The organism is Mycobacteriales bacterium, from assembly GCA_035995165.1.
Taxonomy (GTDB): domain Bacteria; phylum Actinomycetota; class Actinomycetes; order Mycobacteriales; family CADCTP01; genus CADCTP01.
In genome coordinates this window covers 1-57,671 of record DASYKU010000005.1, presented here as the reverse complement: position 1 = coordinate 57,671, position 57,671 = coordinate 1, and the positions used below count along the sequence as shown (strand labels likewise).

General features: G+C 73.4%; 53 protein-coding genes, 1 tRNA gene and 1 pseudogene (1 of these 55 running past the window's edge). 29 read left to right on the top strand and 26 right to left on the bottom strand.

Annotated features, from left to right (window positions below; genetic code table 11):
- The 5 genes from VGP36_00860 to VGP36_00840 form a co-directional block, all read left to right on the top strand.
- Positions 1 to 1,569 carry the 3' portion of an AAA family ATPase gene (locus VGP36_00860; GenBank protein ID HEV7653275.1) on the top strand. It extends 522 nt beyond the left edge of the window, so 1,569 of the gene's 2,091 nt are visible here — the last part of the coding sequence; the start codon falls outside the window, past its left edge; the stop codon is at positions 1,567 to 1,569.
- A 299-nt stretch (positions 1,570 to 1,868) separates the two neighbouring features.
- Positions 1,869 to 2,984 (top strand): pyruvate dehydrogenase (acetyl-transferring) E1 component subunit alpha, encoded by a 1,116-nt coding sequence (pdhA, locus tag VGP36_00855; protein ID HEV7653274.1) that lies wholly within the window; start codon positions 1,869 to 1,871, stop codon positions 2,982 to 2,984.
- On the top strand, positions 2,984 to 3,958 hold the full coding sequence (locus VGP36_00850; GenBank protein ID HEV7653273.1) for an alpha-ketoacid dehydrogenase subunit beta: 975 nt from the start codon (positions 2,984 to 2,986) through the stop codon (positions 3,956 to 3,958). Before pdhA ends, VGP36_00850 begins: the two co-directional genes overlap by 1 nt.
- An 8-nt stretch (positions 3,959 to 3,966) precedes the next feature.
- Positions 3,967 to 5,385, top strand: a complete 1,419-nt coding sequence (locus VGP36_00845; protein ID HEV7653272.1) for a dihydrolipoamide acetyltransferase family protein — start codon at positions 3,967 to 3,969, stop codon at positions 5,383 to 5,385.
- Positions 5,386 to 5,760: 375 nt separating this feature from the next.
- On the top strand, positions 5,761 to 7,488 hold the full coding sequence (locus tag VGP36_00840; protein HEV7653271.1) for a thioredoxin-like domain-containing protein: 1,728 nt from the start codon (positions 5,761 to 5,763) through the stop codon (positions 7,486 to 7,488).
- A gap of 149 nt (positions 7,489 to 7,637) precedes the next feature.
- Here VGP36_00840 and VGP36_00835 read toward each other — a convergent pair whose 3' ends face one another.
- A complete protein-coding gene (locus tag VGP36_00835; protein HEV7653270.1) occupies positions 7,638 to 8,459 on the bottom strand; it encodes a tyrosine-protein phosphatase in 822 nt (273 codons plus the stop codon).
- Between the two features lie 59 nt (positions 8,460 to 8,518).
- Between VGP36_00835 and VGP36_00830 the strand changes: the two genes are divergently transcribed.
- The 3 genes from VGP36_00830 (at position 8,519) to VGP36_00820 (ending at position 14,472) form a co-directional block, all read left to right on the top strand.
- Positions 8,519 to 10,420, top strand: coding sequence for a glycoside hydrolase family 3 N-terminal domain-containing protein (locus VGP36_00830; GenBank protein HEV7653269.1), 1,902 nt, complete (start codon positions 8,519 to 8,521; stop codon positions 10,418 to 10,420).
- A 58-nt stretch (positions 10,421 to 10,478) separates the two neighbouring features.
- Complete coding sequence (gene sthA / locus VGP36_00825; protein HEV7653268.1) at positions 10,479 to 11,891, top strand: Si-specific NAD(P)(+) transhydrogenase; 1,413 nt, start codon at positions 10,479 to 10,481, stop codon at positions 11,889 to 11,891.
- Between the two features lie 118 nt (positions 11,892 to 12,009).
- Complete coding sequence (locus VGP36_00820; GenBank protein HEV7653267.1) at positions 12,010 to 14,472, top strand: barstar family protein; 2,463 nt, start codon at positions 12,010 to 12,012, stop codon at positions 14,470 to 14,472.
- Positions 14,473 to 14,577: 105 nt separating this feature from the next.
- On the opposite strand, the gene VGP36_00815 is transcribed toward VGP36_00820, so the two are convergent.
- The 5 genes from VGP36_00815 to VGP36_00795 all read right to left on the bottom strand — a co-directional run bounded on the left by VGP36_00815 (position 14,578) and on the right by VGP36_00795 (position 19,647).
- Positions 14,578 to 15,795, bottom strand: coding sequence for an RNA polymerase sigma factor (locus tag VGP36_00815; GenBank protein HEV7653266.1), 1,218 nt, complete (start codon positions 15,793 to 15,795; stop codon positions 14,578 to 14,580).
- A gap of 37 nt (positions 15,796 to 15,832) precedes the next feature.
- Positions 15,833 to 16,186 carry a YciI family protein gene (locus VGP36_00810; protein ID HEV7653265.1) on the bottom strand — a complete coding sequence of 118 codons (354 nt, stop codon included), beginning with the start codon at positions 16,184 to 16,186 and terminating at the stop codon, positions 15,833 to 15,835.
- An 82-nt stretch (positions 16,187 to 16,268) separates the two neighbouring features.
- Positions 16,269 to 18,101: an acyl-CoA dehydrogenase gene (locus VGP36_00805; GenBank protein HEV7653264.1), complete on the bottom strand. Its 1,833-nt coding sequence runs from the start codon at positions 18,099 to 18,101 to the stop codon at positions 16,269 to 16,271.
- Between the two features lie 109 nt (positions 18,102 to 18,210).
- Positions 18,211 to 18,933: a Clp protease N-terminal domain-containing protein gene (locus tag VGP36_00800; GenBank protein HEV7653263.1), complete on the bottom strand. Its 723-nt coding sequence runs from the start codon at positions 18,931 to 18,933 to the stop codon at positions 18,211 to 18,213.
- A 33-nt stretch (positions 18,934 to 18,966) separates the two neighbouring features.
- The gene (locus tag VGP36_00795; GenBank protein ID HEV7653262.1) at positions 18,967 to 19,647 is read right to left on the bottom strand and encodes a CbiX/SirB N-terminal domain-containing protein; all 681 of its coding nucleotides are present in this window, start codon (positions 19,645 to 19,647) and stop codon (positions 18,967 to 18,969) included.
- A 71-nt stretch (positions 19,648 to 19,718) separates the two neighbouring features.
- Between VGP36_00795 and VGP36_00790 the strand changes: the two genes are divergently transcribed.
- The 5 genes from VGP36_00790 to VGP36_00770 are packed head-to-tail and all read left to right on the top strand — an operon-like array spanning position 19,719 to position 23,231.
- Positions 19,719 to 20,081, top strand: a complete 363-nt coding sequence (locus VGP36_00790) for an SseB family protein (protein ID HEV7653261.1) — start codon at positions 19,719 to 19,721, stop codon at positions 20,079 to 20,081.
- Positions 20,081 to 20,389: a hypothetical protein gene (locus VGP36_00785; GenBank protein ID HEV7653260.1), complete on the top strand. Its 309-nt coding sequence runs from the start codon at positions 20,081 to 20,083 to the stop codon at positions 20,387 to 20,389. The genes VGP36_00790 and VGP36_00785 overlap by 1 nt, the downstream gene beginning before the upstream one ends.
- The gene (locus VGP36_00780) at positions 20,386 to 21,465 is read left to right on the top strand and encodes a hypothetical protein (protein HEV7653259.1); all 1,080 of its coding nucleotides are present in this window, start codon (positions 20,386 to 20,388) and stop codon (positions 21,463 to 21,465) included. Before VGP36_00785 ends, VGP36_00780 begins: the two co-directional genes overlap by 4 nt.
- Positions 21,466 to 21,513: 48 nt before the next feature.
- A complete protein-coding gene (locus VGP36_00775; protein ID HEV7653258.1) occupies positions 21,514 to 22,404 on the top strand; it encodes an SseB family protein in 891 nt (296 codons plus the stop codon).
- Positions 22,405 to 22,436: 32 nt separating this feature from the next.
- Positions 22,437 to 23,231, top strand: coding sequence for a DUF3152 domain-containing protein (locus VGP36_00770; protein HEV7653257.1), 795 nt, complete (start codon positions 22,437 to 22,439; stop codon positions 23,229 to 23,231).
- 58 nt (positions 23,232 to 23,289) lie between these two features.
- Here the strand turns inward: VGP36_00770 and pgm are convergent, their stop codons facing one another.
- The gene (pgm, locus tag VGP36_00765) at positions 23,290 to 24,930 is read right to left on the bottom strand and encodes a phosphoglucomutase (alpha-D-glucose-1,6-bisphosphate-dependent) (GenBank protein HEV7653256.1); all 1,641 of its coding nucleotides are present in this window, start codon (positions 24,928 to 24,930) and stop codon (positions 23,290 to 23,292) included.
- A gap of 99 nt (positions 24,931 to 25,029) precedes the next feature.
- Between pgm and VGP36_00760 the strand changes: the two genes are divergently transcribed.
- From VGP36_00760 to VGP36_00735, 6 genes are all read left to right on the top strand, one after another.
- Positions 25,030 to 25,587: a hypothetical protein gene (locus VGP36_00760; GenBank protein HEV7653255.1), complete on the top strand. Its 558-nt coding sequence runs from the start codon at positions 25,030 to 25,032 to the stop codon at positions 25,585 to 25,587.
- Between the two features lie 274 nt (positions 25,588 to 25,861).
- Positions 25,862 to 27,640: a substrate-binding domain-containing protein gene (locus VGP36_00755; protein HEV7653254.1), complete on the top strand. Its 1,779-nt coding sequence runs from the start codon at positions 25,862 to 25,864 to the stop codon at positions 27,638 to 27,640.
- A gap of 40 nt (positions 27,641 to 27,680) precedes the next feature.
- Positions 27,681 to 27,860, top strand: a complete 180-nt coding sequence (locus VGP36_00750; protein ID HEV7653253.1) for a hypothetical protein — start codon at positions 27,681 to 27,683, stop codon at positions 27,858 to 27,860.
- Between the two features lie 22 nt (positions 27,861 to 27,882).
- Positions 27,883 to 28,686, top strand: a complete 804-nt coding sequence (locus VGP36_00745) for a HipA family kinase (protein HEV7653252.1) — start codon at positions 27,883 to 27,885, stop codon at positions 28,684 to 28,686.
- Positions 28,683 to 29,072, top strand: coding sequence for a DUF3037 domain-containing protein (locus VGP36_00740; GenBank protein ID HEV7653251.1), 390 nt, complete (start codon positions 28,683 to 28,685; stop codon positions 29,070 to 29,072). The genes VGP36_00745 and VGP36_00740 overlap by 4 nt, the downstream gene beginning before the upstream one ends.
- Positions 29,069 to 30,574: a glycosyltransferase family 39 protein gene (locus tag VGP36_00735; GenBank protein ID HEV7653250.1), complete on the top strand. Its 1,506-nt coding sequence runs from the start codon at positions 29,069 to 29,071 to the stop codon at positions 30,572 to 30,574. The genes VGP36_00740 and VGP36_00735 overlap by 4 nt, the downstream gene beginning before the upstream one ends.
- 40 nt (positions 30,575 to 30,614) lie before the next feature.
- On the opposite strand, the gene VGP36_00730 is transcribed toward VGP36_00735, so the two are convergent.
- Both VGP36_00730 and VGP36_00725 read right to left on the bottom strand, forming a co-directional pair.
- Positions 30,615 to 31,418: an alpha/beta hydrolase gene (locus tag VGP36_00730; protein HEV7653249.1), complete on the bottom strand. Its 804-nt coding sequence runs from the start codon at positions 31,416 to 31,418 to the stop codon at positions 30,615 to 30,617.
- Between the two features lie 20 nt (positions 31,419 to 31,438).
- Positions 31,439 to 32,302, bottom strand: coding sequence for an alpha/beta hydrolase (locus VGP36_00725; GenBank protein HEV7653248.1), 864 nt, complete (start codon positions 32,300 to 32,302; stop codon positions 31,439 to 31,441).
- 87 nt (positions 32,303 to 32,389) lie between these two features.
- On the opposite strand from VGP36_00725, the gene VGP36_00720 reads away from it, so the two are divergent.
- Positions 32,390 to 35,098, top strand: coding sequence for a BTAD domain-containing putative transcriptional regulator (locus VGP36_00720; protein HEV7653247.1), 2,709 nt, complete (start codon positions 32,390 to 32,392; stop codon positions 35,096 to 35,098).
- Between the two features lie 16 nt (positions 35,099 to 35,114).
- On the opposite strand, the gene VGP36_00715 is transcribed toward VGP36_00720, so the two are convergent.
- The gene (locus VGP36_00715; protein ID HEV7653246.1) at positions 35,115 to 35,510 is read right to left on the bottom strand and encodes a DUF2237 domain-containing protein; all 396 of its coding nucleotides are present in this window, start codon (positions 35,508 to 35,510) and stop codon (positions 35,115 to 35,117) included.
- Between the two features lie 380 nt (positions 35,511 to 35,890).
- Positions 35,891 to 36,301, bottom strand: coding sequence for a DUF2000 domain-containing protein (locus tag VGP36_00710; protein HEV7653245.1), 411 nt, complete (start codon positions 36,299 to 36,301; stop codon positions 35,891 to 35,893).
- Positions 36,302 to 36,350: 49 nt separating this feature from the next.
- On the opposite strand from VGP36_00710, the gene VGP36_00705 reads away from it, so the two are divergent.
- The 3 genes from VGP36_00705 (at position 36,351) to VGP36_00695 (ending at position 38,688) form a co-directional block, all read left to right on the top strand.
- Positions 36,351 to 37,139 (top strand): AraC family transcriptional regulator, encoded by a 789-nt coding sequence (locus VGP36_00705; GenBank protein ID HEV7653244.1) that lies wholly within the window; start codon positions 36,351 to 36,353, stop codon positions 37,137 to 37,139.
- 72 nt (positions 37,140 to 37,211) lie between these two features.
- Complete coding sequence (locus VGP36_00700) at positions 37,212 to 38,324, top strand: NDMA-dependent alcohol dehydrogenase (GenBank protein ID HEV7653243.1); 1,113 nt, start codon at positions 37,212 to 37,214, stop codon at positions 38,322 to 38,324.
- 64 nt (positions 38,325 to 38,388) lie between these two features.
- Positions 38,389 to 38,688: a hypothetical protein gene (locus tag VGP36_00695; GenBank protein ID HEV7653242.1), complete on the top strand. Its 300-nt coding sequence runs from the start codon at positions 38,389 to 38,391 to the stop codon at positions 38,686 to 38,688.
- 228 nt (positions 38,689 to 38,916) lie between these two features.
- Here VGP36_00695 and VGP36_00690 read toward each other — a convergent pair whose 3' ends face one another.
- Together VGP36_00690 and VGP36_00685 are read right to left on the bottom strand one after the other, a co-directional pair.
- Entirely contained in the window at positions 38,917 to 39,324 is a 408-nt protein-coding gene (locus tag VGP36_00690) for a VOC family protein (protein ID HEV7653241.1), read from the bottom strand.
- A gap of 120 nt (positions 39,325 to 39,444) precedes the next feature.
- A complete protein-coding gene (locus tag VGP36_00685; protein HEV7653240.1) occupies positions 39,445 to 40,542 on the bottom strand; it encodes a hypothetical protein in 1,098 nt (365 codons plus the stop codon).
- A gap of 194 nt (positions 40,543 to 40,736) precedes the next feature.
- On the opposite strand from VGP36_00685, the gene VGP36_00680 reads away from it, so the two are divergent.
- Entirely contained in the window at positions 40,737 to 41,069 is a 333-nt protein-coding gene (locus tag VGP36_00680; GenBank protein ID HEV7653239.1) for an alpha/beta hydrolase, read from the top strand.
- Between the two features lie 37 nt (positions 41,070 to 41,106).
- On the opposite strand, the gene VGP36_00675 is transcribed toward VGP36_00680, so the two are convergent.
- Positions 41,107 to 41,274 (bottom strand): hypothetical protein, encoded by a 168-nt coding sequence (locus tag VGP36_00675; GenBank protein HEV7653238.1) that lies wholly within the window; start codon positions 41,272 to 41,274, stop codon positions 41,107 to 41,109.
- Between the two features lie 60 nt (positions 41,275 to 41,334).
- A complete protein-coding gene (locus VGP36_00670) occupies positions 41,335 to 41,850 on the bottom strand; it encodes a hypothetical protein (GenBank protein ID HEV7653237.1) in 516 nt (171 codons plus the stop codon).
- Here VGP36_00670 and VGP36_00665 point away from each other — a divergent pair.
- Positions 41,825 to 42,217, top strand: coding sequence for a hypothetical protein (locus VGP36_00665; protein ID HEV7653236.1), 393 nt, complete (start codon positions 41,825 to 41,827; stop codon positions 42,215 to 42,217). The genes VGP36_00670 and VGP36_00665 overlap by 26 nt on opposite strands.
- A gap of 18 nt (positions 42,218 to 42,235) precedes the next feature.
- Here the strand turns inward: VGP36_00665 and VGP36_00660 are convergent.
- Positions 42,236 to 42,306, bottom strand: a tRNA-Gly gene (locus VGP36_00660).
- Positions 42,307 to 42,399: 93 nt separating this feature from the next.
- Here VGP36_00660 and dcd point away from each other — a divergent pair.
- A complete protein-coding gene (dcd, locus tag VGP36_00655; GenBank protein ID HEV7653235.1) occupies positions 42,400 to 42,975 on the top strand; it encodes a dCTP deaminase in 576 nt (191 codons plus the stop codon).
- Between the two features lie 6 nt (positions 42,976 to 42,981).
- Here the strand turns inward: dcd and VGP36_00650 are convergent, their stop codons facing one another.
- From VGP36_00650 to VGP36_00605, 10 genes and pseudogenes are all read right to left on the bottom strand, one after another.
- On the bottom strand, positions 42,982 to 43,326 hold the full coding sequence (locus VGP36_00650) for a YciI family protein (GenBank protein HEV7653234.1): 345 nt from the start codon (positions 43,324 to 43,326) through the stop codon (positions 42,982 to 42,984).
- Between the two features lie 66 nt (positions 43,327 to 43,392).
- Positions 43,393 to 46,527, bottom strand: coding sequence for a S8 family serine peptidase (locus tag VGP36_00645; protein HEV7653233.1), 3,135 nt, complete (start codon positions 46,525 to 46,527; stop codon positions 43,393 to 43,395).
- Positions 46,528 to 46,615: 88 nt separating this feature from the next.
- Entirely contained in the window at positions 46,616 to 47,176 is a 561-nt protein-coding gene (locus VGP36_00640) for a hypothetical protein (protein HEV7653232.1), read from the bottom strand.
- Positions 47,177 to 47,233: 57 nt separating this feature from the next.
- Positions 47,234 to 49,474, bottom strand: a pseudogene (locus VGP36_00635) (heterodisulfide reductase-related iron-sulfur binding cluster).
- A 130-nt stretch (positions 49,475 to 49,604) separates the two neighbouring features.
- Positions 49,605 to 50,456, bottom strand: coding sequence for an LLM class flavin-dependent oxidoreductase (locus VGP36_00630; protein ID HEV7653231.1), 852 nt, complete (start codon positions 50,454 to 50,456; stop codon positions 49,605 to 49,607).
- Between the two features lie 10 nt (positions 50,457 to 50,466).
- On the bottom strand, positions 50,467 to 51,153 hold the full coding sequence (locus VGP36_00625) for a TIGR00266 family protein (GenBank protein HEV7653230.1): 687 nt from the start codon (positions 51,151 to 51,153) through the stop codon (positions 50,467 to 50,469).
- 31 nt (positions 51,154 to 51,184) lie between these two features.
- A complete protein-coding gene (locus tag VGP36_00620) occupies positions 51,185 to 51,832 on the bottom strand; it encodes a response regulator transcription factor (GenBank protein ID HEV7653229.1) in 648 nt (215 codons plus the stop codon).
- Between the two features lie 94 nt (positions 51,833 to 51,926).
- Positions 51,927 to 53,063, bottom strand: a complete 1,137-nt coding sequence (locus VGP36_00615; protein HEV7653228.1) for a histidine kinase — start codon at positions 53,061 to 53,063, stop codon at positions 51,927 to 51,929.
- Between the two features lie 18 nt (positions 53,064 to 53,081).
- A complete protein-coding gene (locus tag VGP36_00610) occupies positions 53,082 to 53,591 on the bottom strand; it encodes a hypothetical protein (protein ID HEV7653227.1) in 510 nt (169 codons plus the stop codon).
- 111 nt (positions 53,592 to 53,702) lie between these two features.
- Positions 53,703 to 54,320: a hypothetical protein gene (locus VGP36_00605; GenBank protein HEV7653226.1), complete on the bottom strand. Its 618-nt coding sequence runs from the start codon at positions 54,318 to 54,320 to the stop codon at positions 53,703 to 53,705.
- Positions 54,321 to 54,390: 70 nt separating this feature from the next.
- Between VGP36_00605 and VGP36_00600 the strand changes: the two genes are divergently transcribed.
- From VGP36_00600 to dnaK, 3 genes are all read left to right on the top strand, one after another.
- On the top strand, positions 54,391 to 55,065 hold the full coding sequence (locus tag VGP36_00600) for a response regulator transcription factor (protein ID HEV7653225.1): 675 nt from the start codon (positions 54,391 to 54,393) through the stop codon (positions 55,063 to 55,065).
- Positions 55,062 to 56,414: a HAMP domain-containing sensor histidine kinase gene (locus VGP36_00595; GenBank protein HEV7653224.1), complete on the top strand. Its 1,353-nt coding sequence runs from the start codon at positions 55,062 to 55,064 to the stop codon at positions 56,412 to 56,414. Before VGP36_00600 ends, VGP36_00595 begins: the two co-directional genes overlap by 4 nt.
- Positions 56,415 to 56,535: 121 nt before the next feature.
- Positions 56,536 to 57,671, top strand: a 1,136-nt coding sequence (gene dnaK, locus VGP36_00590) for a molecular chaperone DnaK (protein ID HEV7653223.1), incomplete at its 3' end; no start/stop codon positions are given.

Here is a 57,671-nt window from a genome sequence, read left to right as displayed (position 1 = left end):
CGGCCGCGCGTCGGCCCCATGCGGGACATCGTCGCGACCATCCAGCCGGACCAGGACGACCTCGTGCGGGCCGGGCTGGACGACAGCATCTGCGTGCAGGGTGCACCGGGGACCGGCAAGACCGCGGTCGGCCTGCACCGCGCGGCCTACCTGCTCTACACCTACCCCGAGCGGCTGCGCCGGTCCGGCGTCCTGGTGGTCGGACCGAACCGCGCGTTCCTGCGCTACATCGGCGAGGTGCTCCCGGCGCTGGGCGAGATCGGCGTGACGCAGTCCACCGTGGACGAACTGCTCGCCCCGGTGGCCATCCGCGGCGCGGACAGTCCCGAGGTGGCGACGCTCAAGGGTGACGCCCGGCTGGCCGAGGTGCTCCGCCGGGCCGTGGTCCGGCGGGTACGTCGCCCGGAGGACGGCGTCGTCGTCATCGTCGGCACCCGGCGATACCGGATCTCGCCCGAACGGCTGCGGCGCTACGTCGACGACCTGCGCCGCAGCGAGATCCCGTACGTCACCGCGCGGGACCGGCTCCGCCTGCAGGTCGCCGAGCACGTCCGGCGCATGCGGGAGGCCTCCGGCGGCGCGCCGTCGGACGCCGAGACCGCCCGGGTCGCCCGCTCGCAGCCGGTCCGCGAGTTCGTCGACGCCGTCTGGCCCGCGCTCGACCCCGCAGTCCTGCTGCACGAGCTGTTCACCGACCCGGCCCGGCTGGCGGCCGCGGCGCGCGGGCTGCTCGACCCCGAGGAGCAGGAGCTGCTGATCTGGGCCGAGCCGCCCCGCTCGGCCAAGAGCGCCCGCTGGTCGGCGGCGGACGCCGTGCTGATCGACGAGGTCGCCGGCCTGTTGGCCCGACCCGAGTCGTACGGCCACGTGGTGCTGGACGAGGCGCAGGACCTCTCGCCCATGCAGTGCCGCGGGGTGGCGCGACGGTGCCCGCTCGGCTCGGTGACCGTGCTCGGCGACCTGGCCCAGGGCACGACGCCCTGGTCGACCTCGGACTGGCACGTCACGCTCGCGCACCTGGGCAAGGCGGACGCCCGGGTGGAGCCGCTGACCCGCGGCTACCGCGTCCCCGCCGACGTCATCGCCTTCGCCAACGCGCTGCTGCCGCACCTCGCGGTCGGCCTGGAGCCGGCGACCTCGGTCCGGAAGGCGGCGGGCGGCCTGCAGGTGCTCAGCGTGCAGGACCCGGCCGCCGCGGCCGCAGCCGAGGCGGTCCGCGGGCTGGCCGAGGAGGGCTCGATCGGCGTGATCGCCGCGGATGCCGACGTGCCGGCCGTCACGGCCGCGCTGGCCGCGATCGGAGCGGAACACCTCGTCCTCGGCACGGAGGCAGAGCCGGAGCCGCTCGGCGACGATGACGAGGAGGAGCGGCCGGCGCCACGGATCACGGTGGTGCCGGCCACGCTGGCCAAGGGTCTTGAGTACGACCAGGTGGTGGTGGTGGAGCCGGCCGCCATCGTGGCGGCCGAACCACGCGGGCTGCGCCGGCTCTACGTCGTGCTGACCCGCGCCGTGACCAGGTTGGTCGTCGTACACGAGCAGCCGCTGCCGCCGGAGCTCGCGGCCTGAGTGCGGGTGCGGACCATGCATGACGCAAAGGAGTAACAGCCTCCGCAGCGTCGTGTCATCTCGCCGTCCACAGGGCCGCGCGTTGTCCACAGATCGCAACCTCGCCCTGGCACCATGCCGTCGCGGAGGCAGAAGCTTGCCGGGTCCTGCAGTCCGCGATGTCTGCAACGATGGGGTTAACGTTCGTTCCGCACGCTCCGGCGCGCAGCGGGCTCACGTCGACACCCCCGGCGACAGCCCCGCGGCGCCGGTCCGCCCCGCGCGGCGATCCCGCGCGGAGTTAGAGCGAGGAGAGGCGCATGACCTTGGGTGACATCGGAGTCCCCGTCGTTCCTGAACCCAGCGGCGGGCCTGATCTGGTGCAGCTGCTCACCCCGGAAGGCGAGCGGGTCGAGCATCCCGACTATCCCCTCGACATCTCGGCCGAGGACGTACGCGCGCTCTATCGCGATCTCGTCCTCGTCCGCCGGCTCGACGTCGAGGCGACCGCATTGCAGCGGCAGGGCGAGTTGGGCATCTGGGCGTCACTGCTCGGCCAGGAGGCCGCGCAGATCGGGTCGGGCCGGGCCCTGCGCCCGGGTGACATGGCTTTCCCGAGCTACCGCGAGCACGGCGTGGCCTGGTGCAAGGGCGTACAGCCGAGCGAGCTGCTCAGCCTCTACCGGGGCAACGACTTCGGCGGGTGGAACCCGGCCGAGCGCAACCTGGCCCTCTACTCGATCGTCATCGGCGCGCAGACCCTGCACGCGACCGGCTACGCGATGGGCATGCAGCGCGACGGCGGCGAGGACGCCGTGATCGCGTACTTCGGCGACGGCGCCTCCAGCCAGGGCGACGTCAACGAGGCGTTCGTCTGGGCCAGCGTGTTCAACGCGCCGGTGGTGTTCTTCTGCCAGAACAACCAGTGGGCGATCTCCGAGCCGATCGAGAAGCAGTCCCGCATCCCGCTCTACCAGCGGGCCCGAGGCTTCGGCTTTCCCGGCGTCCGGGTCGATGGCAACGACGTGCTGGCCTGTCTGGCGGCGACGCGGGCGGCGCTGGACGCGGCCCGCACGGGGCAGGGGCCGACGCTGATCGAGGCCTTCACCTACCGCATGGGCGCGCACACCACGTCCGACGACCCGACCCGCTACCGGCTGGCCAGTGAGCTGGAGATCTGGCGACTGCGCGACCCGATCGAGCGGGTGAAGGCCTACCTCTCCCGCTCCGGCCAGGCCGACGCGAGCTTCTTCGACTCCGTCGAGGAGGAGGCGGTCGACCTGGCCGCCCAGGTCCGCGCGGCCTGCGTGGACATGCCGGACCCGGATCCGCTGGAGATCTTCAGCGAGGTGTACGCGGAGCAGACCCCGCACCTGACCGCTCAGCGCGACGGCTACGCGGCGTACCTCGACTCCTTCGAGGAGGCGCAGCACTGATGGCGACCTACACGCTGGCCAAGGCGCTGAACGACGGGTTGCGCGCGGCCATGGATGCGGATCCCAAGGTCCTGGTCATGGGCGAGGATGTGGGAAAGCTCGGCGGGGTCTTCCGGGTCACCGACGGCCTGCAGAAGGACTTCGGCGAAGACCGGGTCATCGACACCCCGCTGGCCGAGTCCGGGATCATCGGCACCGCGATCGGGCTGGCCATGCGCGGCTACCGGCCGGTCTGCGAGATCCAGTTCGACGGCTTCGTCTACCCGGCCTTCGATCAGATCGTCAGCCAACTGGCGAAGATGCACTACCGGTCCAAGGGCAACGTGGCGCTGCCGGTCACGATCCGGATCCCGTTCGGCGGCGGTATCGGTGCGGTCGAGCACCACAGCGAGTCCCCCGAGGCCTACTTCGCGCACACCGCCGGCCTCAAGGTCGTGGCCTGCTCGAACCCGGCCGACGGCTACCACATGATCAAGCAGGCGGTCGCGTCCGACGACCCGGTGATCTTCCTGGAGCCCAAGCGGCGCTATTGGGAGAAGGCCGAGTTCGACCAGTCCGACACCCCGCAGCAGCTGCACCAGGCCCGGGTCATCCGGCCGGGCACGGACCTGACCATCGCGGCGTACGGGCCGATGGTGAAGGTGGCCCTCGACGCCGCGACCGCGGCCGAGGAGGACGGGCGCCAGCTCGAGGTGATCGACCTGCGCTCGCTGTCCCCGTTGGACTCCGACACCGTGCTCGACTCGGTCCGGCGGACCGGCCGACTGGTGGTGGTGCACGAGGCGCCGGTGACGCTCGGCCTCGGGTCCGAGCTCGCCGCCCGCGTCACCGAGCAGGCGTTCTACTCGCTGGAGGCCCCGGTGCTGCGGGTGGGCGGGTTCGACACGCCCTATCCGCCGTCCCGGCTGGAGGAGGACTTCCTGCCCGACCTCGACCGGGTGCTCGACGCCGTCGACCGCTCGCTCGCCTTCTAGGAGACCTGGTGCCGACCTTCAAGCAGTTCAGGCTCCCCGACGCCGGGGAGGGGCTCACCGAGGCCGAGATCCTGAAGTGGTACGTCAAGCCCGGTGACCTGGTCGTCGTCAACCAGACGATCGTGGAGATCGAGACGGCCAAGGCGGCGGTCGAGCTGCCGAGCCCGTTCGCCGGCGCGATCACCGAGTTGCTCGTCCCGGAGGGCGCGACGGTCGACGTCGGGACGCCGATCGTGACCGTGGACGTCGACCCCGACGGCGCTCCCGGGGTGCCGGCCCAGGCCCAGGCGGCCGAGGACCTCGTGCCCTCGCCGCCGGCCGACGAGGCGGTCGAGCCCGGGCTCATCGGCAGCCCGGCACCGGGCGGCCGGACCGCGGTGCTCGTCGGGTATGGGCCGCGGTCCGTCGTGGCGAAGCGCCGCGCTCGCAAGGGCAGCAGCCCGGCCCCGGTCGCGACGGTTCACCCAGAGCCAGAGCCAGAGCCCGTCCCGGAGCCGCCCGCGCCACGGGAGCCGGTCCGGTCCAACGGGTCCGGCCAGGTCGCGGTGCTGGCCAAGCCACCGGTGCGCAAGCTGGCCCGGGATCTCGGGGTCGACCTCGCCACCGTGAACGGGTCCGGCCGTGGCGGCGTGATCACCCGCGCCGACATCGAGACGGCCGCCCAGTCGACGGGTCAGCCGGCGGCCGAGCCGGTCGCGGCGCCGGCGGCCGCCGTCTGGGACGGCACCCGGGAGCAGCGGATCCCGATCAAGGGGGTGCGCAAGCACACCGCGGCCGCGATGGTGTCCAGCGCGTTCACCGCTCCGCACGTCACGGAGTGGATGACGGTCGACATGACCGAGACGATGCGGCTGCGGGACCGCGTCGCCGCGATGCCGGACTTCGTCGGGATCAAGGTCAGCCCGCTGCTGTTCGTCGCCCGCGCGCTGCTGCTCGCGGTCCGGCGGCACCCGATGATCAATTCCGCCTGGGACGAGCAGGCGCAGGAGATCGTGGTCAAGGAGTACGTGAACCTGGGCATCGCGGCGGCCACGCCACGAGGGCTGGTCGTCCCGAACATCAAGGACGCGGCCCGGCTCTCGGTGCGGGAGCTGGCCGAGGCGATCAAGGGGCTGACCGACACGGCGCGGGCGGGCAAGACCACCCCGGCCGACATGTCCGGCGGGACGATCACGATCACCAACGTCGGCGTGTTCGGGGTCGACGGCGGGACGCCGATCCTCAACCCGGGTGAGACCGCGATCCTCGCGCTCGGCTCGGTCCGGGAGATGCCCTGGGTGGTGGACGGGCAGCTCGCGGTCCGGCAGGTGACCCAGCTGTCGCTGTCCTTCGACCACCGGATCGTCGACGGGCAGCTCGGGTCGCAGTTCCTGGCCGACCTGGCGGCGATGCTGGCCGATCCGAGCCTGGCCCTGGCCTGGGGGTGAGATCGAAGGGGACGAGCGCCACGCAACCTAACGATCGAAGGTGATCTGGCTTACGGGCCGAACATCGGGAATGTTTTCGTCCTCCTGAGCGTCGTACACGGCGTACCAACGAGGAGGATGAGGACAGTGCAGTCCCGGATGGACAAGTGGCGCGAGCGGCATGCGGCTCGGCGCGTGCGCAGTGTGCGGCGTGCCATGGACGCGGTCTCGGCGGGGACTCTGCAGGACGAACTGCAGACGTTCAGCCGTACTCAGACCAACCGCTGACGAACTAAACCCGGACCCGGCAGGTGTGCCCCACCTGCCGGGTCCGTTGGCGTCCGGGGTGCTGTTGCCCGCAGGGAACGCGGAGGGTGGCGGGAGAGTTTTGACGGCGTGCGGACGACGGGACGGGTGCGGGCGCCGGAGCTGCGGGGCGCGGGCGGCTGGCTGAACACCGGCGGCCGGGACGTCAGCCTCGCCGGCCTGCGGGGCCGGATCGTGCTGCTGGACTTCTGGACCTCGGCCTGCGCCAACTGCCTGCACGTCATCGACGAGCTGCGCCCGCTCGAGGCCACGTACGCCGACGTGCTCACCACCATCGGCGTCCACTCGCCGAAGTTCTCGCACGAGGCCGAGCACGCCGCGGTCGCCGCCGCCGTGCAGCGCTACGACGTCCGCTATCCGGTGCTCGACGACCCGGATCTCGCGACCTGGCGGCAGTACGCGGTGAACGCCTGGCCCACGCTCGTCCTCGTCGACCCCGACGGATACGTCGCCGCGACGCTGCTCGGCGAGGGTCACGCCGCCGAGCTCGACGAGCTCGTCGGCGAGCTGGTCGAGGAGTACGGCAGCCGGCTCCGGCGCGGCGACACCGCGGACGTGATCGGGGCCGAAGCCGTCGCCATCCCGGACGACACCGACCTGCGGTATCCGGGCGGGATCGCGGTCACGCCGAGCGGGACCCTGCTGGTCGCCGACGCCGGGCACCACTCGCTGGTCGAGCTCGCCGCCGACGGGGTGACCGTGCTGCGTCGCATCGGGTCGGGCGAGCGCGGCCGGGCCGACGGCGCCGCCGACGTCGCGAGCTTCGCCGGGCCGCAGGGGGTCGCGGTGCTCCCGGCCGGGGCCCTCGACGGGGTCGACGTGCTCGTCGCGGACACCGCCAACCACCTGGTCCGCGGCGTCCGGCTGGACACCGGCGAGGTCAGCACCGTCGCCGACCTGCCCCGGCTGCTCGCCGGCGCCGGCACCATCGCCGGCCCCATCCCGGGCGTCTTCTCCCCCTGGGACGTCGCCTGGTGGAACGGACGGATCGCGGTCGCCGCCGCGGGCGTACACCTCCTGCTGTCGGTGGACGCACGCGAGCCGCGGGGTGCGGTGCTGGCGGGGACGCGGGTGGAGGGGTTGCGGGACGGGCCGGCACTGGACGGGTGGTTGGCCCAGCCGAGCGCGCTTGCGCCGGACGGCGACACGCTCTGGTTCGCCGATGCCGAAACCTCCTCGCTGCGCACGCTGCGGGACGGCATCCTGCACACCCACGTCGGCGAGGGGCTGTTCGACTTCGGCCTGGTCGACGGGCCGGCCGAGCAGGCTCGGTTCCAGCACCCGCTCGGGATCACGCTGCTGCCGGACGGGGACGTCGCCGTGCTGGACACGTACAACGGGGCGGTCCGGCGCTACGACCCGCGGACCCGGACGGTCGACACGCTCGCGACCGGGCTGGCCGAGCCGACCGGCGCGGTCGTCGTCGGCACCGAGCTGGTCGTGGTCGAGTCAGCCGCGCACCGGCTCACCCGCATCCCGTTGCGGGCGACCGCCGAGGTCGGGACCGGCGAGGTCACGATCGAGGTCGTGTTCGTGCCGCCACCGGGCGAGAAGCTCGACGACCGGTACGGGCCCTCCACCAGCCTCATGATCAGCGGTCTCGAGTCCGGCCCGAGCCAGGGTCCGGAGCTGGTCCGGACGATCCCCATCGGGACGGAGCAGCGGCTGCGGGTCAGCGCGTACGCGGCCAGTTGCGACGAGGACGGCGAGTACCCGGCCTGTCACCTGGCCCGCCGCGACTGGGACCTCCGGGTCACCCCGGGCGGCCCCACCGACCTCCGGCTCACCCTCGCCTAGTCCTCGACGAGACGGGCGGGGGGACTGGTCCCCGGCGGACGGGCGGGACGAGGTGGGGCTGGCCCCTGACGAGACGAGGCGGGCGGCCGGTCCCCGACGGATCGGGCGGGCGGCTGGTCCTCGACGGGGACGGGGGACGAGGCGGGCGGCTAGTCCTCGACGGGGACGGCGGAGGGGACGAGGCGAGCGCGCAGGCGGGCGACGTCCTCGTCGCCGAAGCCGGCCGACGCCAGCCAGGCGAGCGCCCCGCCGTACTCCGAGTCCAGGTACGCGAGGAAGTCCGCCATCGTCGACGCCCGTGGCAGGTGGGCCTCGTCCGGCCGGCTGTCGAGGTCCTCCCGGTACGTCTCGCTGGCCCGCAACCGCGCCAGCAGCGGCTCGATCCGGTCGGCGGTCGCGGTGTAGTCGGCCACGATCCGCTCCCTCGGCACCCCGGCCGCGGACAGCGCGAGCGCGACGACCACGCCGGTCCGGTCCTTGCCGGCCGCGCAGTGCACCAGCGTCGCCCCGTCGGAGGTCGCGATCGCCCGCAGCGCGGCGACGATGTTGTCGGGCCGGTCCCGCAGGTAGGCCAGGTAGAACGCGATGGCCCGGTTGCCGGCCGGCAGTGCCGACTCGCGGCGGTCGTCCTCGCCCTCCTCCTGCCAGGGCAGCAGCGCGTCGGCGTCCACGTCGGTCCGGTCGCCGACCTCCGGGAACAGCGTGAGGTGCCGGATCGACACCGAGGGCTCGCGGGTCATCGGCCCGGGCCCCTCCAGCTCGACCTCGACCGTCGTCCGCAGGTCGACCACCGTACGGAGGCCGATCTCGCCGACGAGGAGACGGACGTCACCCGGGGTCAGACCCTGCAGGTTGTCCGAGCGCAACAGCCGGTGCGGCGCGATGTCGGGGCCCGACGACGTGGGCAGTCCGCCCAGGTCCCGGGCGTTGGCAGTGCCGTCGAGCGGCAACCAGAGCGGTTCGGCAGTCATCGTTTCCACACTATTCGCGCGGGCCGTCCGGGGCCGGCAACCTGACGTAGCGTCACAGCGTGCGGAAGCGCAGCCTGGTCATCGTCGCGACAGCGGCCGCCGTCGTCGCCGGTGCCGTGATCGCGGTCCTGCCGACGTCGCCGGTGAGCGCCGCGGCGCCGGCCTCGGCCCAGGCGCTGCTGGCCCGGATGACGCTGGACCAGCGGGTCGGCCAGCTGCTGATGGTCGGCGTCCCGGCCACCGGTGCGAGCGCCAAGGACCTGCAGCAGATCGGGCACTACCACGTCGGCGGCGTGATCCTCACCGGCCGCGGCACCGCCGGCACCGCCGCGACCGCCAGCCTCTCGGCCCAGCTGCAGACCCAGGCGACCGGCCCCGGCAACGCCGGCGTCCCGCTGCTGGTGAGCGCCGACCAGGAGGGCGGCGCGGTCCAGGTCCTCAAGGGCCCGGGCTTCTCCACGATCCCGAGTGCGCTGAGCCAGGGCACCGAGGCGACCGCGACGCTGCAGGCCCAGGCCCGGACCTGGGGCGCCCAGCTCCGCGCGGCCGCGGTGCGGGTCGACCTCGCGCCGGTCGCGGACACCGTGCCGGCCGGGGCGAACAACCCGCCGATCGGCAATTTCGACCGCCAGTTCGGCTCCAACCCGACCTCGGTGGCCACCCACGCCGGGGCGTTCGCCGCTGGCCTCGAGGGCGCGGGCGTCATCCCGACGATCAAGCACTTCCCCGGCCTTGGCCGGGTCACCGCGAACACCGACACCACCAGCGGCGTCACCGACACGGTCACCACCCGGACCGACCCGTTCCTGGCCCCGTTCCGGTACGCCGCCGGCATCGGCAGCCCGTTCGTGATGATGTCGACCGCGATCTACTCCCGGATCGACGCGAGCCGGCCGGCCGCGTTCTCGCCGACCGTGGTGACCGGCATGCTGCGCGGCGATCTCGGCTTCGGCGGCGTCGTGGTCTCCGACGACCTCGGCAACGCCCGTCAGGTCAGCGGCTTCACCCCGGGCAACCGGGCCCTCGACTTCGTCCAGGCCGGTGGCGACCTGGTGCTGACCGTGAACATCGCGACGCTGCCGGAGATGTTCCTGGCCCTGTTCGACAAGGCCAGGACGGACGCCGCGTTCGCGGCCCGGGTGAACCAGTCGGCCCTGCGGATCCTCACCGCCAAGCAGCAGCTCGGCCTGCTCGACCGGGCCTCGATGCGCGGTGACTTCACCGGCGACGGAACGGCCGAGAAGACGGTGTTCCGGCCCTCGACCGGGACCTGGTTCTCCCTCGGCCAGCCCGCGGTCACCTACGGCCAGCGCGGCGACATCCCGCTGCCGGCCGACTACAACGGCGACGGCCGTACGGACCTGTCGGTCTACCGGCCCTCGACGCACCAGTGGTTCGTGCGCGGCCAGTCCGCGATCACCTGGGGCCAGGACGGGGACATCCCGGTCCCGGCCGACTACGACGGGGACGGCCGGGTCGACCGCGCGGTGTTCCGGCCGTCCACCGACGTCTGGTACGTCTTCGGCCAGGCCGCGGTCGCCTTCGGCGGCCCCGGCGACATCCCGGTGCCGGGCGACTACGACGGCAACGGCGTCGCCGACCGGGCCGTGTTCCGCCCGGCCGACGGCACCTGGCACGTCGACGGGCAGGCCACCGTCGCCTGGGGTCAGGCCGGCGACGTCCCGGTGCCGGGCGACTGGACCGGCGACGGCGTCGCCGACCGCACGGTCTACCGCCCGGGCACCAACGTCTGGTGGATCCGCGGCGGGTCCACGCTGCACTTCGGCGCGGCCGGCGACCAGCTCGTGCCGGCCGACTACACCGGCGACGGGCGGCTGGACGCGGCCGTCTACCGGCCGTCGACGCACCAGTTCTTCGTGCTCGGGCAGTCCGCGGTGACCTTCGGCGTGGCCGGTGACCAGCCCGTTCTCGACGTCGCCGTGCTGCGCCGCGGAGTGTGAGGGGTGCGCCCGGGCCCCGGGCGCGCGAGGATTGGCCCGACGACCTCGGGAGGCCGTGATGGCGTACGACTTCGATCTGCTCGTGCTCGGATCCGGACCAGGAGGACAGAAGGCCGCGATCGCGGGCGCGAAGCTCGGCCGCCGCGTCGGAATCGTCGAGCGCAAGCACATGATCGGCGGGGTGTGCATCAACACTGGCACGATCCCGTCCAAGACCCTGCGCGAGGCGGTCCTGTACGTCACTGGGCTGGCCCAGCGCGAGTTCTACGGCCAGTCGTACCGGCTGAAGGACGACGTCACTGTCAGCGACCTGACCTCACGGACGCAGCACGTCATCGGCCGGGAGATCGACGTCATCCGCAGCCAGCTGGCCCGCAACCACGTGCAGCTGCTGGTCGGCATGGCCCGCTTCACCGGGCCGAACTCGGTCGTGGTCACCGCCGCCGACGGCACCGAGCGCCAGGCGACCTCGGAGAAGTTCGTCATCGCGGTCGGCACCAAGCCGGCCCGTCCGTCCACTGTGGACTTCGACGGGCGGACCGTGGTCGACTCCGACCAGATCCTCGACATGGACCACGTGCCGCCGTCGATGGTGGTGGTCGGCGCGGGTGTGATCGGCATCGAGTACGCATCGATGTTCGCCGCGCTCGGCACCAAGGTCACCGTGGTCGAGCGCCGCGACCGGATGCTGGAGTTCTGCGACCTGGAGATCATCGAGGCGCTGAAGTACCAGCTGCGGGACCTGGCCGTGACGTTCCGGTTCCGGGAGACGGTCGCCCGGGTCGAGCGGCATGAAGGCGGCACGCTGACGTTCCTGGAGAGCGGCAAGCGGATCCCGGCCGACACCGTCATGTATTCGGCCGGCCGGCAGGGCGTCACCGACCCGCTCGACCTGGAGAAGGCCGGCCTGGAGGCCGACGCCCGCGGCCGGATCAAGGTCGACGACGACTACCGCACCTCCGCCCCGCACGTGTACGCGGTGGGCGACGTCATCGGCTTCCCGGCGCTGGCCGCGACCTCGATGGAACAGGGCCGGCGGGCGGCCTACCACGCCTGCGGCGAGCCGGTCAGCACGCCGATGAACGACTGCCAGCCGATCGGGATCTACACGATCCCCGAGATCTCCTACGTCGGGAAGACCGAGGACGAGCTGACCGAGGAGTCGATCCCGTTCGAGGTCGGCATCTCCCGCTACCGGGAGCTGGCCCGCGGCGCGATCCTCGGCGACTCGTACGGGATGCTGAAGCTGCTGGTGCACTCCGAGGACCGCACGCTGCTCGGCGTCCATGTCTTCGGCACCGGCGCGACCGAGCTCGTCCACATCGGACAGACGGTGATGGGCTGCGGCGGCACGATCGACTACCTGGTCGACGCGGTGTTCAACTACCCGACGCTGGCCGAGTCGTACAAGGTGGCGGCGCTGGACGCGATGAACAAGATGCGGGCGGTGGCCCGGATGTCGCTGCTATGAGTCCTTGGTCGTCCCGCCGGTTGGCTGGCACTACGAGTTCTTGGTCGTCCGGTCGGTTGGCTGGCATTACGAGTTCTTGGTCGTCCCGCCGGTTAGCTGGCACAGTGAGAATCGCCCGGTGAGAGTCGTTCCCTCCGTATCCGGGCCGGAGGCCGAGTTGGCCCGGCTGTCCCGGCCGACCGGCCCGTGGCTGCACCTGCTCGACGCGGCGCCGGCCGACGCCCGGCAGCTCGGTTGGCTGCTCGGGCAGGACGGCATCGTGGTCCGGCAGCTGCGCGGGCACTGCGGCCGCTCCACGTACGGGCTGCTGGACGAGATCGGTGCGGCGCTGCAGCTGCCGGGCGACCCGGCCGAGGACTGGGCCGGGCTGACCGCGCTGCTCACCGACCTGTCCTGGCTGCCGGGCGAGGGACACGTCCTGGTGGTGACCCGGGCGGCGCTGCTGCTCGCGGCCGAGCGGCTGGACGCGCTGCGCGGGCTGGTCGACGTGGTCCGCGACGTCGCCCGGGCCCGGGCCGAGGAGGGCGAGCCGCTCCCGTTCCATCTCGTGCTGCAGGACGACACGATCGGGCTGGCGGCGCTGCGGGCCCGGCTCGACGCGGCCGGCGCGCGGTACGCCGAGCTGGTCGGCTGGGACGCCGAGGAGCCGTCCGCGGCGACCTCCGTCTCGGCCCGGTCGACCTTGTCCGGCGGGCCGGCCGACGCGGTCGACGCGGCGGCGGGCACGGTCGCGTCCACTGTGGACGGTGTGCGGAGGCTCGGCCGGGTCTGGGAGGAGTTCCGCGGCGGGTCGTCCGGCCGGGTCCGGGTGTACGTCCCGGTGCTGGCGGGACCCGTCGACCTGGCCGCGGTGGTGGCGGCGCTGGCCGGAACGGTCGCGGCGGCCGGGGAGTCGTGCGTGGTCGTCCCGGTGCCGGAAGAGGCGTCGTCGGCCGACGCGCGGCAGCGGGCGCTCGCCGCGGCGGCGACGGAGGTCTGGCCCAGCCCGGGCCCCGGACCGGAGCATGCGGCGGTCGCGGAGCCCGAGACGCCGGCCGCAATCGGCCTCCCGATGGCGACCGCGCCGGTCGCGCCACCGCTCGAGACCCAGGCGGCGCCGGCCCGTGACGCGCCGGCCCGTGACGCGCCGGCCCGGGACGCGCCGGCCCGGGAGGCGGCAGTCCGGGAGACGGCGGCCCGGGAGACGGCGGCCGGGGACGCGGCGGCCCGGGAGGCGGCGACGCGAGAGGCGGCGACGCGAGAGGCGGCGGCCGGGGACGCGGCGGTTCCCGAGGCGGCGGTTCCGGAGGTGTCGGTTCCGGAGGTGTCGGTTCCGGAGGTGCCGGTTCCGGAGGTGCCGGTTCCGGAGGCGGCGGCGACCGAGATCATTCCGGCGGTCGAGTCGCCGCCGACGGTCGAGATCCCGGCCCAGCGACCCGCACCGGAACCGGAACCCGGCCCGCACGATCGCCCCGGCGCCCCGTTCGAGCTGATCGCGGCCAACCTGCAATGGCCGTTCGACACCGGCTCGGACGACAACGACCCCGTCGACGCCGCCCTGCTCGCGCACGCGGCCGGCAGCGGGCGGACCGCGGCGTTGTTCCGGACCTGGGTCCAGGACCCGGACGGCAGCTGGGTCCGGGTCGTGCTCGGGTACGTCAACCGCAGCTCGATCGCCGACGTCGAGTCCGAGCGGACCGCGCTGGTGGACACCCTGCAGGGGTCCGGCGCGGCCCGCTGCTGCGTCGAGGTGCTGGCCGCGAACGACGTCTCCGAGGCGCACCGCTGGCTCGAAGCCCGCTGCCGCCCGCTGTGGCCGGCCCCGCCGGAGCGATTCGTCCTGCCCGACGACGCGACGTTCACCCCGGGACCCGGGCTGGACGACCCGGAGCACGGACCGGCGCTGACCGCGCTGGCCGACTGGGCCGCCGACCGGGCCGGCGTCGTCGGCCTCGTCACCGCGTACGCGGAGGGCCGGCTGGTGGTCGGCGCCGCGCTGACCGGCGAGGCCGACCCGGAGGAGGTCCGGGCGAGCGCGCCGAGCCCGGTCGAGCCGTTCGCGCCGGCCCGCGGCCTGTCCCCGGTGCACCTGCGGCTGACCCGCTCCTCGACCCGGGTCTGGACCCGCCGGGCCGAGCGGGCCGCGCCGGCACCGGCCGCCGCCACCGACGGCACGCTGGCCCGGCCCACCCCGCCGTCCGTGACCAACCTCGGGCCGCCGCCGGTCCGGGACACCGACGAGGAGCGCGGCGACACCGTCGTCGACGGGTTCACGCTGGTCGGCATCGACCGCGACACCGCGGTGGCCAAGGGCGACCCCGAGCCGGACGCGTACGACGCCGCGCTGGTCGAGTGGGCCAGGTCCGCGTCCGGGGCGGTCGCGCTGCTGCGGAGCGTGACCGAGGAGCAGCTGAAGGTCTACTGCCTCGCGGTCGCGGAGACCGTGGACCCGGAGGGGATGCGGCGGGAGATGGCGCTGGCGGCGGGGCGGGCCGGGCTGGGGCGGGCCGCGCTCGAGGCGTTCCAGCCGGCCGGCGCGATCTCCGCCTTCCACCTCGACCTCGCCGTCGGCAGCACCCGCCTCTGGCCTGGTACCGGCTGAGCCGGCGCCGGCAGCCCCGAGCCGCCCGGCGCGCGGCGGCTCCGCCCCGCGGCGGCCCCGCACTCCGGCCCGGGGCGGCCTGTACCCCGCCGGCGGGGGTCCGGGTCAGGTCTGAGTTTGGGCGCGGCGGAGGAGGAGGGAGCGTTCCTGCTCGTTGGTGGCGAGCGCGGCGGCCCGCCCGAACGCGGCCGCCGCCTCGGTCCGTCGCCCGAGCCGCACCAGCAGGTCCCCCTGCACGCTCGGCAGCAGGTGGTAGTCCCGCAGCGCCGGCGTCCCGCCCAGCGCGTCCACGATCGCCAACCCCGCCGCCGGCCCGTACGCCTCCGCGACCGCGACGGCCCGGTTCAGCTCGACCACCGGCGACCCGGTCGCCGCCGCGAGCTGCCCGTACAGCGCGGCGATCCGGACCCAGTCCGTCGCGGCGACCGACGGCGCGACCGCGTGACAGGCGGCGATCGCCGCCTGCATCGCGTACATCCCGGTCGAGCCGGCCCGCTCCAGCGCCACCAGCCCGGCCGCGATCTGGCCGGCGTCCCACGTGGTCCGGTCCTGGTCCCGCAGCAGCACCGGCTCGCCGGACGGCCCGACCCGGGCCGCCGACCGGGAGGCCTGCAGCAGCATCAGCGCGAGCAGCCCGTGCACCTCCGGCTCCCGCGGCGCGACCGAGGCCAGCAGCCGCCCGAGCCGCAGCGCCTCGTCACAGAGGGCCGGGCGGAGCCAGTCGTCGCCGGCGGTGGCCGCGTACCCCTCGTTGAAGACCAGGTAGACGACCTCCAGCACGGACGCCAGCCGCTCCGGCCGCTCCGGCCCGGACGGCACCTCGAACGGCACGCCCGCCGAAGCCAGCGTCCGCTTGGCCCGGCTGATCCGCTGCGCGACCGTGGCCTCGGAGGCCAGGAATGCGCGGGCGATCTCGCGGGTCGACAGCCCGCCGACGAGCCGCAGCGTGAGCGCCACCCGCGACTCGGTGGTGAGCACGGGGTGGCAGGACATGAACATCAGCCGCAGTACGTCGTCCTCGATGTGGTCGACGGCGGCATCCAGATCAGGCATGACCGGCTCCGGCACGACCGCCGGGGTGAGCGCGCGCAGTCGCGCGGCCCGGCGGAAGTGGTCGATCGCGCGGCGCTTGGACACGGCCATGAGCCAGGCGCCCGGGTTGTCCGGGACGCCCGACTCCGGCCACTGCTCCAGGGCGGCGACGAGCGCGTCCTGGGCGAGATCCTCGGCCAGGCCGAGGTCGTACGTCATCCGCGCCAGCCCGGCGACGAGCCGCGCCGCCTCGGCCCTCCAGACCGTGCTGACCACCTCGGGTGCCGTCACGAGCCCGATCAGATCGGGCGGCGACGACCCCGGCAAGTCAGCCCTCGATCTGACGGACCTCGGCCTCGCCCTCCCAGGACGGCCAGTGGTCCGCGTGCACCTGCACGATCTTGCGGGCGGCCTCGACGGCCTCGGCGAACGTGTCGACCTCGACGATCGCGTAGCCGCCGACCAGCTCCCTGGTTTCCGCGAACGGCCCGTCCAGGATCGTGGTCCTCCCCGCGGTCGTCCGGATCCGGGCGCCGGCCGTCGCGCTCGGCACCAGCCCGTTGGTGTCGATCAGCTTCAGGCTCGCGTCGATCTCCTTGATGACCGCGTCCATGGCCGGGTAGAGCTCCGCCGGCGCCTCGCCGACCTGCTCGCCCATCTTCAGCAGGGTGAGAACCCGCATCGTCCTTCTCCTCGCGTCGTCGGTGTCGTTCGTCAACGCGTCGTAGGGACCACGGAGTTCTCGACATCGGGCGAGAAGAAAACTAGAAGCTCTCCTCCGGCAGGTCCATCAGCGCGTTGTCGGTGCTCTCGACGACCTTGCGGCGCGCGGTCAGCTCCGGCAGCACGGTGGTGGCGAAGAACCGGGCCGAGGCCACCTTGCCCTCGTAGAACGCCCGGTCCCGGGCCGAGGCCGTGCCGCTGTCCAGCGCGGCCACCGCGACCGCGGCGCTGCGGACGAGCAGCCAGCCGACGACCAGGTCGCCGAGCGACAGCAGCAGCCGGGTGGTGTTCTGCCCGACCTTGTAGACCTCGGTGACGTCCTGCTGCCCGGCCATCAGGTAGCCGACCATCGACCCGACCATCGCCTGCACGTCGGCCAGCGCGGTCGCCAGTGCCGCCCGCTCCTCCTTCAGCCGCCCGTTGCCGTCCTCGCTCGCGGCGAACGTGCCGATCTCGGTGGCCAGCGCGGTCAGCGCCGCCCCCTTGTCCCGCACGATCTTGCGGAAGAACAGGTCGAGACCCTGGATCGAGGTGGTGCCCTCGTAGACGCTGTCGATCTTGGCGTCCCGGATGTACTGCTCGATCGGGTAGTCCTGCAGGTAGCCGGAGCCGCCGTAGACCTGCAGTGACTGGGCCAGCAGCTCGTAGGACCGCTCCGAGCCGAGGCCCTTGACCAGTGGCAGCAGCAGGTCGTTGAGCCGGGCGGCGGCGTCGTCCTTCTCGCCCCGGGAATCGGCCACGATCACCGCGTCCTGCTGGGTCGCGGTGTAGAGCATGAGCGCCCGCATGCCCTCCGCGTACGACTTCTGCAGCATGAGCATGCGCCGCACGTCCGGGTGGTGGATGATCGTCACCCGCGGCGCGGTCTTGTCCGTCATCTGCGTGAGGTCGGCGCTCTGCACCCGGGTCTTGGCGTAGTCCAGCGCGTTGAGGTAGCCCGTGGACAGCGTCGCGATCGCCTTGGTGCCGACCATCATCCGGGCGCTCTCGATGACGTTGAACATCTGCCGGATGCCGTCGTGCTTGTCGCCGATCAGCCAGCCCACGGCCGGCTCCCGCTCGCCGAAGGTCAGCTCGCAGGTGGTGGAGACCTTCAGGCCCATCTTCTTCTCGAGGTTGGTGACGTAGACGCCGTTGCGCTCGCCCAGCTCACCGGTCTCGAGGTCGACGTGGAACTTCGGCACCACGAACATCGACAGGCCCTTGGTGCCGGGGCCGGCGCCCTCGGGGCGGGCCAGCACGTAGTGCACGATGTTCTCGGTCAGGTCCTGGTCGCCCGAGGTGATGAACCGCTTCACGCCCTCGAGGTGCCACGACCCGTCCGGCTGCGCGATCGCCTTGGTCCGGCCCGCACCGACGTCGGAACCCGCGTCGGGCTCGGTGAGCACCATCGTGGAGCCCCACCGCTTGTCGACCATCCACCGGGCCCACTTCTTCTGGTCCTCGGTGCCGATCCGCCAGAGCAGGGTGGAGAAGGACATGCCCGACGAGTACATGTGCACGGCCGGGTTGGCGCCGAGGATCATCTCTTCCGCGCCCCACCGCAGCGAGGCCGGCACCACGGTGCCGCCGAGCCCGGCCGGGACCTGCATCCGCCACCACTCGGCGTCCATGTAGGCCCGCCACGACTTCTTGAACGCCTCCGGCAGCGTGGCCGAGTGGGTCTCCGGGTCGAAGACCGGCGGGTGGCGGTCGGAGTCGAGCAGCGACTCCGCGACCGGGCCGACGGCGAGCCGCTCGACCTCGGACAGGATCCCGCGCGCGGTCTCCTCGTCCACCTCCTCGAACGGTCCCTGACCGAGCCGGTCCTGGATCCGCAGCAGCTCGAAGAGCGTGAATTCGGTGTCCCGCACGTTGCTCTTGTAGTGGCCCATCGCCGGGTGACTCCGTTCGACCGTACGGCTACTCGTCGGTAACCTCCACGGTATTACCGGCTGGTAACCTATGCAAGCCGATTCGTCCGACCGGGCATGGTGAGAGGCGTTACTCCTCCAGGCGGCGCTTGATCTCGGCCAGCGCCGCCAGGGTCAGCTCCTCGGTCCGGGCGTGGGTGACCCCCGCCTCGCTCAGCATCGCGCCGAGCGCGCCCTCGTCGGTGAGCAGCCCGAGCAGGATGTGCTCGGTGCCGACATAGTTGTGGCCGAGCCGGAGCGCCTCCCGCAGGGTGAGGGCGAGCAGCCGGCGCGTGTCGGCCGAGAACGGGATGTGCCCGTCGGGGCTGCCGCCGCCCTCGCCGAGCACGGTGAGCGTCCTGCCCCGCAGGTCCGCCACCGGCACCTGGGCCGCGACGGTGCGGGTGGCCAGGCTGTGGGGGTCGGCGAGCAGGCCGAGCAGCAGGTGCCCGGGCTCGACCTGGTCGTGCCCGGTCTGCCGGGCCAGGCCGGCGGTGTCGGCCACGGCCTTGCGGGCCCGGTCGGTGAAGCGGGCCCAGTTGCCCAGCTCCGGCACCACGTCCGAGCTGCGCGGCACGAACCGCTTCTGCGCGGCCTGCTTGGTCACGCCCATGCTGCGGCCGATGTCGGTCCAGGAGGCGCCGGCCCGGCGGGCCTGGTCGACGAAGTGGCCGACGAGGTGGTCGGCCACGTCGCCGAGCTGGTCGGCGACGAGCACCGCGTCGGAGAGGGAGGCGAGCGGGTCGCCGTCGGGATGCTGAGCCCGGACGACCGCGATGAGGTCGTCGAGCCGTACGGGGGCGGGGTCCGTCATGCGGTCAACGTTAGGTTGACGATCCGCCGGCCGTCAACCTTTGGTTGACGAGGCGCGGCGCAGGATCAGCTCCAGGACCGCGGGGTGGGCGACCAGTGGCGCCGCGACCACGTCCGCGCCGGCCGTGGCCAGCCGGTCGGCGAAGGTGCCCGGCGCCAGGAGATAGGTCGCGATCGCAACCCGGGAGCTGTCGGCCGCCCGGCGCGCCGCCGCGACCGCTTCGGCCACGTCCGGTTGTGCGGTCGAACCGAACCCCGTGGTCACCTCTGTCCGTACTCCCGAGCGTCGGGTCAGTTCGATGGACAGGAGGCGGCCCTGCTCGTGGACGGACGCGACGGCGGCCGGGTCGGAGGAGCCGGCGGCGGCGAGCACCACCGTGTCGCCGGGTCGGTGGCCGGCCTCGTCCAGCCGGTCGGCCAGCGCGACCGCGAGCAGCGGGTCGGGTCCGAGGACGGCGGCGTGGGCCGTCCCGGGGCGGCCGGCCGCGATCGCCGCGGGCAGATCCACCCGATCGTGGTAACCGGAGGCGAGCAGCAGTGGCACCAACACCGCCCGCCGGTGCGTTGGGATGGCTGCGAGCGCGGTCCGGACGTCCGGCTCAGCCAGCTCGATGAACGCCGGTCGAACATCCAGGGCTGGACATCTTGTGCGCAGAGCGTCAACAATCTGCAACACCGAGTGAACGCCAGCCGGGTTCCGGGTTCCGTGGACCACGGCGAGCAAGACGTCCCATTCGTACGCTCTGCCCCCTTTGCTTTTTATGTCCCACCCCCTATGCTGGACACGTGCTTGCACATGCACCGAGTCTTGCCGACACCGCGCGCGACGTCGCGTCCGGTGTCGCCGACTCTGCCCGGCTGCACGAGGTCTTCCTCGCGGCCACGATCTACTGCGAGCGGGGTGCCGACCCGGGGTTCCGGGCGCTCGGCGTTCCGCACGCCGGGGTCGTTCCCGTCTTCAGTTCGGTCGAACAGCTCGCCCTCGCCCGCGGCACCGTCGGCTGGTTCTCGATGAGCGGCGCCGACCTGCTGGCCCAGCTGCCGGCCGGTTACGACCTCGTGCTGGACATCGCCGGCCCGCAGCCGCTGCGGTTGCACACCGATGCGATGGGCGTCCACGCGACGGTCTCCCTCGGGGCGGTGGGCTGATGTTCCGGGTCCAGCCCGACATGCTCCGCACCAGCACCCGTGCGCTCAAGGACGTCTCCGACGTGTCCCACTCGCTGGACGCGTCCCGCGGGGAGATCTCCGACCGGCTCAGCCGGTCGGGCTCGGACGCGGTCGGCCGGTCGGCCGAGGCCTTCCTCGATGCCTGGGGTCTCGGGCTGCGCGGGGTGGCCGAGCGGGTCCAGCAGCTCGGCGGCGCCCTGCAGCACGCCTCCGCGGAGTACGAGCAGGCCGAGCACCAGCTCCGCGGGCATCTCGGCAGCGGCGGCCCGGACGGTGGCGGGGCATGAGCTCGGTGACGCCCGGGGTGAACCCGGCCGACCTGATCCCGGGCGACCCGGACCAGGTCGACCAGGTCGCGATGCGATTGACCAGGGTCGCGGCCAGCGCGAGCGACGCCGCCGGCAAGCTCGAGATGCTCGACGCCGACGTCTGGTCCGGCGCCGCGGCAGAGCTCTACCGGGGGGCGATCGGCGACGTGCCGAGCCGGCTCACGGGCGCGGCCACCGCGTTCGGGACGGCTGCGCAGGCGCTGCGGGACTATGCGCGCACCCTGCGCGACGCCCAGGCGACAGCGGCCAACGCCGTCCGGATGGTCGAGCGGTCGACCCCCGAGACGGCCGCCGCGGACCAGCAGTCGGCCGACGCCCTGCTGGCGCGGGCGACCGACGAGGTCGACACCGCCGGCCGGATCGCGGTCGAGCGGCTGGCCCGGGCCCAGGCCGACGCGCCGACCCTGCCGCCGCCCGGCAGCGGCGGCGAGCTCGCGCTGCGGATCGGCTCCGAGCACCAGGTCGACGACCCGGGGCAGTACGTGTCCCGGCCCGGCGACTGGAGCGGCTCGGTCGCCGAGATGCGCTACACCTCCCCGCACGACGTGCCGTTCGCCGGCGCGTTGGGTGGCGAGTCCGCCCCCGGCGGCGGCACCGGCGAGGCCGGCTGGCAGGGCTGGGTCGCGTCCGGTTCCGGACGCGGGGTCGGGGTGGTCGAGGTCGGCACGGTGGTGGCCGCGGGAGCCGCGGTGGCGGCCGTCACGGTCATCGGCCGGCGCCGCGACCGGACCGCGTTGGGCCTGGTAGGACTGGACGAAGCCGAGCTGCGGCGGCGTCGCGAGGAGTTCGGCGGCGCCCGTCATCGCGACTCCACGCTGGGCCCCGCCGGCCGGGCCGCTCGGCTGGGGGCACCCGACGCCTGGCGCACACGTCTTGCGTCGATCACCCGTCCGCCGGGTACGGTCCAGCACTGGACCGGTTCCGGTGCCGGTCGGGTCCCGCGCGCCAGCGTGCTCGATCGTTCCGGGCCGATCGATCGAGACGTGAGAGGAGCGGTCCTGCGCGTCGGGCGTCCGGCGACCGAAGCTTCGTGAGCCGCGTCCGATCCGCCGACGTTCGCGCCAGCAGCTGGGGGCCTGACAGTGCCGACCGAGGCACCGAACGACCACTCCGGAGCGGAGCCCGACCCGGACGACCCCGGGGCGGAGCTCGGCTTCCGGCCGGTCAACGACCTCGAAGGAATCCTGATCCGCTCTGTGCTCTCCGGAGCCCGGGCGACCCTCCTGCGCGCCCTGGCCCGCTCCACCCTGTGCGTACCGGTCCTGACTGAAAAGCCTGATCACGGCCCCTTCGAGGCTGCCGGTCTGGGTGCGGCTGCAGCCGGTGAGGTGCACCTACCGTGCGTCACGGATTCCGAAGGCAGACACGCCTTGGTCTACACCTCGTACCGCCAGATGGCGCTCGCGCACAGCCTGCCGGATGACGCACCGTGGACAGAGGTTCCGGTGGGCACGTTGTTCGAGAAGTGGCCGCCGGATGTCGATGCCTGGCTGAACGGAGGCGGCGAGTTGGGCTTCCCCCTCGACCCGACGGACATCTCCACAGTGGCGGATCTTGCGGCCGGACTGGAGGTCGACGAGGCGTACGAGATCGGTCCCGATGATGCCTTCTCGGACTTCCCCGGCCCGGCCGTGCCCGACCAGGTCGACTGCGCGGTCGTGCTGGCGTTGTTCGAGGTGCCCGAGGTGCTGGAGGTCGTCCGGATCTTCCGGCGGCTGGAGGAACCCGGCGGCCGGACCTGGCGGATCCTGCTCGTCCTGGTCGACGCGGGGGCGCAGGGCATGGAGATCGCGCAGACCGTCGCCGACGCCGTGAACGACGCATCCGACGAGTGCTGCGAGGTGCACGTCGCGGACGTCCACGACGACGAGGTGTACGACGCGGTCTCGCACTTCCTGCAGGCCGGGGTGCCGCTCTGGCGTCGCCAGGGCCTGCAGGTCCCGGACACGCTCGAAGGCCTCGACGGAGCCTAGATCAGGTCTGACACCACGTACGCTCGGCGCTCGTGCCGTCTCACCACCGCGGGTCGCGTCATCCCCTCCGCTGGGCGGTGCCGGTCGCGGTGCTCGCGCTCGTCGCGCTGGCCGTCCTGATCCGCCCGGCGTTCGGGCGCGGCCGGGACGACACGGTGCGGGCCGCGGCCGCGACGACGGCGGCCGCCTCGACGCCGGTCGCCTCGACGCCGGCGCCGAGCCCGCCGGCAACGGCCGGTCCCACTCCGGAGCCGACCACAGCCCGGCCGGCCACGCCGCCGCCGACGACCCAGGCGCCGATCCCGAACAGCGCGTCCGGCCGGCTGGCCGTGGTCCCGGGTGAGGTCGCGCCGGACGGCCGCGGCACCCCGCTGAGCTACACGCTGGAGATCGAGGCCGGGCTGCCGCTGGACGGGCCGGCGATCGCGGCGCAGATCCAGCGCACGCTGACCGACCCGCGCGGCTGGGAGCCGATCGAGCACGTCGCGTTCACCCGGACCGCGCAGAACGCGTCGTTCCAGCTGATCCTCGCGTCGCCCACGCTGGTCGACAAGCTCTGCTACCCGCTCGACACGGTCGGCGAGCTCTCCTGCCGCAACGGCAACAGGGTGATCCTCAACGCCAAGCGCTGGGTCGACGCGGTGCCCTGGTACGGCGGACACCTCGACCTCTACCGCGAGTACCTCGTCAACCACGAGGTCGGGCACCGGCTCGGCCACGGCCACAAGACCTGCCCGGCGCCGGGTGCCCCCGCTCCAGTGATGGTCCAGCAGTCGAAATCCCTCTACGGCTGCAAGGCGAACCCCTGGCCCTCGGTCGCCTATTAGCCGTCGGGTCTCCTCCACCGAGCCCGCCGAGGCCATCACCCCGGAGACCCGATGGCGCTCACCCGAGGGCGGCGTTCACGACTGCGCGGGCTTCTTCCTGGACCTTGGCGAGGTGGTCGGGGCCGCGGAAGGACTCGGCGTAGACCTTGTAGACGTCCTCGGTGCCGGACGGGCGGGCCGCGAACCAGGCCTGCTCGGTGCGGACCACGAGCCCGCCGATGGCCGCGCCGTTGCCCGGCGCGGACGTGAGCTTCTCGGTGATCGGGTCGCCGGCCAGCTCGGTCGCGCTCACCTGCTCGGGCGAGAGTGCGGCCAGCGCGGCCTTCTGCTCCCGCGACGCCGGCTCGTCCACCCGCGCGTACGCCGGGTCGCCGAAGCGGGAGACCAGGTCCGCGTAGTGCTCGCCCGGCGTCCGGCCGGTGACGGCGGTGATCTCCGAGGCCAGCAGCGCCAGCAGGATGCCGTCCTTGTCGGTCGTCCAGGTGGCGCCGTCGCGGCGCAGGAACGACGCCCCGGCGCTCTCCTCACCGCCGAAGCCGACCGAGGAGTCCAGCAGCCCCGGCACGAACCACTTGAACCCGACCGGCACCTCGATCAGCTGCCGGCCGAGGTCGGCCGCGACCCGGTCGATCATCCGCGAGGACACGATGGTCTTGCCGATCGCCGCGCTCGACGGCCAGCCGTCCCGGTGCGCGAACAGGTACGAGATCGCGACCGCGAGGTAGTGGTTCGGGTTGAGCAGCCCGGCGTCCGGGGTGACGATGCCGTGCCGGTCGGCGTCCGCGTCGTTGCCGGTGGCGATCTGGTAGCGGTCCTTGTTCTGGATCAGCGACGCCATCGCGTACGGCGAGGAGCAGTCCATCCGGATCTTGCCGTCCCAGTCCAGCGTCATGAACCGCCAGGTCGGGTCCACGAGCGGGTTCACCACGGTGAGGTCCAGGCCGTAGCGGGAGCCGATCTCCCCCCAGTACGGCACCGAGGCGCCGCCGAGCGGGTCGGCCCCGATCCGGATCCCGGCCGAGCGGACCGCGTCCAGGTCGAGCGCGGCGCCGAGGTCGCCGACGTAGGAATCGACGTAGTCGAAGGTGCCGGTGGTGGAGGCGGCGCGGGCCTGCGCGTACGTGACCCGGCGGACGCCCTTGAGCCCGTCACCGAGCAGCTCGTTGGCCCGGTCCTGGATCCACTTCGTCGCGTCGGTGTCGGCCGGCCCGCCGTTGGGCGGGTTGTACTTGAAGCCGCCGTCCCGGGGCGGGTTGTGGGACGGCGTGACGACCACGCCGTCGGCCAGCCCGTCGGTCCGGCCGCGGTTGTAGGTGAGGATCGCGTGCGACACCGCCGGCGTCGGCGTGTACGTGTCCTGCGAGTCGATCAGCACCCGCACGTCGTTGGCCGCGAACACCTCCAGCGCGTCCACGAACGCCGGCTCGGACAGCGCGTGCGTGTCCCGGCCGAGGAACAGCGGCCCGTCGGTGCCGGCCCGCATCCGGTAGTCGCAGATCGCCTGGCTGGTGGCGACGATGTGGTCGGAGTTGAACGACAGGCTCAACGCCGAGCCCCGGTGCCCGGAGGTGCCGAAGGCGACCCGCTGGTCGACCTGGTTCACGTCCGGGTGCTCGGCGTAGTACGCCGTGACGAGCTTGGGGACGTCGACGAGGTCGGCGGGGCTCGCCGGCTGGCCGGCGCGATCGGACGGCGGCATCGCGGACCTCCGCGGACGGTGGCTGGTCACCGAAACCCTACCGACATGGCGCGGGCGTACGCTCTGCTGGAACCTCAGCGCACTCCCGGGGAGGCCGCCATGGCCATCGGACTCGTCGACCCGCCCGTCCGGACGGATGACCGGAGGAGCCGGCCCGGCCGGCTGGCCGCGGTACGGGAGCGGTTGCGCCGCCCCGAGCGGGACGCCGAGCTGGACCGGATCCGCCGGCTGGAGGGCACCACCGCGTTGCTGGAGCGGGCCCGCGCCATGGTCGCGGACGGCTGGGTCCAGGACTCGTTCTACGTGGTCCGCGGCCGCACCGGGGAGACGAAGCCGGTCAGCCCGTTCGGGCTGCTCCTGCTCACCCGCTCCGACGTGGTCGGGGCCTGCCTGGTCGGCGCCGTCGCGCACGCCTCCGCCACCGTCGACCGGCAGGACCGGCGCAGCCAGGCCGCGCTCGCGGTCGACACGCTCTGGCAGGCGCTGGCCGAGGACACCGGCGCGGCCGGCCCGCCGGACACCGCCCACCCCGCGGCCCGGGCCGCCCGGGTCCGCGAGCTCGCCCACTGGAACGACGAGCCGCAGCGGTCCCGCGAGGACGTGCTCGGCCTGCTCGACCGGTCCATCTCGCACACGATCATCGAGTCGGTCCGCTAGAGCTCGTCTGCAAGCCGGGGACGCACGCCGTCGGCCGGCGATGAACGCCGTCCGCCTCGCGACGGACCAACACCCTGAGTCATCGGTGAGGTAGACCGCGCCACCCTAACGGGTGCATTTTGTCACCCTTACTCATAGCTGAGACCTGCGAGAACGCGATGTAACCTGTCACGGCCTGCTTGCGGCATGTGCGCAGTGTGTCTTCGGGGTCGAGTACGCCCGCGCCTGGCGTTCCGAGCGGGCGACTCAACCAGCCTCGAAGGGAGCTGCCAGCGTGGTGAATCCGGGCCGGCACCGTCGCGACACGGGCGAGGAAGTGCCCTGGTACGAATCGCGGCGCGTGGTCGGCCGCCGGCCCGGCTGGATCGGCCCCGCCGCCGTCGGCACCGGCTCGATCCTGCTGGTCGTCGGCGCGCTGCTGATCGGCAGCTCGTTCGTCCCGGCGAAGCTGGCCGGGCACACCGGGTGTGCCGGCCCCCGGACCACCGCCACGGTGGCCGCGTCCCCGGACCAGGCCCCGGTGCTGCAACGGCTCGCGGCGCTGTGGTCGCTGACCGAGCCCCGGGTCGGCGCCGCCTGCGCCTCGGTCGCGGTGGTCGCGGCCGAGTCGGCGGCGGTCGCCTCCACCCTCGGCACCGACGCCCCCAGCGGCAAGCCGGACGTCTGGGCCCCGGAGTCCGCGGTCTGGGCCGGGCTGGCCGCGCCCCGTCCGGAGGCCGCCGCCGCGCTGCCCCGGACCGGGCCGAGCCTGGCCACCACGCCGGTGGTCATGGCCGTGGCGCGGGACCGGGCCAGGGCGCTGGGCTGGCCGGCCCAGAAGCTGTCCTGGCAGGCGGTGCTGGCCGGGATGGCCCAGGACCCGACCTGGGGGCGGTACGGGCACCGGAACTGGGGCCCGTTCGTGATCGGCATGGGCGACCCGACCCGCTCGACCGCCGCGCTGCACACCCTGCTCGCGGTCACCGACGTGGACCGGGACGGCGCGGTCGAGCCGGAGGAGATCCCCAACGAGCTGGCCCTGGAGCGCTCGGTCGGGCTGTACGCGACGGACGCCCAGCTGGCCGAGCGCACCGGCGGCAAGGGCCCGGTCTCGGCCTTCCCCGCGACCGAGCAGCAGGTCCTGGAGCACAACGCGGGCGGCGAGGTCGCCCAGCTGGTGCCGGTCTACCCGGCGGACGGCGTCGCGGCCGCCGACCACCCGTACCTGACGCTGCGCGGGACCTGGGTGACCGGGCCGAAGAAGCAGGTCGCGCAGGCCTTCGCCGACTACGTGCTCGGTCCCGAGGGCCGGGCCGCGTACGGGAAGGCCGGTTTCCGGGACAAGGCCGCGGCGATCCCGGCGGCGACCGCGGGCAACGGGACGGTGGCCCCGGCGTACCGGACCCGGACGCTGCCGGCCGCGGCCCAGACCGCGCAGGCGCTGGTGCGCTGGCGGGCGCTGCGCCGGCCGGCGAACGTGCTGGCCGCGATCGACACCTCGGGCTCGATGGCCGAGCTCGCCCCGGGCCTGCCGGTGACCAAGCTGGCGGTGTTCCAGAAGGCCGCGGCCGGGTCGGTGCGGCTGTTCAACGCACGGTCCCGGCTGGCGCTGTGGGAGTTCTCCTCGCTGCTGGACGGGCCGCGCGACTACAAGCAGCTGGTCCCCGGCCGGCCGCTGGGCACCCGGGTCGGTCCGGTCGACCAGCGCGCGCTGATCATCGGCGCGGCCGACCAGATGCACGCCGTCGGCAGCACCGGCCTGTACGACACGATCGACGCCGGCTACCGCGAGGTGCAGCGGACCTGGCGGGCCGACCAGCAGAACATCCTGGTCGTGATGACCGACGGCAAGAACGAGGACGCCGCCGGGCTGGCCCTGCCGCAGCTGGTCTCCTCGCTGCGCGCGCACGCGAACCCGAAGAAGCCGATCACGGCGATCTTCATCGCGTACGGGGCGGACGCGGACGTCACCGCGCTGAACCAGGCCGCGACCGCGGTCAGGGGCCGGACGTACTGGGCCCAGCAGCCGACCGACATCGGCAAGGTCTTCCTCGCGGCGATGGTAAATCGGTGAGCTGTAAGGTCTTTCGCGACCCCGACCCGCTGGAGGACCCGTGACGGACCCGGAGACGGCCGTGCCGAACAGCACGCCCGGCTCGATCGCCGACACCGCCGAGCCGCGTCACCTCGCGCCCGACGACGCCGGCGACCGCCCGCTCATCGACCTGGCCCGCGACCCCACCCCGGGCGTGCCGGACCACGCCGCGCCCGAGGACGACTCCGAGCAGGAGTGAGCCTGAGCCCTACCCTGCAAGCGTGCTGAGCGAGGTAAGCGCGACGCGGTACGTGGTGCCGCTGCGCGAGGGCGGGTCTCTGCCCGGCCTGATGGAGGCCGACGACCTCGGGACGTACGTGGTGAAGTTCCGCGGCGCCGGGCAGGGCATCGCGACGCTGGTCGCCGAGGTGGTCAGCGGGCAGCTGGCCCGGGCGCTCGGCCTGCCGGTGCCGGACCTGGTCACCGTCGAGGTGGACCCGGGTCTGGCCGCCGGCGAGCCCGACCAGGAGGTGCAGGAGCTGCTGCGGGCCAGCGGCGGGCGCAACCTCGGGATGGACTACCTGCCCGGCGCGTTCGACCTGGACCCGGCCGCGTTCCGGGTGGAGCCGTCCCTCGCCGGCCGGGTGCTCTGGTTCGACGCGCTGGTCGGCAACGTCGACCGGTCCTGGCGGAACCCGAACCTGCTGCACTGGCACGGGAGGCCGTACCTGATCGACCACGGGGCGACGCTGACGTTCCAGCACAACTGGCCGACCGCGGGCGGCTGGCCCGCCCGGCCGTATGCGGCCGCTGACCACGTGCTGATCGGCTGCGACCCGGACGTGGCCGCCGCCGACGCGGCGCTGGCGCCGGTGGTGACCCGCGAGGTGGTCGCAGCGGCGGTCGCGGACGTCCCGGCCGACTGGTTGACCGTCGGCCCGGAGTCCTATGTGGACCGGCTGCTGGAACGGATCGCGGCCAGGAGTGAATGGGTGCCCGGGCTGGTCGAGGCCGCGGCGGCCGGGGCCGGCGAGCGGACGCCGGTGCGCGGTTCCCGGCCGCGCTGGCTGGGCGGTCCCTCGTGACCCGGCAGCTGTTCGAGTACGCGGTGCTGCGGGTGGTCCCGCGGGTCGAGCGCGGCGAGACGATGAACGCCGGCGTGCTGCTCTACTGCCAGCGGCTGGACTACCTCGGCTCCCGGGTCTGGCTCGACGACGACCGGCTGCGCGCGCTCGACCCGGACGCCGATCCGGCGCAGGTCCGCCGCGCGTTGCAGGCCGCGGCCGACATCTGCGGCGGGTCGCCGGACGCGGGACCGCCGGCCCGGGAGGACCGGGGCAAGCGGTTCCGCTGGCTGACCGCACCGCGCAGCACGGTCGTCCAGCCCGGCCCGGTGCACACCGGGCTGACCGACGACCCGGACACCGACGCCGACCGGCTGCTGCGCACGCTGGTGTTACCGGTCCGGTGAGCAGGCCCGCGGACACGGCCGCCGGGCCGCCGCGGACCCGGTCCCGGACGGCGCTGCCGGTCGCGCTCGTGGTCGCCGCGGCGGGCGCGGCGCGGCTGGCGTACCTGCTCAGCCCGGTCGTGCAGTTCAACGCGGACGAGGCCACCACCGGGATCATGGTCCGCCGGATCCTGGCCGGCCACGGGTACGTGTTCTACGCCGGCCAGGACTACGGCGGCGCGCTGGAGCAGTACCTGGAGGCGGCGATGTACGCCGTGCTCCGGCTCCCGCAGAACGCGCTGACCCTGCGGCTGCCGCTGGTCGTGCTGTGCATGGCCACCGCCGCGCTGGTCTACGTCGTCGGCCGGGACGTGCTCGGCGACCCGGCCCGGGCGCTCGTGGCCGCCGCGCTCTACGCGGTCTCGCCCTGGTTCAACATCATCGGCCCGGTCACCTCGCTCGGCTTCTACGCGGCCGGGCAGACCCTGACCATCGCCGCGCTCTGGTGCGCGCTGCGGGCGTCCCGGGGTCCGCGCTGGCTCCTCGCGACCGGCCTGGTCGCCGGCCTCGGCGTCTGGACCGCGGTCACCGCGCTCTACGTGCTGATCCCGGTCCTCGGGTGGCTGCTGCCGGTGCTGGGCCGGGACCTGCGCCGCTGGGCCGCGATCGCCGGCGGGTTCGTGCTCGGGGCGGCCCCGCTGTTCGGCGCGCTCGCGGTGCACCGGACGCTGCCGGTGCCCTCGACGCCGGCCGAGCAGACCACGGTCTGGCAGCGGGTCGGCAACCTGTTCGGGCCGATCCTGCGCCAGTACGCCGGCGTCACCTACAGCCACGCCGACGGCGGGCTCTGGCTGCCGGTGCAGATCGCGGTCGTCGCCGGGCTGGTGGCCGCGTACGGGGTCGCGCTGGCGCGGCGGCGCGGGCTGGCCGACTTCCTGCGGGCCGACCGGCGCCGGCCGGGCGACCTGCTGCTGGCGGTGCCGCCGGTCGTGGTGGTGCTCTGGGCCGCCTCGGACGCGACCTGGTACACCGGCACGCCGCGCTATCTGGCCGGGACGTACCAGCTGCTGGCGATCGGGCTGGCCGCGCTGGTGCCGGTCCGCCGCTGGGCCGTACCGGTCGCGGTGGTCGCGATCTGCGCGGTGCTGAGCTACGGCTTCTACCCCGGCATCGCGGGCAGCACAGCGGCCCGGGACCGCGCGCTGCGCGAGGTGACCACCGTGCTGGCCGGCGAGGGCCACCGGGACGTGTACGCCGGCTACTGGACCGCGATGCCGCTGCAGTACGTCGCCGGCGACCGGCTGGTCGTCGCCACCGCCGGCGGCCTGGCGCGGTTCCCGGCCGCGCAGCGCGAGGTCGAGCAGGCGGCCTCACCCGTGTACGTCGGCAGCGACGCGGACGGGACCACCGCGGCGTTCCGGGCCGCGCTGGACCGGCGGCACATCCCGTACCGGGCCCGGATGTTCGCGTTCCTGACGGTCTTCGACCGCCTGCCGGGCAACGTGAACCCGGCGGGCCTCTGAGCCGGGGCGGACGTCGTTGTCCGCCCCGGGGCCAGGAGTCCTAGCGGTTCTGCTTCTTCAGCCAGCCCAGGGCGGCGTCGGCGATCTTGCGCCAGTCCGAGTCGACGGTCAGCGAGTGGTCGGCGTCCGGGAACTCGATCAGCTCGGTCACCGCCGACGACTTCCTGTGGTGCAGCTTGTACGTCGACTTCGAGATCGCCGGCGGCACCGTGTGGTCCTTGCCGCCCAGCGTGATCAGCAGCGGACCGCGGTGCGAGTTGTGCAGGTCCACCGTTGTCGCCGCGTGCAGGTTGAAGTTGGCCGACGCGGCCTGGAACAGCGGCTTGCCCGGGGACGGCATGGCCCAGGAGTCGTACAGGGACGAGGCCTCGGCCGGGGTGCGGTTGTTGGCGAAGCCGTAGGTGAACTCCTCCAGGCTCAGCCCGACCGTCTTCCCGCTGTTGGCCGGGTTGCGCAGCGCGATCGAGGCGACCCGCAGGGCCGAGATCGGCAGCACCTGCACGCCCTTGATCGGCGCCGGGTCGATCGCGACCGCGGCGTCGGCCAGCCCGCGGCCGAGCAGGATCTGCGCGACCAGCCCGCCGAAGGAGTGGCCGATGACGATCGGCCGCTGCGGCAGTGCGGTGATCACCTCGGCGTAGTGGTTGGCGACCTCGACGACGCCGTAGCCGGCCATCGGCGCCGGGTTGGCCCGGGTGGCGGCCACGGTGGCCTCCTCGCCGGGCCAGCCCGGGGCGATGGGGGCGTACCCGTTCTCGGCGAAGAGCTCCTGCCAGGGGCCCCAGCTGGTGTGGTGCAGCCACAGGCCGTGGATGAAGACGACGGGGGTGGGGGATTCGGTCATGCGGTTCTCTCTCTGGGGGGTCAGGCGGTGGCGCGGGCGGCCTTGACCACCAGCGACTCGACCGCGGCCGGGTGCGAGATCAGCGACACGTGCGACGACCGGACGAGCGTGATGTGCGAGTGCGCGCGCTCGGCCATGAACCGTTGCGCGGTCGGCGTGATGATCTTGTCCTGAGTGCCGAGCAGGTACCAGGACGGGATCGTCTTCCAGGCCGGTACGCCGGAGGGCTCGTTGCCGGCGCTGAGGGCGAGCGGGCGCTGGGTCGCGGCGAGCACGGCCGCCTTCTGCCGCCCGACGTCCTGGGCGAAGGACCGCGCGACCACGGCCGGCTTCAGGTACAGGTCGACGTCGCCGGCCGGGGCACCCGGGTAGGGCCGGAAGTCGAAGACGGTGGCCGGGTCGACGGCCAGCGCCGAGTCGGCGCCGGAGAGCGGGAAGATCGTCTCGCCTTGCGCCGGGGCGAACGCGTCGATGTACACCAGCGCCTTGACGTCGGGGTTGCCGGTGGCGGCGTTGGTGATGACCGCCCCGCCGTACGAGTGGCCGACCAGGATGATCGGGCCGGGCACCGTGGCCAGGAAGTCGCGCACGGTGGCGGCGTCGCCGGACAGGCTGCGCAGCGGGTTCGGCGCGGCCAGCACGGTGTAGCCGTCATGCTGCAGCTTGATGATCACGTCGGTCCAGCTGGAGGAGTCGGCCCAGGCGCCGTGCACCAGCACGACGGTCGGCTTGGTGCCGCTCGGGTGCGACGCGGCTGCGGCGACCGCGGCGGGAGCACGGCCGGCGGGCGCGGCGGCGGCCGGGCCGAGTCCGATCAGCCCGATCGCGACGGTGGCGGTGGCGAGCAGCGCGGGCAGCACCCGGCGACGGCTGAGCAGACTCATCCAGTTCCCCTTCGTACGGACTTCATCACTGTGGATGCTGGCAACCGGGTGTGCCGAAAGAGTGCCTATCGCGAGAAGCTGTCCGGTGTGGAGCTCCGTTTCGCCGTGCTCGGACCGGTCCGGGCCTGGCGGGACGGTGTCGAGCTGCGGCTCGGACCACCGACCCAGCAGGCCCTCCTGGCCCTGCTGCTGGTGCGGGCCGGGCAGCCGGTGCCGCTGGCGGAGATCGTCGACGTCCTCTGGGGCGAGGACCCGCCGGCCAGCGCGGTGAACGTGGTGCACCGGCACGTCGGCCTGCTGCGCCGGCTGCTGGAGCCGTCGCTGGCGACCCGCGAACCCGGCCGGTGGCTGGTCCGCGCGGCCGGTGGCTACCGGCTGGACGTGCCGCCCGACGCCGTGGACCTGTTGCGGTTCCGGACCCTGCGGGAGCGCTCCCGGCGGGAGCCGGAGGCCGCCGCCGGCCTGCTGCTGGAGGCGCTGGAGCTGTGGTCGGGCCCGGCCGCGGCCGGCGTCGACCACCCGGTGTTCACCGAGCTGGACCGGGAGCGGCGGGACGCGGTGGCCGACGCGGTGGACGCGGCGCTGCGGGCCGGGTCGCCGGACGCGGTGCTGCCGGGGTTGCGCCGGGCCGTCGCCGCCGACCCGCTGGACGAGCCGCTGCAGGCCCGGCTGGTGCGGATGCTGGCCGCGGCCGGGCGGCAGGCGGCCGCGCTGGAGGCGTACGGGGAGGCGCGGGACCGGCTGGCCGGCGAGCTCGGCGTCGACCCCGGACCGGAGCTGCGGGCCGCGTACGAGTCGGTGTTGCGGCCGGTGGCCCCGGCCGAGCCGTACGTGCGGCCGGCCCAGCTGCCGCCGGACCTGCCCACCTTCACCGGCCGGCAGGCGGAGCTGGCCCGGGCCGCGGCGCTGCTGCCGGACCGGCCCGGGACGGTGGTGGTCACCGCGGTCGGCGGAATGGCCGGCATCGGCAAGACCGCGCTCGCGGTGCACTGGGCGCACCGGATCGCGGACCGCTTCCCCGACGGCCAGCTGTACGTCAACCTGCGCGGCTTCGAGCCGACCGGCGAGCCGGCGGTCGACCCGGCCGACGCCGTCCTCGGCTTCCTGGACACGCTCGGCGTGCCGCCGGGCCGGGTGCCGGCCGGACTGGGCGCGCGGACCGCGCTGTTCCGCAGCATCGTGGCCGACCGGCGGCTGCTGGTGCTGCTGGACAACGCCCGCGACACCGCCCAGGTCCGTCCGCTGCTGCCGGGTGGCTCCGGTTGCCTGGTCCTGGTCACCAGCCGGGACCGGCTGACCGGCCTGGTCGCGGTCGACGGCGCCGTCCCGCTGCCGCTGGACCTGCTGCCCCCGGCCGAGGCCCGCGACTTCCTGGACCGGCGGCTGGGCCGGGACCGGACCGGGGCCGAACCGGGCGCGGTGGCCGAGATCCTGGCCGCCTGCGGCGGGCTGCCGCTGGCCCTGGCGATCGTCGCCGCGCAGGCGGTGACCCGCCCGTCGGCCCCGCTGGCCGGCCTCGTCGCCGGGCTGGACTCGTTCAGCGGGGACGAGCCGGCCAGCGACCTGCGCGCGGTGTTCTCCTGGTCGTACGCGGCCCTCAGCCCGGCCGCCGCCGGGGTGTTCCGGCTGCTCGGCCTGCACCTGGGTCCGGACGTGTCGAGCGCGGCCGCGGCCAGTCTGACCGGGCTGCCCGCGGCCGAGCTGCGGCCGTTGCTGGCCGAGCTGGCCGACGCGCAGCTGATGACCGAGCCGGCGCCGGACCGGTGGGTGCTGCACGACCTGGTCCGGGCGTACGCGGCCGAGCTGGCCGGGTCCGATGAGGCCGCGGTCGGCCGGCTGCTGGACCACTACCTGCACAGCGCCGAGGCCGGGGCCCAGCTGCTCAGCACGTCCCGGGCCCCGCTGCCGCTGGACCCGCCCCGGTCCGGGGTGGTGCCGGAACGGCCGGCCGACCACACGGCGGCGCTGGAGTGGGCGGCCGTGCAGCACCCGGCCGTGCTGGCGGCGTTGCAACGGGCGGACTCGGACGCGTACGTCTGGCGGCTGGCGCTGGCGACGGAGCCGTACCTGAGCCTGCGCCGGTCGTCCCGGGAGGTCGCCCCCGTGCTCGAGGCCGGCCTGGCCGCGGCCGAACGGGACGGCGACCGGACCGCGATCGCCTCGCTGCACCGGCACCTCGTCTTCGACCAGACCCGGGCCCGCGCCTTCGACGCCGTCGACCGGCACGCGGCCGCCGGGCTGGCGCTGCTGCGGGAGCTGGGGGACCCGGTCACCGAGGCCCACCTGGAGCGGCACCTCGCGCTGTCCTGGGAGCTGCGCGAGGACTACCGGGAGTCGCTGCGGCACAGCGAGCGGGCCATCGAGCTCTACCGGGCCGCCGACGACCGGGCCGGGCTGGCCCTCGCGCTGAACATGGCCGGGTGGAGCCGGGCGCTGCTCGGTGAGTACGCGGCGGCGGTCGAGGCCTGCGGGCTGGCCCTGGAGCTGCAACGGGAGCTGGGACAGACGTACTACACCGCGGCGACGCTGGACCGCCTCGGCTACGCGTACCACCATCTCGGCGACCTGGACCGGGCCGCGGCCAGCTACCTGGAGGCGCTGGGACCGCTGCGCGAGTACGGCGACGAGTACGGCGTGGCGCTGGTCGAGCTCAACCTCGGCGACACCCTGGTCGCCTCGGGCGACCCGGCCGCGGCCCGGTCGGTCTGGGCGCACGCCGAGCAGGTCTTCATCCAGCTGGAACGGCCCGAGGTCGAGAAGGTCCGGGACAGGCTCGCCTCGGTCGCCGGCAAGTGAGCTCGGTCGGTGGGCTTCAGTCGCCGGTCAGTGAGCCGGGGTCGGCGGGCACGTCGACGGCGTGCTCCCGCAGCGCCTCCAGCGGGACGACCTCCATCGCCCGCGCGTTCGTCGCCGCCAGCACCACCGGCGAGGCCACCCCGGCCTGGTACGCCTGCAGCCACCGGACCGCGACCACGCACCACCGGTCGCCCGGGGTCAGCCCGTCGAAGCCGTACTCCGGCCGGGGCGTCACCAGGTCGTTGCCGACCTGCCGCTGGAACTCCAGGAACTCGGTCGTGACCACCGCGCAGACCGTGTGGTTGCCGAGGTCCTCCGGGCCGGAGGTGCAGCAGCCGTCCCGGTAGAAGCCGGTGAGCGGGTCCGTGCCGCACTCCTCCAGGTCCCCGCCGAGGACGTTGCGTTCGGTCACGCCCCGAGCTTCGCACCTGGATCCCCGCGCTGTCAGGCCGTGCGGCGTCGTTGCGCCGAGCGGACCGTTCCCCGGCATGACCGCCGGCTCCGCACAGTCGGCCGTGTACGCGACGTACGGCTCGGCCGACGTCCTGCGCGCGGTCAGGTCCCGGCCCGCCGAGCGGCGAAGGGACGGCCGGGTGACGTGATCACCCGGCCGCCCCTGTCACGACCGGCCGTCGTGCCGGCGACGGGAAATGGAACGATCGGCCGGTCCCCTGGGACCGTCACCGACGGTCCGCGACCGTCCCGCCTCGCCACCAGCATGACCGCCGGCTCGCGTAGAGAGTCGACCAGGACGCCAATGGGGTCAAGCCTAACGCCTGAACGGAGTAGCACTTACTGGTGCATCTGGCCGCCTTTGAGCACCTTGTCCACCCCGTTCTTCGGCCCGAGGACCGCGAGCCCGACCAGGTCGAGGGAGTCCCGCGGCACCGCCGCGACCGCGGCCCGGTTGGCCGCGTCGAACCCGGTCGAGAACAGGTCGGCGGTGAAGATCGCCAGCGGCAGCTCCCGTCCGAGCGCCCGCTGGTGGGCCGCGGTCAGGATCTCCTTCGACCCCTCCAGCACGAGCACCGGCTGGCCGAGCATCGCGAGGTACGGCGTCCCGTCGGCGTCGGCGTACGGCTCCCCGACCAGGTCGGGATGAGCCGCGGTGATCCCGCTGACGAGGAACGCGGTCACGTTGAGCCGCTGCCAGGTCAGCAGGTCGTCCCGGAGCAGTACGGCGATCTTGGTGTCGAAGCGCACGGGTCCACGATCGCCCGCCGCCGCACCCCCGGTCTTGTACGTTCTTGACGTGGAGTGCACCGCCTGGCGGCCGGCCGTGCCGGGCGTCGCCGAGGTCTTCCACGCCCGGTTCGCCGACCATGCGTACCCGTCGCACACCCACGACACCTGGACGTTGCTGATCGTCGACGACGGGCTGGTGCGCTTCGACCTCGACCGCCAGGAACACGGCGCGATGCCCTCGCTGGTGACGCTGCTGCCGCCGCACGTGCCGCATGACGGCCGGGCCGCGACGCCGGCCGGGTTCCGCAAGCGGGTGCTCTACCTCGACGCCGAGGTCTTCGACGCCGGTCTGGTCGGCCGGGCCGTGGACGAGCCGGGCGTCCGGGACCCGGCACTGCGGGACCGGATCTCCCGGCTGCACGCGGCGTTGTCGGCCCCGGGCGAGGCGCTGCAGGCGGAGTCGCGGCTGGCGCTGGTCGAGGACCGGCTGCGCCAGCACCTCGGCCGCCGGGTCCCGGCTCCGGCCGACGTGCACGATCCCGGCGTCGCGGCCCAGCTGCGCGACCTGCTCGACGCGTCCGTCCCGAGTGGACTGTCGCTGGCGGACGCGGCCGCCCGGATCGGCGTCTCCGAGCCGTACCTGGTCCGCGCCTTCACCCGCGAGTACGGCCTGCCGCCGCACCGCTATCTCACCGGCCGCCGGCTCGACCTGGCCCGGCGGCTGCTGCTGGACGGACAGCCGCCGGCCGCGGTGGCGACCGAATCGGGCTTCTACGACCAGTCCCACCTGACCCGGCACTTCGTACGCCTGCTGGGCACGACCCCCACCCGCTACGCGCGCGCCCGCCGGGCCTGACCGTCCGTCGGGTTACGGTCGCGGGCCGACCGTGTTACAACAGGGCACCGGAACCCAGCACGGGGAGGCGTCGTGAAGACCAAGGCCGCTGTGATCGTCGAGCCCGGCAAGCCCTTCGAGATCGAGGAGCTCGACCTGGACGGCCCCCGGTCCGGTGAGGTGCTGGTCCGCTACACGCACGCCGGGCTCTGCCACTCCGATCTGCACGTGATGAACGGTGACTTCCCGGCCCGGCTGCCGATGGTCGGCGGCCACGAGGGCGCCGGCATCGTCGAGGACGTCGGCCCGGGCGTGACCCGGGTGGCGCCGGGCGACCACGTCGTCTGCTCGTTCATCCCGAACTGCGGCCACTGCCGGTGGTGCGCCACCGGGCAGCAGGCGATCTGCGACTGGGGTGCGACGATCCTCGAGGGTTACCTGCCCGGGCCGCGGTTCCCGCTGACCGGCGCGCGCGGCGACTACGGCGCGATGTGCACGATCGGCACGTTCTCCCAGTACGGCACGGTCCACGAGAACTCGGTGGTCAAGGTCGACGACGACCTGCCGCTGGACAAGGCCGTCCTGGTCGGCTGCGGCGTCACCACCGGCTGGGCCTCGGCCGTGTACGCGGCGGACGTCCGCCCCGGCGACACCGTGATCATCTACGGCGTCGGCGGCATCGGGATCAACGCGGTGCAGGGCGCGGCCCACGCCGGCGCGACGAATGTGATCGCCGTCGACCCGCTGGAGAACAAGCGGGCCAAGGCGTCCGAGCTCGGCGCCACCCACACCGCGGCGAACAACGACGAGGCCCACCAGCTGGCCCAGGACCTGACCCGCGGCGTCGGCGCCGACAAGGCGATCATCACCGTCGGCGTGGTCAAGGAGCCCGAGATCACCGCCGCGTTCAACGCGGTCAGCAAGGGCGGGATGGTCGTCATCACCGGCATGGGCAGCCTGTCCGAGACGACGATCCAGCTGCCGAGCACGGTGATGGCGCTCTACAAGAAGACCGTCAAGGGCACCCTGTTCGGCGACGCGAACCCGACGTACGACATCCCGAAGATCCTCGGGCTCTACAAGGCCGGCCGGATCAAGCTCGACGAGCTCGTCACCCGGACGTACTCGCTGGAGGAGGTCAACCAGGGCTACGAGGACCTGGAGGCCGGCAAGAACGTCCGCGGCGTCATCGTCCTGGACCACTGACTCCCGCTCGCGGAGTGGACCGTCCCCAGTGGACGGTCCACACGCGACCGGGCCGGGAGGCCCGTTGATAGCACGGATCTGGCGCGGCTGGGTGCGGACGGACCAGGCCGCCGAGTACGTCGACTACATCATGGGTACCGGCATGGCCGAGTACCGGCAGACGCCGGGCAACGTGAACGCGCAGATGCTCACCCGCGACCTCGGCGACGGCCGTACCGAGGTGGTGACGATGAGCTGGTGGGAGTCCCTGGAAAGCATCCGGGCCTTCGCCGGCGACGACCTCACCGCCGCCAAGTACTACCCCGAGGACGAGGGTTACCTCATCGCCCACGAGGACACCGTCACCCACTACGAAGTCCACTGAGGACACTCACCCTCGGGACCCCACGCGACGACGACCGCCCGGCTGCGCGAGTGCGACTACGAACGTTCACCGGCGGACCGTCGGCGCTGATCCACGCTGACGCGGTCGCCTCGCCCGACGACCGGCGGCCCGGCTGGCACTACCGCTTCCAGGCGTTGTCACGTTCTTCGGCCGGGATCCGGGAATTGAGCGAGCAGGGGCCGGCCGCGAGGGCCGGGCCCCCACTCCTCAGTGCAGGTGCGGCGCGTACGAGAGGCCGATGATCAGGTTCTCCGGGCTCAGCAGCCGCGCCACGGTCTGACCCCAAGGCTCGGTCCGCGCCTCGTGCAGGAGCGGATAACCCTTGTCCTGCAGCTCTTTCGCGGCTGCCGCGACCGCCGCCTCGTCCTCGACCTCGAACTCGACGCTCGCCTGCGGCACTGTCCGGTCGGCCGGCCACTCCGCCGTCCCGAAGCAGGCCTGCGCGGCCTGCGCGAGCGGCCAGACCCCGAAGTGCTTGCTGCCGTCGATCGCCTCGCTGTGGACGTAGTCGTCGTCGCCTTCGAGCGGCAACCCCAGTGCGTCGACGTACAGCTTGCGGCTCTCCTGCGGCCGCTCGGTGATGACCGCGAAGCTGGCAATGAACTGGACCCGCACGTCACTCCCCTTTCGTCGCCGACCAGTCTGGGCCACCCGCACCGGCCCCGGCTTGTACGGATCGGACATGCCAGGGCCCGGCCGGCGTGATCGCCGACCGGGCCCCAGGGTGGCGCCGGATCAGCCGAGAGGCTTGGTCTGCACGGGCCGCTTGGCCGTCCTGGCCGCCGCGGCAGCAGCGGTCGGGAGGCAGGTGTCGCAGGTGTACGGGGCGAGGCTGAAGCCGGACCAGCCCAGCCGCGGCACGTACTGGTCGAAGCCGACGACCGTGTCCGCACCGTCCCGGACCGTCGCGTAGACCATCATGCGGCCGTTCTTGCCGGCCGCTCCGAGCTTCGAGCCCGGCGGCAGGTCGGGGTCGACCTTCTTGAAGGTGGTGAACTTCGTCGCGCCGGAGAGCATCGTCGACTGGTAGAGGCCGCCGGTCGAGGTCCCGGTGACGAACAGGTCCAGCCGCCCGGCGCCGAAGCCGGTCGCGAGGGCCGGGGTGGCCGACGTGGTGCCGGTCAGCTTGACCCAGCCGCCCCAGTGCCCGGTGGCGCCGGACTTCTGGTAGAGCACGCCGGTGGGTGCGCGGCCCACGACGACGAGGCTGGAGCTGGTGGTCTGCACGTTCGCCGCCGCGACCCCGGTGATGCCGCCGCCGAGGTTCTCCCAGGCCGACCAGGTGGTGCCGAGAGCGCCCGCGTCACCGGCGCGGGTGGCGTGCCAGACCTGGTTGTCCCGGCCGCGGACGAACAGGTCGATCGTGGCGGTGCCGGGAGTGACCGCCACCGCCGGTGCGCTGTTGCTGGCCGGCGCGCCGGGGACCGGGGTCCAGGACGTCTTCACCCCCGTGTCGGGCAGGTAGCTCTCGTAGATCCGCCCGGTCGGGGCGAGCACGTACAGGGCCTGGCCGGTGCCGTAGTCAGTGATCGCCGGGGCGTCGATGGCGCCACCGCCGAGGCACTGCAGCGGGTTCACCAGGATGTCCGGCTGCTCGACCGTGGTGTCGGCGACGTAGACCTTCCGGTCCCCGCCGATGCCCGCGTACATGACGCTGTCGAACGACGTCGGCGTGGCCGCCGAGCCGGCGATCGGGCCGACGATCGAGTGCTCGAAGTCGCCCGGAGGCGGGACGCAGCCGGTCACGGCTCCGGCGGGCGAGGCGACGGTGGCGGCGGTGACGGCACAGCCGGCGGCCAGGATGGCCACGAACCTGCGACGGGACAGCTTCATTGGTATCTCCCCCCACGAGTGTTGGCGTCCAGACGCCGAGCGGAGACTACCTGCGGGACCTGACCTGGCTTTGGGAACGCCGTTGCCTGAGCTTTCCGGACCTTAGGCTCCCACTGTGCCTCTTCGTCGGGATCCGGTGCTTTGGAGCAGCGAGGGTTCCGGTCCGGCGGTCGTGTTGCTGCACGGTCTGGGCGGTGCTGTTCTCCGTCGGGTTCCTGTCCGATCCGGCGAACTCGGGTTGGTCGGAGACGCCTCCTTCGGAGGACGAGGAGCCGCCGGCCGGCTGGTTGGCGGCGTACCAGGCTCAGCGGAACTTCGACGGGCGCGCGGAGCTGGCGAGGATTGCTGCTCCGACGCTCGTGCTCGCCGGCGACGAGGACCGGTTGGTGCCCCTGTCCGACGCCCGAGCGTTGGCCGACGGCATCCCCCGCGCGTCTCTCAGCGTCCTTGCTGGCTCGGGGCACCTGATCAACGTCGAGCTCCCGGTGCGTTTCGTCACCGAGGTCCGCGCGTTCCTCGAGATGTGAGACGGCGTGTGCGCCCTCGTGTCCGGCGTCTCTCTGCTCAGCGTCCCTCGCGGGCCTGCTTCACGGACATGACGAAGAAGAACACCACGAGGATGAACAGCACCGCCGCGACGGCGTACAGATTGACGATCGCGAACCCGAAGCCGACGATCAGCAACACCCACGCCGCCACGTACGCCGGCTGCCGGATCAGAGGCTTGGCCATCTTTCTAGTGTGACTGACCGCGCCGTCGGCGCGAGACGTACGCCGTCCCCGCCGCCGGAGCTAGGCGGGGATCGGCTCCTCGACGGGGGCCGGGGCGAGGCGGCGCGAGCGGAGGAATCCGTACGCGACGAGCGCTCCGGCGAGGACCGTCAACGTGAGGCCGGCGATGGTGATCGCCGATTCGAACTGCGCGGTCTGCTGCGTGGTCCAGTCCGACGACGCGATGGTGCCGGTGAACAGCGCCGCGAGGATGGTCCCGGTGACCGCGATGCCGACGCCGGAGGTGACCTCGGAGGCCGTGTCGACCAGCGCGGCGCCGATCGTGGTCCGGTTCTCCGGCAGACCGCGCAGCACGTTGGTCCCGGCGACGACGCCGACCACGCGCAACCCGGCGGCGACCAGCACGAGCGCGAGCGCGACCCAGACGTACCCGAAACGGTTGAGCAGGCCGTAGACGGCGAGCCCGGCCACGACCGCCAGCGAGCTGAGCCAGGCGGCCCGCTCGAGACCGACCCGCCGCACGAACGGGCTGACGAACGCGCCACCCGCGATGAGGACGACGACCTGCGGCAGCATCCCGATGGCGGCGAGCCCGGGCGACCAGCCCCGGTCGAGCTGCAGCGCCGACCCGCGGTCCCTCCCGTTCTTCCAGACCGTCGCCGCGTCGCCCGCGCTCCTCGCCGGGGCCCGCGAGATCGCCTTCACCCTCCAGCAGGCGCTCGCCGAGGAACTCGACCGCGACCCCGCCTTCATCGGCGACGGGCCGCTGCTCGCGGCCTTCTTCATCGCCGGCTACGCCACCGTGATGGTCGCAACGGCCCGCCGTCTCATCGCCGGCGAGTCACCGGACGCCGTCGTGGACGACCACCGCGCGCGCTTCGAGGAGCTCTTCGACGCCCTCCGCACCGGAGTCGCCCCCGACCGCGCGCCTCAGAAGGGCTGACCTGGGCGGGAAATGGAGAGCGGGTGAAGGGAATCGAACCCTCACTGTCAGCTTGGGAAGCTGATGTTCTGCCATTGAACTACACCCGCAGCGATGCGGTGACGAGACTACCAGCGTCGTAGGGTGGCCGGGTGCCGCACCCGAGGATGTACGTCGCCGACGACCGGCCCCTGGAGGCCTGAGTGCTGCTCTCGGATCGGGACATCAAGGCGCAGGTGGCGGCGGGGCGGCTGGGGGTCGCGCCGTACGAGCCGAGCCTGTTGCAGCCCTCGAGCATCGACGTGCGGCTGGACCGGTGGTTCCGGGTGTTCAACAACCAGCAGTACACGCACATCGACCCGGCGCAGCAGCAGGACGACCTGACCACGCTGGTCGAGCCGAAGGGCGACGACCCGTTCGTGCTGCATCCCGGGGAGTTCGTGCTCGGGTCGACGCTCGAGGTGGTCACGCTGCCGGACGACCTCGCGGGCCGGCTGGAAGGCAAGAGCTCTCTGGGCCGGCTCGGGCTGCTGACCCACAGCACCGCCGGCTTCATCGACCCCGGCTTCACCGGGCACATCACGCTGGAGCTGTCCAACGTGGCGACCCTGCCGATCATCCTGCACCCGGGGATGAAGATCGGGCAGCTCTGCCTGTTCGCGCTCTCCAGCCCGGCCGAGCAGCCGTACGGGTCGGCCGCGTACGGGTCGCGCTACCAGGGGCAGCGCGGGCCGACCCCGTCCCGCTCCTGGGTCAACTTCCAGCGCTGGCCCACGTAAAAGCGGCTAGGAGGACACGGTGTCGTGGATGCCGCGGACCTCGACCGCGGTCACGTGGAAGTCCAGCAGCTGGTCCCCGATCGCCACGGCCCGATCCTGGTCGGCGCACTCCACGAGGTAGTACGCCGTCAGGTGCTCGACGCCGGGCACGAGCGGGCCGACGGACGAGCCCTCTTCCCGCAGCGTCACCGTGTCCGCCGGGAGCGCGAGCCCGTCGCCGCCGACCAGCTCGCCCGAGGCGATCAGCTCCTCGCCCAGCGTCGTGTGCTTGGCCATGACCGTCTCCAGCTCGGACGCGGTCATGGCCAGGGTGCGGTCCGGGTCGGCGTACATCAGCAGCGCGAAGCGCACGGAACCTCCAGAAAGAGAGGGGCCCGGACCGTGACCGGTCCGGGCCCCTCAGTGGAACTTCAGCGACTAGCTCACGCGCACGGCCTGCGCGTCGCGGGTCGCGGCGTTGTCGTACAGGAACAGCAGACCGGTGGACGTGGTCTCGCCCGCCGTGGCGTTGCGGGACACCGTCAGTGCGGTCTTGCCACCGGCCGGCACCGACACCTCGTCGGCCCCGCCCTGCAGCGCGAACTTCTTCGACCCGACGGTCCAGGTCTGACCGTCGATCACGTCGGAGACGACGCCGGAGAAGTAGTTGTCGAACGCCAGCACCGAGAAGTCGAACGTCGAGCCGCGGGTCAGGCCCAGCGCCGACAGCGGCGCGGAGAGGACCTGGGTCGCGGAGTCGAAGTTCGCGTCGGTGAAGAAGAACGACGACGAGTCACCGGTCGCGATGTTGGTGACGACGACGATGCTCTGGCCGGAGGAGCCGAAGCCGACCGCCTCCTGCTGGAACACCGCGAAGTCGGCGGTGCCGTCGCGGTTGGTGTCGAGGTCGATCTCGTAGCCGGCCGGGTACAGCGGCACGGTCTGCCGCTGCCAGCCCGCCACCGCGAACTGGACGACGTCGGTGTTCACGTCGTCCCGCACGCCGGCGGCCTGCAGGTCGATCACGGCCTGGTTCGAGCCGGGCGAGCCCGGGGTCCCCGGAGCCGGCGTCGGCATCTTCGGGCTGGTGCCCGTGAGGCCGAAGACCTGTGCGGCGCCGTCCAGCGCCTGGGAGGCGTTGGTCAGCGTGAGCTTCTGGCCGGCCTTGACCGAGCCCGTGGTGGACACGTCGGCCGAACGCTCCGGCAGCACCGTCCAGCCCAGGTGCAGCGTCTCGGCGCCCGACACGGCCTTGATCAGACCGTCGAACTCCGGGGCGTTGAGCTCGGAGCCGTCACCGGTGAAGCCGGCCGCGTGCGTGAACGGCCACTCCGCCAGCTTCTTCGGGTCGATCTCGACCTTGACGGTGAACGCGGTGACGCCCTTGGCCGGCACGGTGACCGAGTTCGGAGCGTCGACCTTGACCGCGGTGTTGGCCTCGGCCGGGTCCCGGAAGGTCGGCGTGAGGTCGTACTTCTTCGCCGTCGTGCCGGTGTTCCGGATCGACAGCGCCGCGGTGAACGACGTCGTCTTGGTCAGGTGCGGCAGGCCGAGGCCCACGTTGCCGGACCCGAGCGCCTTGTTCAGCAGCACGCCGGTCGCGTTGACCGCGGGGGCGATGCGGACCTCACCGGCGCCGACCCGGGTGACCGGGGTCGGATAGAGGTTCGCCTGCGCGTCCGGCGTCCGGTTCTCGGTGCTGGCCCCGTTGAGCAGCCGCGCCTTGACGATCGCGGGCGTGGTCTGCGGGAACTTGTCGAGGATCAGCGCCGCCGCGCCGGAGACGACCGGAGCCGCACCCGACGTACCGCCGAAGTTGGTCATGCCGTCGCCGGTGCCGACCTCGGCCGACAGCCAGGCGCCGGGGGCGCCGATGTCGGGCTTGGCGCGGATGCCGGAGATGGCCGGGCCACGGCTGGAGGTGCCGACGACCGTGTTGGTCAGCGACGTGGTGTTCGCCGGGTCGATGGTGACCGTGACGGCACCGGCCGCGACGGCGGCGGCCAGGGCCTGGCCGTCAGCCTGCGAGGTCGTGTACGTCGGGATGGTCACCGGGTCGCCGCCACCGAACGAGAAGTCCGGCGGGTCACCCGGCACGTTGTTGTAGATGATCACCGCGGACGCACCGGCGTCCTGCGCGTTCTGCGCCTTCAGCGAGGCGTTGCAGGTGCCGCGGGCGATCAGCGCCACCGCGCCGTCCGGGAAGTCGGCGAAGTCGGCCGCCGCGCACCCGATCGGGTCGCTCGGCGTGGCCAGCGGGGCGGTGATCGTCGCCGTCGGCGACGGGGACCAGGTCTGCAGCTTGGAGTTGCGGACCGTGATGCCCTTGTCGGTGGCGATCGTCTGCAGCTTGTCGTCCGGCAGCGCGGTCTGGGCCACGCTGATCGCCCGGGCGGCGGTGGACGGGGAGCCGACGATGAACGGCCGGTCCGCCTCGTTGCCCGCGGAGATGACCGCGACGATGCCGGCGCGGACCGCGTTGTCGATCGCGACGGTGGAGTCGTCCTGCTCCTGGCCGTACGAGCTGCCCAGGGACAGGTTGATGATGTCCAGGGCGTCGGAGATGTCGCCGTCGCCGTTGGGGTCCATCGCCCAGTCGATCGCCTCGAGGATGCCGACCCCGGAGCACGAGGTCGAGACCGAGGAGCAGACCTTCAACGCGTACAGGTCGACGCCCGGGGCGATGCCCTTGTGGGTGCCGTCCGCGCTGCGGCCGCCGATGATGTCGGAGACGTGCGTGCCGTGACCCTCGGCATCGAGCGGGTTCGGGTCGGGCTGCAGGTCGGTGTTCGGCCAGTTCTCACCGATGAAGTCGGTGCCGCCCTTGACCTTGGGCGCCGTCGGCCCGAAGAGGGTCGCGCAGAGCCCGGTCGGCGCGGCGGTGTTGCCGGCCTCGCAGGTGTTGTAGGCGTCCGCCGTACCGGGGCCGCCGAGGTTCGCGTGGGTGTAGTCGATGCCGGAGTCGATGACGCCGACCTTCACCCCGGTCCCGTCGATGCCCTGGTCACGTACGGAGGTGGCCTGCAGGTAGTCCGCGGCCTGGGCCAGGCTGCCGGAGCCGCCCGGGTCCTCGTGCACCTCGTACTTCGCGACCGGCTTCACCGACACGACGCCGGCGATCTTGCTCAGGTCGGCCAGCTTGCCGGCCGGGATCGACATCGCGACCACGTTGGCGGCCTTGCCGGCCCGGCCGAGCGTCTTGGCGCCCAGGCCCTTGGCCTTGCCGATGACCTGGTCCTGCTGCGACTTCACGGCCGAGCTCTGGGACTGCTGGGCGGCCTTCGTGGGGAGGCCGCCCGTCTTCAGCGAGTCCTCGGCGACCGTGGCGCCGACGGCCTTCTGGGAGAGCGCGACCGACACCGTGACGGTGCCCTTCGCGTTCTTCAGCGCGGGGGCGAGCGAGCCCGCGGTGTCCACGGACTTCAGCGCGGCGGGGACGGGCTGCGGTCGCGCACCACTGGGCGACCCTGGTGCGGCAACGGCGCTACCGGCGGTCGCCAGGACCAGGCCGGGCAGCGCCGCCGCACCGAAGGCGAGGCCGAGCAGCTTCGCCTTCCTCGTGCGTGAGGGCATGAACGCTCCTTGACGGGGACTTGGGAGTGGGGGTCACCCTCGCATTCGTCTTGCATCTGCGCAAGACCGTCAACCCGACCATGACCTGCTAAGACACATTCAGCGACGTGACGGCTACGCGTTCCCAGCCGGTGCCCGAACGTCTGAAGAGTGTCACCACGTGATCGCCCGCCGTGCCCGGGCCGTCGGTGACCGTCTGGGCCGAACGGCAGTCCGGCAGGTCGATCGGCCCGGCCAGGATCCGGCCGGTGTCGATGGTCAGCGGGCCGGTGGCCGGACCGGTCACGGTGGAGGCGTCCAGCACCACCGCGTACGGACCGGTGCGGGGGCCGGCGACCTGCCAGGCGAAGTCGGTGCCGAGCTTGGTCCGGGTCGGGCCGGCCTCCACCGCGGCCGTGTCGCAGTTGGCCTGCAGGAGCTGCCCGTCGCCCTGGTGCAGCAGCAGCGGGAGCGCGCCGCCCACGATGAAGACCAGGAAGACGATGGTGGTGCCGATGGTCAGCTTGCTGCGCTTGCGCTTGGGCTGGTGGGCCCAGGCCTGGCCCTCCTCGTCGCCGATGTCCCGGGCGAAGCGGGCGCGCTGGCGGCGGGCCGCCTCCTCCTTGCCGGGATCGTGGCGCCCGGTGCCGTCCGGTGGCAGCAGGACCATGGCGTCAGTGTGCCACCCCCACCGTTCTGCCTACTCGGCCACGGGCGCGGGCGCCGCCAGGGAACGGCGCAGGATCTGGGCGACGTCGAGCACCTCGACGTCCTCGCGGGCCTCGCCGGCCTGCTGCTTGGCCGTGACCGCGTCGGTCAGCATGACCATGCAGTACGGGCAGGCGGTCGACACCACGTCCGGGTCCAGGGCCAGCGCCTCGTCGATCCGCTCGACGTTGATCCGCTTGCCGATCTTCTCCTCCATCCACATCCGGGCGCCGCCGGCGCCGCAGCAGAAGCCGCGCTCCTTGCACCGGTGCATCTCCTGCTGGCGCAGGCCGGGGACGGTGGACAGGACCTCGCGCGGCGGCGTGTAGACCTTGTTGTGCCGGCCGAGGTAGCAGGGGTCGTGGTACGTGACGAGCTGGTCCAGCGGCTTGACCGGGGTCAGCCGGCCCTCGGCGACCAGCGTGCTCAGCAGCTGCGTGTGGTGCACGACCTCGTAGTTCCCGTCGTTCTGCGGGTATTCGTTGGCCAGCGTGTTGAAGCAGTGCGGGCAGGTCGCGACGATCTTCCTGGCGCCGATCGAGTTGAGCGTCTCGACGTTCTGCGTGGCCTGCATCTGGAACAGGAACTCGTTGCCGAGCCGCCGGGCCGGGTCGCCGGTGCAGGTCTCGCCGGCGCCGAGGATCGCGAACTCGACCCCGGCGATGTTCAGCAGCTCCGCGAACGCGCGGGTGACCTTCTTCGACCGGTCCTCCAGGGCGCCGGCGCAGCCGACCCAGAACAGGTACTCGACCTCGTCCGGGATCGCCTGTCCGGCCTCGACCCGGCGTACCTCGAAGTCCAGGCCGTCGGTCCACTCCTCGCGGGACCGCTCGGACAGGCCCCAGGGATTGCCCTTGTTCTCGATGTTGCGCAGCATCACGCCGGCCTCGGACGGGAACGAGGACTCGACCAGGACCTGGTAGCGGCGCATGTCGACGATGTGGTCGACGTGCTCGATGTCGACCGGGCACTGCTCGACGCAGGCGCCACAGGTCGTACAGGACCACAGGACGTCCGGGTCGATCACGCCGAACTCCTCGGCGGTGCCGACCAGCGGGCGCTCCGCCTGCGGCGCGCCCGGGGTGCTCAGCCGACCGAACCCCGACTCGGGTACGCCGCCGTGGGAGGCGCCGTGCTCGGCCGACTCCGGTCCGCCCTCGTCGATCCCGGTCGCGGCCTTGCCCCCGGCACCCGAGACCGCGCCGGAGGCCGGGGCCGCGCCGGTGGCCGCGCCATCCGCGTTGGTGGCGAGGAGATAGGGCGCCTTGGCGAAGAGGTGGTCGCGCAGGTCCATGATCACGAGCTTGGGCGACAGCGGCTTGCCGGTGTTCCAGGCCGGGCACTGCGACTGGCAGCGCCCGCACTCGGTGCAGGTCGCGAAGTCGAGCATGCCCTTCCAGGTGAAGTCCTCGACCTTGCCGCGACCGAACACCTGGTCCTCGTCGAGATTCTCGGCGTCGGAGAAGTCGATCGGCTTGCCGGTGTTGTCGGTGACCGGCAGCAGCGGGCCGAGCCCGTCCGGGACCCGCTTGGCGCCGACGTTCAGCGGCGCGAGCGCGATGTGCAGGTGCTTGGAGTACACGACGATGACCAGGAACCCGAGGATCACCGCGACGTTGCCGAGCAGGAACACCGTCTCGATCACGTCGTTCGCGTCGGTGCCGAGCGGGTGCAGCGCCTTGCCGACCGCCCACGAGGCGAACGCCCATTTCGAGGTCCCGAACGGGAAGTTGCCGGTGTTGACCTGCGCGCCCCGGTAGAGCAGCAGCGTGATCACGACCAGCGAGATCATCCCGAGGATGACCCAGGCGGCCCGGGTGTGGGAGCCGTAGAACCGGGAGCGCCGCTCCTGCCGGGCCGGCGCGTTGCGGACCCGCAGGATCGCGAACGTGACGATGCCGGCCAGTACGGCGACGGCGAAGAAGTCCTCCAGGAAGCCGACCGCACGCCAGCGGCCGACCAGCGGGATGTGGAAGTCGCGCTCGAACAGCCCGCCCCAGGCCTCGATGATCGTCAGGATCAGGACGATGAAGCCCCAGAACGTGAAGAAGTGCGCGATCCCGGGGACGGACCACTTCAGCAGCTTGCGCTGGCCGAAGACCTCCGCGACCTCGACCCGCAACCGGGCCGGGACCCCGTCCATCCGTCCGGGCGCGGGCTGACCGAGCCGGATCAGCCGGCTCAGCCACCAGACCCGGCGACCGGCCACCGCGAACGCGACCACGGTGAACAGCAGCCCGAGGACCAGGCGAACAATCACGGACCCCTCCTCCAACCTGGGGAAGCCCGACTCTACCGGCGAGTAACTTGCTTCGCCTGACGGGCCTCCGCCGGAGCCTCCCACGTCGGAGCGCCGCCCCGGCGTAGGCAGCGTCCCGCATCACACCGGGCTAGAGGACCGCGTCCGCGAGCCGGTCGACCTGGTCCGGGTCGGCCAGGGTCGGGTCGAACATGAGCTCGGTGAAGCCGGCGTCGGCGAAGTCCCGGGCCCGCTGCTTGGCCTCGGCCGGTGTCCGGACGGCGTTCTGCACGACGTACTCGGCCACGTCGCCGAGGAAGCCGTAGTAGGTGCGGAGCGCGGTGGCGAGGGCCTCGTCGTCGCCGAACCCGAAGTAGGTCAGCGCCGCCAGCCGCGGCTCGCCGTCCCGGCCGGCCTCCTTCCAGGCCTGCCGGATCGCCGCCGCGGGCTCGGCCGCCTGCTGCGGCGACGCCCCGCCGATGGTCCAGCCCGCGCCCCAGCGGAGCGTGCGCCGGATCGCGGCCTTGCCGTTGCCGCCGACCAGGATCGGCACCCGCCCGCCCGGGACCTCCGGGGTGATCGCGAACTCGCCGCCCGCGACCGGCTCGCCGGCCCAGCCCCGGTGCAGGATCTCCAGCGTCTCGTCCATCAACCGGCCACGTTCCTCGTACGGCCGGTCGGCGGCGACGAAGTCGTCCTCCCGCCCGCCGACGCCGAGGCCGAGGGTGAGCCGGCCGCCGGAGAGCGCATGCAGGCTGCCGGTCACCTTGGTCAGCCACATCGGCTGGTACGCCGGGGCCAGCAGGATGTCGGTGAACAGGCCGATCCGGCTCGTCGCCCCGGCCGCCGCGGCCAGCGCCGTCAGCGAGTCGTAGTTCGGGTAGACGAGCCGATCGATCGTGGCGAGCGCGCTGAAGCCGCGCTCCTCGGCCCGGCGGGCCCAGGCGGCGACCGCCGGTCCGTCGACCCGCAGGGGTGTGGGCAGTCCGATACCGATGTCCATGCCTGCCACATTAGTTGCGGGAGAACGGGAGCTCGTTCGTCAGCCACTCGACCAGGGCGCGGGGGTTGCGGGCCTGGATCATGACGCGGCCCGGGCCGGCGAAGTCGAAGACGAAGCCCTCGCCGGACGTCAGCGACTGGATCGAGCGGCCCTCGACTGCGCGGCGGAGCCGGGTTTGGACGCCCGCGTCGTACGCGACCACGTGGCCGGAGTCGACCGTGACGGCCTCGCCGGGCGCGAGGTCGAGCGTGTCGACCGCGCCGTACGCGCCGAGCACGACGTCGCCCTGCCCGGTGGCCTGGATGACGAAGCCGCCCTCGCCGCCGAACAGGTTCTGCGCGCCGCCCCAGCGGGTCTGGATCTCCACGCCGTGCGAGTTGGCGATCCAGCAGCCGCGGGTGATGAAGAACGGCCGCTCCGGGGTCACGCTCACCGTGACGACGTCGCCGGGCAGGTTGGCCGCGACATCGACCCAGCCGCCGCCCTGCGGGGCCGTGTACGTGGTGACGAACAGCGACTCCCCACCGAGGGCGGCCCGCTTGAGCCCGCCGAACATGCCGCCCTGCATCGACGCCTCGAGCTGCACGCCCCAGGAGGTCGCGAGCATCGCCCCCGATTCGACCCGGACCGGCTCCCCCGGCGCGAGCAGGCACCGGGCGACCGCGAACGACGGCTGATGTCGTACCTGGACCTGCACCTGGGGTCTCCCTCCCTCGGCAAAGACAGGGTCATCCTCCCGCACGGCCGGTGCGGAAGGCGTAGGTGACGAGGGCGGCGCGGTCGCGGGCGCCGGTCTTGGTCAGCAGGTGGTGGACGTGGGTCTTCACGGTGGCCTCGGAGACGTGCAGGCGGGCGGCGACCTCGGCGTTGGACAGGCCCTCGGCCACCACGGCCAGGACCTCCTCCTCGCGGGCGGTGAGGCCGTCCGCCGGTCGGTCCGGCACGCCGATGCGGGCGCCGGCGGTCAGCGCGTCCAGCAGCCGGCGCTGCACGGACGGGTCGAGCTGGGCGTCGCCGGCCGCGACCGCCGCGATCGCCTGCCGGATCTCCTCCGCGCCGGCGTCCTTGGTGAGGAAGCCGCGGGCGCCGGCCTGCAGGGCCCGGAACACCCAGTCGTCGTCGGAGTACGTCGTGAGCACCACGACCCGGGCCCGGACCCCCTTCGCCGCCAGCGCCCGGGTCGCCTCCACGCCGTCCATCGTCGGCATGTTGAGGTCCATCAGCACCACGTCCGGGTCCGCGGCGACGGCCTGCCGGACGGCGTCGGCGCCGTCGATCGCGGTGCCGATCACCTCGATGCCGTCGAGCAGGCCGAGCATCAGCGCCAGCCCGTCCCGTACGACCTTCTGGTCGTCGGCGACCAGGACCCGGATCACGCCGGCACCGGCAGGTCGGCGACCCGGGCCCGGATCACGCGGGCACCGGCGGGGGCGACGGTGCGGCGACGGTCGTCGGCGACCGGTACCCGGATCACGCCGGCACCGGCAGGGTGATGGTGACGCGCCAGCCGTCGGCGGTCGGGCCGGCGTCGACCCGGCCGCCGGCCAGCGCGGCCCGCTCGGCCAGCCCGGCCAGGCCGTACCCGCCGGAGGGCAGGTCGGCCGGCACCCGGTCGCCGCCGGCGTCGACGACCTCGGCGACGACCTCGGACGGGGACCAGCGCAGGGCGACGGTCGCCTTGACCCCGGTCCCGCCGTACCTGGTCGCGTTGGTCAGCGCTTCCTGCACGGTCCGGTAGACCGCCAGCGCGGCGTCGGCCGGCAGTGGGCGGGGCTCGCCGGTCACCTCGTACCGGACCGGGAGGCCGGCCTGCTCGATCAGCGCCGGCAGGTCCGCCGGCCCGGGCAGCAGCTGGCCGCGCAGGGTGTCGATGGCGTTGCGGGCACTGGCCATGCCGTCGCGGGCGAGCTTGCCGGCGCCGTCGATCTGCGCGGTCAGCCGCGGGTCGGCGTCCGTCTTCGCGGCCAGCAGGCGGGCGCCCTCGAGCTGGACGGCCAGCCCGGACAGCGTGTGCGCGAGCACGTCGTGCAGCTCCCGGGCCAGCCGGCCGCGCTCGGCCAGCCGGGCCGCCTCCTCCCGGGCGCCGCGGGTGGCGGCCTCCTGCGCGACCAGCGCCTCGGCCTGGGCCCGGGCGTCCCGGCTGATCGCGGCCAGCGTCGCGCAGACGAAGAAGAAGGCGCCGCCGGAGACCAGCGTCAGCGCCGCGCCGACCGGATGGTCCGACTCGTACGCCTCCGCGCTCGCGGCCGCGGTCAGCACCACCGCCCCGCAGCCGAGCGCGACCCGGCGGGGCAGCGCGACGGCGACCGCGGCCACCGCCATGTACGCCAGGATGAAGCCGGGCCCGGCCGGCCGGAGCAGGTCGAGGGCGGCGCCGCACAGCCCGGTGCCGACCAGGCAGGCGGCCCGGATCGGGACGGCGCGGACCCGGCGCCGGAGCACCACCGCCCACAGCCCGAGCCCGAGGACGGTCAGCGCGACGGTCGCGGTGGCCCGGGTGGTGCCGGACGGCAGGCCGGCGAACAGCGACGAGACGACGATCGCGACCGCCGCGACCAGGCCGGCGACCACCAGCAGCTGCTGGGGGTCGACCGACCTCGTCCGCATGACCGGCACTGTATTTCCTTACGCCGCGAGGGCGAGCTCGCTGCGCGCGCGGGCGGCGGCCACCCCGGTGATCGCCACCCGGGTCACGATCATGGCCAGCGCCATCAGTACGAACGCCGCGGTCCAGGCGCCGGCGGCGGTGATCCGGTGGTCGAGGGAGAACCGGACGATCGCGTCGCCGAACCAGTGGTCACTGCCGTACGCGAACAGCATCCGGCCGCCGATCACGACGATCCAGAGCAGCGCGAACGGGGCGCCCGCCGTGGTCAGCACGCCCTCGGTGGTCCGGCGGACCCGGACCAGCAGCGCGGCCACGATGCCGAGCGCGGCGCCGGCGCCGAGGCCCACCAGCTCCAGCGCCAGGTCGTTGCCGCCGGTCGGGGTGCCGCGCAGGTACGACCCGCCGACGACGGCGGCGATCGCCATCGGCAGCAGCACCCGGCGCGGGGTCAGCCGGTGCGTGCCCAGGTTGGACCAGAGGATCCAGACGAGGAGCGCGACGTTGAGGAGGTACTCGTTCGTGGTCATGCTCCGACGGTGCCGTCGCGGACGACGACGCGAATCGGGTGAGAGGTGGAACGTGCGACCGCGGCGTCTCCACCCTGGGGTGGAGACGCCGCGGCCTCGGGCGGAGAAGGGTCAGCTCGTCGCGCTCGGGCTCGGCGAGGGGCTGCTGGGCGACGGCGTGCCCGGCGACGGGGTGGCCGAGCCGGACGGGCCGTCCTTGTCGCCGTCGTGGTGCCGCCCGCGGGGGCCGCCCGGGAAGCCGCGGCCGGGGCCGCCCTCGGCCCGGTCCGGCAGCTTGCCGACCTTGGTCGCCTCGAGCGATGTCTTGTCCGAGTCGACCGTGCCCTCGGCGACGATCTTGGTGCCGGCGGCCGGGGTCGCGGTCAGCCCGTCGGAGTACGTGGTCGAGGACGAGGTGTGGATGGTCCGCTGGAAGCCCTGGAAGTCGGTGACCGTGATCGTGCCGCCGGACGCCGACACGACCGTGCCGGCCAGGAACGGGGAGCGGTCGCGCGGACCGCGCTCCGGCGCACCGGGCGAGGCCGACGAGCCGGGTGACGGGCTCGCGGACGGGGACGGCGCGCTGGAGGTGGCGGCCTGGGCCACGGCGACGCCGCCGACCGCGAGCACCACGGCCGCGACGCCCGCCAGCGCCAGCCGCCGCCCGGTCCGGCGCGGCGGCGGGGATCCGTACGGTGGTCCGGCGGGGCCGGAGACGTAGTCAGGGTTTTCTGGGTTCACGCGGTCCACGCTGCGCCTCCTACCTGAAGACGGGCTGAAGTTCAGCAAACCCACAGCCACCGGCCGGACACTCCGAAGGGTGACCGCTGCCCGCGTCCTGGTCGTCGAGGACGAACCGGCCCTCCGGGACGCGGTCGCGGCCGCCCTGGAAGCGGCCGGCTTCGTCGTGCTCGCCGCCGCCGACGGCCGTGACCTGGACGCCGCGGTGGCCCGGTTCCGGCCGGACGCGGCGGTCCTGGACATCAGCCTGCCCGGCCCGGACGGGCTCGCGCTGGCCCGGCGGCTGCGCGAGCTCGGCGAGGCGGCGGTGCTGTTCGTGACCGCGCGGGACGCGGTCGCCGACCGGCTGGCCGGCTTCGCCGTCGGCGCGGACGACTACCTGGTCAAGCCGTTCGTGCTGGCCGAGCTGGTGGCCCGGCTGCGGGCGGTGCTGCGGCGGACCGGCCGGCTGGTGTCGCCGACGGTGGAGGTGGGGCCGCTCGTGCTGGACGAGGACGCGGGCCGGGTCGCGGTGGCCGGCGAGGTGGTGCCGCTGACCGCGACCGAGCTGCGGCTGCTGTCGTACCTGGTCCGCAACCGGGGGCGGGTGCTGTCCAAGACGCAGATCCTGACCCAGGTCTGGGGGTACGACGAGTTCGACCCCAACCTGGTCGAGGCGCACGTCAGCGCGCTGCGCCGCAAGCTGGAGGCGCACGGACCCCGCCTGGTCCACACCGTCCGCGGCGTCGGCTACCGGGTCGAGGCAAGAGCATGAGGACCCCGTCGCTGCGGTTGCGGGTGGTCGTCGCGGTGCTGGGGCTGATGACCGTCGCCCTGGTCGGGCTCGGGCTGCTGGTCAACGCCGTGCTGGCGGCCCGGCTGCACGCCGACCTGCGGGACCGGCTGACCGAGCGGGCCGGCTTCGCCCAGCTGCTGGCCGGCCGCGGCTACACCGACCAGGACCTGGCCGACCGGCTCACCGGCCAGGGCATCACCGCGGTGGTCCGGGACGGCAGCGCCGAGGTGTACGGCCGCAACTTCCCGCCGTTCGGTGGTGGCGGCGGCCGCCCGGGCCCGCGCCCACCCCGGCCCGGGACCGACACCTCGGCCGTGGCGGTGACGACCCAGAACGGCGTGCTGACCGCGACGCTGCCGCTGACCCCGGGCACGCTCACGCTGTCGGCCGACGACGGCGAGATCGTGCACACGCTCGGCCAGCTCCGGACGGTCGAGTGGATCGCCGGGGCCGGGATGCTCGCGGTCACCGGGCTGCTGCTGACCAAGGTGGTCTCGGGCGCGCTGGCCCCGCTGACCCGGATGGCCGCGGTGGCCGGCCGGATCGCCGCCGGCAGCCGCGGCGAGCGGCTGCGCCCGACCCGGGCGGGCACCGACCTGGGCCGGACGGCGGTCGCCCTGGACGGGATGCTGGACGCGCTGGAGGCCTCGGAGCTGCGGATGCGCGCGTTCGTCGCGGACGCCTCGCACGACCTCCGGACGCCGGTGGCCGGGGTGATCGCGACCGCGGACTCGCTGCTGCGCGACGACCCGGGCCGGGCCGAGCGGGAGCGCCGGCTGGTGGCGATGGTGCGGGAGGCCCGCCGGGCCGGCCGGCTGGTCGACGACCTGCTGCTGATGGCCCGGCTCGACGGCACCGACCCGGCCGCCGAGCTGCGCCGGCAGCCGGTCGACCTGACGGCGCTGGCCGCCGACGTGGCCGGTTCGCAGCGGCTGCTCGGGGCGGACGTGCGGACCTGGGCGGCCGGTCCGGCGCCGGTCACCGGGGACGCCGAACAGCTGACCCGGGTGCTGACCAACCTGGCCGACAACGCCCGCCGGGAGGGCACCCACGTCCTGCTGTCCGTACGGCGGGAGGCCGGTCAGGTCTGGGTCGAGGTCACCGACGACGGCCCCGGCGTGCCGCCGGCCGACCGGGACCGGGTCTTCGAGCGGTTCGTCCGGCTGGAGACCGGGCCGGGCGGCAACGGGCTCGGGCTGCCGATCGCCCGGGCCGTCGCCCGCGCCCACGGTGGCGATCTGACCTGCGAGGACGCGGCGGCCGGGGCGCGGTTCGTGCTGCGGATCCCGGCCCCAGAAGGTTCCTTGGTCCTTCCGCCGGTCGGCTAGCCCGGAAAGGGTCCCGGCCGGGGAACATCCAATAGGGGGTCCCCGTTGGTGTGAGCAGAAAGCTTGAGTTGGGTACGCTCAGCTCTGCTGCTCCACTACGTACATCGGGAAGGGACCAATAATGGCACGAGCGGTCGGCATCGACCTCGGCACCACGAACTCGGTGGTGGCCGTCCTGGAGGGCGGCGAGCCCACGGTCATCGCCAACGCGGAGGGCTCGCGGACCACGCCGTCCGTGGTCGCCTTCGCCAAGAACGGTGAGATCCTGGTCGGCGAGGTCGCCAAGCGCCAGGCTGTCACGAACGTGGATCGGACCGTCCGGTCGGTCAAGCGCCACATCGGCACCGACTGGAAGCAGGAGATCGACGGCAAGAACTACACCCCGCAGGAGATCAGCGCCCGCGTGCTGCAGAAGCTCAAGCGGGACGCGGAGGCGTACCTGGGCGAGGAGGTCACCGACGCGGTGGTCACCGTCCCGGCGTACTTCGAGGACGCCCAGCGGCAGGCCACCAAGGAGGCCGGCGCGATCGCGGGCCTCAACGTGCTGCGGATCATCAACGAGCCGACCGCCGCCGCCCTGGCGTACGGGCTGGACAAGGGCGACAAGGAGCAGACCATCCTGGTCTTCGACCTCGGTGGCGGCACCTTCGACGTGTCCCTGCTGGAGATCGAGGAGGGCCTGATCCAGGTCCGGGCGACCGCGGGTGACAACCACCTCGGCGGCGACGACTGGGACCAGGCCGTCGTGGCCTGGCTGGTGCAGAAGTTCAACGCGCAGAACGGCATCGACCTGTCCAAGGACAAGATGGCGATGCAGCGGCTGCAGGAGGCCGCGGAGAAGGCGAAGATCGAGCTGTCCGGCGCGCAGTCGACGAGCATCAACCTGCCGTACATCACCGCGGGTGCGGACGGCCCGCTGCACCTGGACGTGACGCTGTCGCGCTCGGAGTTCCAGCGGCTGACCCAGTCCCTGCTCGACCGGACCAAGGGCCCGTTCCAGCAGGTCATCCGCGACTCTAAGATCGACATCAGCAAGGTCGACCACGTCGTGCTGGTCGGCGGCTCCACCCGGATGCCGGCCGTCACCGACGTCGTCCGCGAGCTGACCGGCGGCCGGGAGCCCAACAAGGGCGTCAACCCGGACGAGGTCGTCGCCGTCGGCGCGGCCCTGCAGGCCGGCGTGCTCAAGGGCGAGGTCAAGGACGTCCTGCTGCTCGACGTCACCCCGCTGTCCCTCGGCATCGAGACCAAGGGCGG

Coding starts and splice junctions, on each gene's coding strand:
- pdhA (HEV7653274.1), top strand. CDS start 1,869: ATGACCTTGGGTGACATCGGAGTCCCCGTCGTTCCTGAACCCAGCGGC.
- VGP36_00850 (HEV7653273.1), top strand. CDS start 2,984: ATGGCGACCTACACGCTGGCCAAGGCGCTGAACGACGGGTTGCGCGCG.
- VGP36_00835 (HEV7653270.1), bottom strand. CDS start 8,459: ATGACTGCCGAACCGCTCTGGTTGCCGCTCGACGGCACTGCCAACGCC.
- sthA (HEV7653268.1), top strand. CDS start 10,479: ATGGCGTACGACTTCGATCTGCTCGTGCTCGGATCCGGACCAGGAGGA.
- VGP36_00810 (HEV7653265.1), bottom strand. CDS start 16,186: ATGCGGGTTCTCACCCTGCTGAAGATGGGCGAGCAGGTCGGCGAGGCG.
- VGP36_00805 (HEV7653264.1), bottom strand. CDS start 18,101: ATGGGCCACTACAAGAGCAACGTGCGGGACACCGAATTCACGCTCTTC.
- VGP36_00800 (HEV7653263.1), bottom strand. CDS start 18,933: ATGACGGACCCCGCCCCCGTACGGCTCGACGACCTCATCGCGGTCGTC.
- VGP36_00785 (HEV7653260.1), top strand. CDS start 20,081: ATGTTCCGGGTCCAGCCCGACATGCTCCGCACCAGCACCCGTGCGCTC.
- VGP36_00780 (HEV7653259.1), top strand. CDS start 20,386: ATGAGCTCGGTGACGCCCGGGGTGAACCCGGCCGACCTGATCCCGGGC.
- pgm (HEV7653256.1), bottom strand. CDS start 24,930: ATGCCGCCGTCCGATCGCGCCGGCCAGCCGGCGAGCCCCGCCGACCTC.
- VGP36_00760 (HEV7653255.1), top strand. CDS start 25,030: ATGGCCATCGGACTCGTCGACCCGCCCGTCCGGACGGATGACCGGAGG.
- VGP36_00730 (HEV7653249.1), bottom strand. CDS start 31,418: ATGACCGAATCCCCCACCCCCGTCGTCTTCATCCACGGCCTGTGGCTG.
- VGP36_00725 (HEV7653248.1), bottom strand. CDS start 32,302: ATGAGTCTGCTCAGCCGTCGCCGGGTGCTGCCCGCGCTGCTCGCCACC.
- VGP36_00685 (HEV7653240.1), bottom strand. CDS start 40,542: ATGAAGCTGTCCCGTCGCAGGTTCGTGGCCATCCTGGCCGCCGGCTGT.
- VGP36_00675 (HEV7653238.1), bottom strand. CDS start 41,274: ATGGCCAAGCCTCTGATCCGGCAGCCGGCGTACGTGGCGGCGTGGGTG.
- VGP36_00665 (HEV7653236.1), top strand. CDS start 41,825: ATGAGGACGACGACCTGCGGCAGCATCCCGATGGCGGCGAGCCCGGGC.
- VGP36_00670 (HEV7653237.1), bottom strand. CDS start 41,850: ATGCTGCCGCAGGTCGTCGTCCTCATCGCGGGTGGCGCGTTCGTCAGC.
- VGP36_00645 (HEV7653233.1), bottom strand. CDS start 46,527: ATGCCCTCACGCACGAGGAAGGCGAAGCTGCTCGGCCTCGCCTTCGGT.
- VGP36_00640 (HEV7653232.1), bottom strand. CDS start 47,176: ATGGTCCTGCTGCCACCGGACGGCACCGGGCGCCACGATCCCGGCAAG.
- VGP36_00630 (HEV7653231.1), bottom strand. CDS start 50,456: ATGGACATCGGTATCGGACTGCCCACACCCCTGCGGGTCGACGGACCG.
- VGP36_00615 (HEV7653228.1), bottom strand. CDS start 53,063: ATGCGGACGAGGTCGGTCGACCCCCAGCAGCTGCTGGTGGTCGCCGGC.
- VGP36_00610 (HEV7653227.1), bottom strand. CDS start 53,591: ATGACCACGAACGAGTACCTCCTCAACGTCGCGCTCCTCGTCTGGATC.
- VGP36_00595 (HEV7653224.1), top strand. CDS start 55,062: ATGAGGACCCCGTCGCTGCGGTTGCGGGTGGTCGTCGCGGTGCTGGGG.